65 protein-coding genes and 1 tRNA gene (1 of these 66 running past the window's edge) are annotated in these 54,290 nt (G+C 67.1%); 42 read left to right on the top strand and 24 right to left on the bottom strand.

Going from position 1 to position 54,290, the window contains the following annotated elements; all coding sequences use genetic code 11:
- The 5 genes in view from VH326_RS15015 to tatC are tightly spaced (at most 30 nt apart) and all read left to right on the top strand, a layout consistent with a single transcriptional unit that may run on beyond the window.
- On the top strand, positions 1–647 hold the 3' portion of the coding sequence (locus VH326_RS15015) for a ScpA family protein (RefSeq protein WP_329632650.1). The gene continues 85 nt to the left of window position 1, outside the view; 647 of the gene's 732 nt are visible here — the last part of the coding sequence; its start codon lies off the left edge, out of view; it ends in the stop codon at positions 645–647.
- On the top strand, positions 644–1,249 hold the full coding sequence (gene scpB / locus VH326_RS15010; protein WP_329632649.1) for an SMC-Scp complex subunit ScpB: 606 nt from the start codon (positions 644–646) through the stop codon (positions 1,247–1,249). Before VH326_RS15015 ends, scpB begins: the two co-directional genes overlap by 4 nt.
- A 30-nt stretch (positions 1,250–1,279) precedes the next feature.
- Positions 1,280–1,507 carry a twin-arginine translocase TatA/TatE family subunit gene (locus VH326_RS15005; protein WP_329632648.1) on the top strand — a complete coding sequence of 76 codons (228 nt, stop codon included), beginning with the start codon at positions 1,280–1,282 and terminating at the stop codon, positions 1,505–1,507.
- A 21-nt stretch (positions 1,508–1,528) separates the two neighbouring features.
- Positions 1,529–1,981 (top strand): Sec-independent protein translocase protein TatB, encoded by a 453-nt coding sequence (gene tatB / locus VH326_RS15000; protein ID WP_414714287.1) that lies wholly within the window; start codon positions 1,529–1,531, stop codon positions 1,979–1,981.
- 4 nt (positions 1,982–1,985) lie between these two features.
- The gene (gene tatC / locus VH326_RS14995; RefSeq protein WP_329632647.1) at positions 1,986–2,753 is read left to right on the top strand and encodes a twin-arginine translocase subunit TatC; all 768 of its coding nucleotides are present in this window, start codon (positions 1,986–1,988) and stop codon (positions 2,751–2,753) included.
- A 203-nt stretch (positions 2,754–2,956) separates the two neighbouring features.
- Here the strand turns inward: tatC and VH326_RS14990 are convergent, their stop codons facing one another.
- Together VH326_RS14990 and VH326_RS14985 are read right to left on the bottom strand one after the other, a co-directional pair.
- Positions 2,957–4,540: a sensor histidine kinase gene (locus tag VH326_RS14990; protein WP_329632646.1), complete on the bottom strand. Its 1,584-nt coding sequence runs from the start codon at positions 4,538–4,540 to the stop codon at positions 2,957–2,959.
- A 3-nt stretch (positions 4,541–4,543) separates the two neighbouring features.
- The gene (locus VH326_RS14985) at positions 4,544–4,741 is read right to left on the bottom strand and encodes a NepR family anti-sigma factor (protein WP_329632645.1); all 198 of its coding nucleotides are present in this window, start codon (positions 4,739–4,741) and stop codon (positions 4,544–4,546) included.
- Between the two features lie 177 nt (positions 4,742–4,918).
- Here VH326_RS14985 and VH326_RS14980 point away from each other — a divergent pair, with 177 nt between their 5' ends.
- From VH326_RS14980 to VH326_RS14970, 3 genes are all read left to right on the top strand, one after another.
- Complete coding sequence (locus VH326_RS14980; RefSeq protein ID WP_329632644.1) at positions 4,919–5,725, top strand: response regulator; 807 nt, start codon at positions 4,919–4,921, stop codon at positions 5,723–5,725.
- 111 nt (positions 5,726–5,836) lie between these two features.
- The gene (locus tag VH326_RS14975; protein ID WP_329632643.1) at positions 5,837–6,001 is read left to right on the top strand and encodes a hypothetical protein; all 165 of its coding nucleotides are present in this window, start codon (positions 5,837–5,839) and stop codon (positions 5,999–6,001) included.
- 83 nt (positions 6,002–6,084) lie between these two features.
- A complete protein-coding gene (locus VH326_RS14970) occupies positions 6,085–6,759 on the top strand; it encodes a sigma-70 family RNA polymerase sigma factor (protein ID WP_329632642.1) in 675 nt (224 codons plus the stop codon).
- On the opposite strand, the gene VH326_RS14965 is transcribed toward VH326_RS14970, so the two are convergent.
- Complete coding sequence (locus VH326_RS14965; RefSeq protein ID WP_329632641.1) at positions 6,747–6,869, bottom strand: hypothetical protein; 123 nt, start codon at positions 6,867–6,869, stop codon at positions 6,747–6,749. The two genes, VH326_RS14970 and VH326_RS14965, sit on opposite strands and share 13 nt — an antisense overlap.
- A 174-nt stretch (positions 6,870–7,043) precedes the next feature.
- Here VH326_RS14965 and VH326_RS14960 point away from each other — a divergent pair, with 174 nt between their 5' ends.
- The 7 genes from VH326_RS14960 (at position 7,044) to VH326_RS14930 (ending at position 14,415) form a co-directional block, all read left to right on the top strand.
- On the top strand, positions 7,044–9,728 hold the full coding sequence (locus tag VH326_RS14960) for a bifunctional [glutamine synthetase] adenylyltransferase/[glutamine synthetase]-adenylyl-L-tyrosine phosphorylase (RefSeq protein ID WP_329632640.1): 2,685 nt from the start codon (positions 7,044–7,046) through the stop codon (positions 9,726–9,728).
- 2 nt (positions 9,729–9,730) lie between these two features.
- On the top strand, positions 9,731–10,192 hold the full coding sequence (locus VH326_RS14955) for a peroxiredoxin (RefSeq protein WP_329632639.1): 462 nt from the start codon (positions 9,731–9,733) through the stop codon (positions 10,190–10,192).
- Positions 10,193–10,208: 16 nt separating this feature from the next.
- The gene (locus VH326_RS14950; protein ID WP_329632638.1) at positions 10,209–11,000 is read left to right on the top strand and encodes a ferritin-like domain-containing protein; all 792 of its coding nucleotides are present in this window, start codon (positions 10,209–10,211) and stop codon (positions 10,998–11,000) included.
- A 118-nt stretch (positions 11,001–11,118) separates the two neighbouring features.
- Complete coding sequence (locus tag VH326_RS14945) at positions 11,119–12,303, top strand: M23 family metallopeptidase (RefSeq protein ID WP_329632637.1); 1,185 nt, start codon at positions 11,119–11,121, stop codon at positions 12,301–12,303.
- Between the two features lie 104 nt (positions 12,304–12,407).
- The gene (erpA, locus tag VH326_RS14940) at positions 12,408–12,746 is read left to right on the top strand and encodes an iron-sulfur cluster insertion protein ErpA (protein WP_329632636.1); all 339 of its coding nucleotides are present in this window, start codon (positions 12,408–12,410) and stop codon (positions 12,744–12,746) included.
- A gap of 110 nt (positions 12,747–12,856) precedes the next feature.
- On the top strand, positions 12,857–13,627 hold the full coding sequence (xth, locus tag VH326_RS14935) for an exodeoxyribonuclease III (protein ID WP_329632635.1): 771 nt from the start codon (positions 12,857–12,859) through the stop codon (positions 13,625–13,627).
- The gene (locus tag VH326_RS14930; protein WP_329632634.1) at positions 13,624–14,415 is read left to right on the top strand and encodes a transporter; all 792 of its coding nucleotides are present in this window, start codon (positions 13,624–13,626) and stop codon (positions 14,413–14,415) included. Before xth ends, VH326_RS14930 begins: the two co-directional genes overlap by 4 nt.
- Positions 14,416–14,446: 31 nt before the next feature.
- Here VH326_RS14930 and VH326_RS14925 read toward each other — a convergent pair whose 3' ends face one another.
- On the bottom strand, positions 14,447–15,604 hold the full coding sequence (locus VH326_RS14925; RefSeq protein WP_329632633.1) for an N-acetyltransferase: 1,158 nt from the start codon (positions 15,602–15,604) through the stop codon (positions 14,447–14,449).
- Positions 15,605–15,752: 148 nt separating this feature from the next.
- Here VH326_RS14925 and VH326_RS14920 point away from each other — a divergent pair, with 148 nt between their 5' ends.
- Positions 15,753–16,856 carry a fatty acid desaturase gene (locus tag VH326_RS14920; protein WP_329632632.1) on the top strand — a complete coding sequence of 368 codons (1,104 nt, stop codon included), beginning with the start codon at positions 15,753–15,755 and terminating at the stop codon, positions 16,854–16,856.
- 151 nt (positions 16,857–17,007) lie between these two features.
- On the opposite strand, the gene lptG is transcribed toward VH326_RS14920, so the two are convergent.
- The 14 genes from lptG to rplU all read right to left on the bottom strand — a co-directional run bounded on the left by lptG (position 17,008) and on the right by rplU (position 29,605).
- Positions 17,008–18,108, bottom strand: a complete 1,101-nt coding sequence (gene lptG, locus VH326_RS14915) for an LPS export ABC transporter permease LptG (protein WP_329632631.1) — start codon at positions 18,106–18,108, stop codon at positions 17,008–17,010.
- A complete protein-coding gene (gene lptF / locus VH326_RS14910; RefSeq protein ID WP_329632630.1) occupies positions 18,105–19,355 on the bottom strand; it encodes an LPS export ABC transporter permease LptF in 1,251 nt (416 codons plus the stop codon). The genes lptG and lptF overlap by 4 nt, the downstream gene beginning before the upstream one ends.
- An 88-nt stretch (positions 19,356–19,443) precedes the next feature.
- Positions 19,444–21,396 carry an ATP-binding protein gene (locus tag VH326_RS14905; protein WP_329632629.1) on the bottom strand — a complete coding sequence of 651 codons (1,953 nt, stop codon included), beginning with the start codon at positions 21,394–21,396 and terminating at the stop codon, positions 19,444–19,446.
- Positions 21,397–21,445: 49 nt separating this feature from the next.
- Entirely contained in the window at positions 21,446–22,708 is a 1,263-nt protein-coding gene (gene spt, locus VH326_RS14900) for a serine palmitoyltransferase (protein WP_329632628.1), read from the bottom strand.
- A 4-nt stretch (positions 22,709–22,712) separates the two neighbouring features.
- Positions 22,713–22,955 (bottom strand): acyl carrier protein, encoded by a 243-nt coding sequence (locus VH326_RS14895; protein WP_329632627.1) that lies wholly within the window; start codon positions 22,953–22,955, stop codon positions 22,713–22,715.
- A gap of 50 nt (positions 22,956–23,005) precedes the next feature.
- A complete protein-coding gene (locus tag VH326_RS14890) occupies positions 23,006–23,911 on the bottom strand; it encodes an SDR family oxidoreductase (RefSeq protein ID WP_329632626.1) in 906 nt (301 codons plus the stop codon).
- Complete coding sequence (gene proB, locus VH326_RS14885) at positions 23,908–25,017, bottom strand: glutamate 5-kinase (protein ID WP_329632625.1); 1,110 nt, start codon at positions 25,015–25,017, stop codon at positions 23,908–23,910. Before proB ends, VH326_RS14890 begins: the two co-directional genes overlap by 4 nt.
- A gap of 52 nt (positions 25,018–25,069) precedes the next feature.
- Positions 25,070–25,912 carry a hypothetical protein gene (locus VH326_RS14880; protein WP_329632624.1) on the bottom strand — a complete coding sequence of 281 codons (843 nt, stop codon included), beginning with the start codon at positions 25,910–25,912 and terminating at the stop codon, positions 25,070–25,072.
- Positions 25,913–25,928: 16 nt separating this feature from the next.
- Positions 25,929–26,978 carry a GTPase ObgE gene (obgE, locus tag VH326_RS14875; RefSeq protein ID WP_329632623.1) on the bottom strand — a complete coding sequence of 350 codons (1,050 nt, stop codon included), beginning with the start codon at positions 26,976–26,978 and terminating at the stop codon, positions 25,929–25,931.
- Positions 26,979–27,022: 44 nt separating this feature from the next.
- Positions 27,023–27,397 (bottom strand): hypothetical protein, encoded by a 375-nt coding sequence (locus VH326_RS14870; RefSeq protein WP_329632622.1) that lies wholly within the window; start codon positions 27,395–27,397, stop codon positions 27,023–27,025.
- Positions 27,397–27,996 (bottom strand): TetR/AcrR family transcriptional regulator, encoded by a 600-nt coding sequence (locus VH326_RS14865; RefSeq protein ID WP_329632621.1) that lies wholly within the window; start codon positions 27,994–27,996, stop codon positions 27,397–27,399. Before VH326_RS14865 ends, VH326_RS14870 begins: the two co-directional genes overlap by 1 nt.
- Positions 27,997–28,224: 228 nt before the next feature.
- A complete protein-coding gene (locus VH326_RS14860) occupies positions 28,225–28,809 on the bottom strand; it encodes a GNAT family N-acetyltransferase (protein ID WP_329632620.1) in 585 nt (194 codons plus the stop codon).
- Between the two features lie 133 nt (positions 28,810–28,942).
- Positions 28,943–29,209, bottom strand: a complete 267-nt coding sequence (gene rpmA / locus VH326_RS14855) for a 50S ribosomal protein L27 (protein ID WP_329632619.1) — start codon at positions 29,207–29,209, stop codon at positions 28,943–28,945.
- A 24-nt stretch (positions 29,210–29,233) separates the two neighbouring features.
- Positions 29,234–29,605: a 50S ribosomal protein L21 gene (rplU, locus tag VH326_RS14850; RefSeq protein ID WP_329632841.1), complete on the bottom strand. Its 372-nt coding sequence runs from the start codon at positions 29,603–29,605 to the stop codon at positions 29,234–29,236.
- Positions 29,606–29,879: 274 nt separating this feature from the next.
- Here rplU and VH326_RS14845 point away from each other — a divergent pair, with 274 nt between their 5' ends.
- Positions 29,880–32,489: a TonB-dependent receptor gene (locus VH326_RS14845; RefSeq protein WP_329632618.1), complete on the top strand. Its 2,610-nt coding sequence runs from the start codon at positions 29,880–29,882 to the stop codon at positions 32,487–32,489.
- Between the two features lie 232 nt (positions 32,490–32,721).
- Here VH326_RS14845 and hspQ read toward each other — a convergent pair whose 3' ends face one another.
- Positions 32,722–33,054, bottom strand: coding sequence for a heat shock protein HspQ (hspQ, locus tag VH326_RS14840; RefSeq protein ID WP_422663734.1), 333 nt, complete (start codon positions 33,052–33,054; stop codon positions 32,722–32,724).
- Positions 33,055–33,233: 179 nt separating this feature from the next.
- Here hspQ and VH326_RS14835 point away from each other — a divergent pair.
- The 24 genes from VH326_RS14835 (at position 33,234) to VH326_RS14720 (ending at position 48,633) form a co-directional block, all read left to right on the top strand.
- Positions 33,234–33,321: transfer RNA gene (locus tag VH326_RS14835), tRNA-Ser, on the top strand.
- A 403-nt stretch (positions 33,322–33,724) separates the two neighbouring features.
- Positions 33,725–34,417, top strand: a complete 693-nt coding sequence (locus VH326_RS14830; protein WP_329632616.1) for a flagellar hook basal-body protein — start codon at positions 33,725–33,727, stop codon at positions 34,415–34,417.
- Entirely contained in the window at positions 34,414–35,187 is a 774-nt protein-coding gene (locus VH326_RS14825) for a flagellar hook-basal body protein (RefSeq protein ID WP_329632615.1), read from the top strand. Before VH326_RS14830 ends, VH326_RS14825 begins: the two co-directional genes overlap by 4 nt.
- Position 35,188: 1 nt before the next feature.
- Positions 35,189–35,683 (top strand): hypothetical protein, encoded by a 495-nt coding sequence (locus VH326_RS14820; RefSeq protein WP_329632614.1) that lies wholly within the window; start codon positions 35,189–35,191, stop codon positions 35,681–35,683.
- Complete coding sequence (locus VH326_RS14815) at positions 35,680–36,252, top strand: flagellar basal body L-ring protein FlgH (protein ID WP_329632613.1); 573 nt, start codon at positions 35,680–35,682, stop codon at positions 36,250–36,252. Before VH326_RS14820 ends, VH326_RS14815 begins: the two co-directional genes overlap by 4 nt.
- A gap of 2 nt (positions 36,253–36,254) precedes the next feature.
- Complete coding sequence (locus VH326_RS14810; RefSeq protein WP_329632612.1) at positions 36,255–37,385, top strand: flagellar basal body P-ring protein FlgI; 1,131 nt, start codon at positions 36,255–36,257, stop codon at positions 37,383–37,385.
- A gap of 12 nt (positions 37,386–37,397) precedes the next feature.
- Complete coding sequence (locus VH326_RS14805; RefSeq protein ID WP_329632611.1) at positions 37,398–37,745, top strand: flagellar basal body rod protein FlgB; 348 nt, start codon at positions 37,398–37,400, stop codon at positions 37,743–37,745.
- A complete protein-coding gene (gene flgC, locus VH326_RS14800; RefSeq protein ID WP_329632610.1) occupies positions 37,742–38,173 on the top strand; it encodes a flagellar basal body rod protein FlgC in 432 nt (143 codons plus the stop codon). The genes VH326_RS14805 and flgC overlap by 4 nt, the downstream gene beginning before the upstream one ends.
- Positions 38,170–38,487 carry a flagellar hook-basal body complex protein FliE gene (locus VH326_RS14795; protein WP_329632609.1) on the top strand — a complete coding sequence of 106 codons (318 nt, stop codon included), beginning with the start codon at positions 38,170–38,172 and terminating at the stop codon, positions 38,485–38,487. Before flgC ends, VH326_RS14795 begins: the two co-directional genes overlap by 4 nt.
- Positions 38,488–38,502: 15 nt before the next feature.
- On the top strand, positions 38,503–39,732 hold the full coding sequence (fliF, locus tag VH326_RS14790) for a flagellar basal-body MS-ring/collar protein FliF (protein WP_329632608.1): 1,230 nt from the start codon (positions 38,503–38,505) through the stop codon (positions 39,730–39,732).
- Positions 39,722–40,075, top strand: coding sequence for a hypothetical protein (locus VH326_RS14785; protein ID WP_329632607.1), 354 nt, complete (start codon positions 39,722–39,724; stop codon positions 40,073–40,075). Before fliF ends, VH326_RS14785 begins: the two co-directional genes overlap by 11 nt.
- On the top strand, positions 40,072–40,707 hold the full coding sequence (locus VH326_RS14780) for a hypothetical protein (RefSeq protein WP_329632606.1): 636 nt from the start codon (positions 40,072–40,074) through the stop codon (positions 40,705–40,707). Before VH326_RS14785 ends, VH326_RS14780 begins: the two co-directional genes overlap by 4 nt.
- Positions 40,704–42,002 carry a FliI/YscN family ATPase gene (locus VH326_RS14775; protein ID WP_329632605.1) on the top strand — a complete coding sequence of 433 codons (1,299 nt, stop codon included), beginning with the start codon at positions 40,704–40,706 and terminating at the stop codon, positions 42,000–42,002. Before VH326_RS14780 ends, VH326_RS14775 begins: the two co-directional genes overlap by 4 nt.
- Positions 41,999–42,448 carry a hypothetical protein gene (locus VH326_RS14770; protein ID WP_329632604.1) on the top strand — a complete coding sequence of 150 codons (450 nt, stop codon included), beginning with the start codon at positions 41,999–42,001 and terminating at the stop codon, positions 42,446–42,448. The genes VH326_RS14775 and VH326_RS14770 overlap by 4 nt, the downstream gene beginning before the upstream one ends.
- Positions 42,445–43,239, top strand: coding sequence for a hypothetical protein (locus tag VH326_RS14765; RefSeq protein ID WP_329632603.1), 795 nt, complete (start codon positions 42,445–42,447; stop codon positions 43,237–43,239). The genes VH326_RS14770 and VH326_RS14765 overlap by 4 nt, the downstream gene beginning before the upstream one ends.
- Position 43,240: 1 nt before the next feature.
- Entirely contained in the window at positions 43,241–43,684 is a 444-nt protein-coding gene (locus VH326_RS14760; protein ID WP_329632602.1) for a flagellar hook assembly protein FlgD, read from the top strand.
- A gap of 1 nt (position 43,685) precedes the next feature.
- Positions 43,686–44,867, top strand: coding sequence for a flagellar hook-basal body complex protein (locus VH326_RS14755; RefSeq protein ID WP_329632601.1), 1,182 nt, complete (start codon positions 43,686–43,688; stop codon positions 44,865–44,867).
- Positions 44,868–44,886: 19 nt separating this feature from the next.
- Positions 44,887–45,636 (top strand): FliM/FliN family flagellar motor switch protein, encoded by a 750-nt coding sequence (locus tag VH326_RS14750; RefSeq protein ID WP_329632600.1) that lies wholly within the window; start codon positions 44,887–44,889, stop codon positions 45,634–45,636.
- Positions 45,633–45,947: a FliM/FliN family flagellar motor switch protein gene (locus VH326_RS14745; protein WP_329632599.1), complete on the top strand. Its 315-nt coding sequence runs from the start codon at positions 45,633–45,635 to the stop codon at positions 45,945–45,947. The genes VH326_RS14750 and VH326_RS14745 overlap by 4 nt, the downstream gene beginning before the upstream one ends.
- Positions 45,944–46,291: a hypothetical protein gene (locus VH326_RS14740; RefSeq protein ID WP_329632598.1), complete on the top strand. Its 348-nt coding sequence runs from the start codon at positions 45,944–45,946 to the stop codon at positions 46,289–46,291. Before VH326_RS14745 ends, VH326_RS14740 begins: the two co-directional genes overlap by 4 nt.
- Before the next feature lie 11 nt (positions 46,292–46,302).
- A complete protein-coding gene (fliP, locus tag VH326_RS14735; protein ID WP_329632597.1) occupies positions 46,303–47,004 on the top strand; it encodes a flagellar type III secretion system pore protein FliP in 702 nt (233 codons plus the stop codon).
- Positions 47,001–47,738, top strand: coding sequence for a sigma-70 family RNA polymerase sigma factor (locus VH326_RS14730; protein ID WP_329632596.1), 738 nt, complete (start codon positions 47,001–47,003; stop codon positions 47,736–47,738). The genes fliP and VH326_RS14730 overlap by 4 nt, the downstream gene beginning before the upstream one ends.
- 50 nt (positions 47,739–47,788) lie before the next feature.
- Positions 47,789–48,298 carry a hypothetical protein gene (locus VH326_RS14725; RefSeq protein WP_329632595.1) on the top strand — a complete coding sequence of 170 codons (510 nt, stop codon included), beginning with the start codon at positions 47,789–47,791 and terminating at the stop codon, positions 48,296–48,298.
- Positions 48,298–48,633 carry a hypothetical protein gene (locus tag VH326_RS14720; RefSeq protein WP_329632594.1) on the top strand — a complete coding sequence of 112 codons (336 nt, stop codon included), beginning with the start codon at positions 48,298–48,300 and terminating at the stop codon, positions 48,631–48,633. Before VH326_RS14725 ends, VH326_RS14720 begins: the two co-directional genes overlap by 1 nt.
- On the opposite strand, the gene VH326_RS14715 is transcribed toward VH326_RS14720, so the two are convergent.
- Genes VH326_RS14715 through VH326_RS14695 form a run of 5 tightly spaced genes read right to left on the bottom strand, consistent with a single transcriptional unit; the run spans position 48,630 to position 53,882 of the window.
- Positions 48,630–49,766 (bottom strand): tetratricopeptide repeat protein, encoded by a 1,137-nt coding sequence (locus tag VH326_RS14715; protein ID WP_329632593.1) that lies wholly within the window; start codon positions 49,764–49,766, stop codon positions 48,630–48,632. The genes VH326_RS14720 and VH326_RS14715 overlap by 4 nt on opposite strands.
- Positions 49,766–51,781: a flagellar biosynthesis protein FlhA gene (locus tag VH326_RS14710; RefSeq protein ID WP_329632592.1), complete on the bottom strand. Its 2,016-nt coding sequence runs from the start codon at positions 51,779–51,781 to the stop codon at positions 49,766–49,768. The genes VH326_RS14715 and VH326_RS14710 overlap by 1 nt, the downstream gene beginning before the upstream one ends.
- Positions 51,774–52,838, bottom strand: a complete 1,065-nt coding sequence (locus tag VH326_RS14705) for an EscU/YscU/HrcU family type III secretion system export apparatus switch protein (RefSeq protein WP_329632591.1) — start codon at positions 52,836–52,838, stop codon at positions 51,774–51,776. Before VH326_RS14705 ends, VH326_RS14710 begins: the two co-directional genes overlap by 8 nt.
- Before the next feature lies 1 nt (position 52,839).
- Positions 52,840–53,604, bottom strand: a complete 765-nt coding sequence (locus VH326_RS14700) for a flagellar biosynthetic protein FliR (protein WP_329632590.1) — start codon at positions 53,602–53,604, stop codon at positions 52,840–52,842.
- Positions 53,605–53,612: 8 nt separating this feature from the next.
- The gene (locus tag VH326_RS14695; protein WP_329632589.1) at positions 53,613–53,882 is read right to left on the bottom strand and encodes a flagellar biosynthetic protein FliQ; all 270 of its coding nucleotides are present in this window, start codon (positions 53,880–53,882) and stop codon (positions 53,613–53,615) included.
- A gap of 194 nt (positions 53,883–54,076) precedes the next feature.
- Here VH326_RS14695 and VH326_RS14690 point away from each other — a divergent pair.
- Positions 54,077–54,290: hypothetical protein (locus tag VH326_RS14690; RefSeq protein WP_329632425.1), on the top strand; the 214-nt coding region annotated here is incomplete at its 3' end.

The raw sequence follows: 54,290 nt of genomic DNA, 5'->3' as shown, positions 1-54,290 counted from the left end.
AAAAGGTCGATCTTAAGCAAATCTCGATCCTCGCCTTGGTCGAGCAATATCTGACCTATGTCGAGCAAGCGCGCGCGCTCAAGCTCGAGGTCGCGGCCGATTACCTCGTGATGGCGGCGTGGCTGGCATATCTCAAATCGGCGCTGCTGCTGCCGCGCGATCCGGAGGTCGAGCCGAGCCCCGAGGAACTCGCGCTGCGGCTGCAGATGCGGCTCGAGCGGCTCAACGCGATGCGCGACGCGGGCGCCCGGCTGCTCGCGCGTGACCGGCTCGGCCGCGACGTGTTTCGCCGCGCCGCGCCCGAGGGGCTGCGCACGGTGCGCAAGGCTCAGTGGCAGGCGGAAATCTACGATTTGATCGCCGCCTATGGCCAGATCAACGCGCGCAACCGCCCGGTCTTTCACGTCGTCCACGAACGCGCGGTGATGACGCTCGACGCCGCGCTCCAACGCGTGTCGCGGCTGTTGGGCACGCACGTCGAGTGGGCAACGATCGAAAGCTTCCTGCCTGAAACGCTCGACGGGCCGTTCCGCAAGTCGGCGCTCGCCTCGAGCTTCGTCGCCGCGCTTGAACTTGCGCGGATGGGCAAGGCCGAGTTGCGGCAGAAAGCGCCGTTCGCGCCGCTTTACCTGAAGGCGACCGCATGACGATCGACCCCGACGATCCGGCGCGCGCCGTCGAAGCGGTGTTGTTCGCCGCCGAGGAGCCGCTGACGCTTGAGATGATCCGAGCGCATGTCGGCGAGGGCGCCGATGTCCGCGCCGCGCTCGACAGACTCGCCGAGCAATATGCCGGGCGCGGGATCGAGATCGTCCAGCGCGGCGACCGTTGGTATTTCCAGACCGCGGGCGACCTCGCGCACCTGCTCCGCCGCGATCGCGAGGAGGCGCGCCGGTTGAGCCGTGCGGCGATCGAGACGCTGGCGATCATCGCCTATCACGAGCCGGTCACGCGCGCCGAAATCGAATCAATCCGCGGCGTGCAGATATCGAAGGGCACGCTCGACGTGCTGATGGAGGCGGGCTGGGCGCGGCCGGCGGGGCGAAGGGAGACGCCGGGCCGGCCGTTGACTTACACGACGACGCCCGAATTCCTCACCCATTTCGGGCTCGCCAGCCGCCGCGACTTGCCGGGAATTGACGATCTGCGCGCCGCCGGCCTGCTCGATCCGATCGACCTTGCGATGGCGGAAATGGCGATCGGCGAAGATTCGGAGGAAGCGGTGGCAAACGCGTCCGAACAGGACTAGGTTGCGTATATTCCCGGTAGGAGATTGGTAATGGGTTTTGGTAGCCCGATTCACTGGATCATTTTGGGTGTGCTCGCGATCCTGGTGTTGGGTGGCGGCCGCTTTTCGAACATGATGGGCGACGTCGCCAAGGGCATCAAGCAGTTCAAGAAGGGGATGTCGGAAGACGACGAGGCGCCGGCCAGCCGGCTCGAATCCAAGCGTGCCGACCCCGTGATCGACAACGAGCGCGAGCGCGTTCGCGACGCCGAGCGTTAATTCCCGCCGGAAAGAGATCCGGTGCTGATCTTCGATATTGCCCCGACCGAGCTGCTCGTGCTGGGCGCGGTGGCGCTACTCGTCATCCCGCCCAAGGATTTGCCGCGCGCGATGCGCGTCGCCGGCAAGTGGGTTGGCCGCGCGCGCGGCATGGCGCGCCAATTTCGGTCCAGCTTCGACGATATGATCCGCGAATCCGAATTCGCCGAGATGGAGCAGAAGTGGAAGGCGGAGAACGAGCGCATCATGCGCGAATTTCCCCAGACCTCCGACATGGCGCAATTGATGGCGCCAGTGCCGCACGACGTGCCCGATCCCCCCGCCGATACCGACGCGCGGCCTGCGATGTCAGCCTCGCCCGATATGGAGCACGAGCCGGCCCCTCAGCCTAAGCCGAAAAAGCCACGGGCAAAGCCAAAGGCCAACGCGAAGCCCAAGGCCGACGCGAAGAACGCCGGCATCGAGCGGCTTTGACTCGATGAATGGCGAGGACGAAATGGATGCGAGCCGCGCCCCGTTGCTCGATCACCTCATCGAGCTGCGCAAGCGGCTGCTGATCAGTCTCGCGACGCTGGCGGTGCTGTTTTGCATTTGTCTCTATTTCGCCGAGCCGATCTTCGGGTTGCTGGTCAAGCCGTTGCTCGCGGCGGGGCAGAAAAAGGTCTATTACACGCAATTGTTCGAAGCGTTCTTCGTCCAGTTGAAGGTCGCGTTCTTCGCCGCCACGATCCTTTCGTTCCCGATCGTCGCCAACCAGCTCTGGCAGTTCGTTGCGCCCGGTCTCTATCGCAAGGAAAAGCGCGCGCTGCTGCCGTTCTTGCTGGCGACCCCCGTGCTATTCGCGGCCGGCTGTTCGATGGCCTATTTCATCTCGATCCCCGCGGCGCTCCATTTCCTGCTCAGCTATCAGACCGATGTCGGCGGCGTGCAGCAGGAGGCGCTGCCCTCGGTAGGCAACTACCTGACCTTCATCATGCAGTTCCTGTTCGGGTTCGGCGTCGCGTTCCTGTTGCCGGTGTTGCTGATGCTGATCGAGCGAGCGGGGTTGCTGACGCTCAGGCAATTGGTGCGCGCGCAGCGTTATGCGATTCTCGGATGCTTCGCGGTCGCGCTCGTGCTCGCGCCGCCCGACGCTGGATCGATGATCATCCTCGCGCTGCCGTTGGTGGCCTTGTACGAATTGACACTGGTCGCGATCTGGCTGACGCATCGCCGACGCCCGAAGCCCGATCCCGAAATCGCCTAGCCTCGAGACGAAATTAGGCCCGGAAGCGTCACCGGGGGGGAGGGGTTGACGCTTCCGGGCCTATGTCATGGATAGCGAGAGCGGGGGGGCATAAGGTCGCTATCCGAAGATCAAAACGAGCTTGGTGACGTTCGGTTCCCGGCAAAAATCATTTTCTCAAAAACTTTTTTGCACGCGCGGAGAAGCGATCGGCCGGGGTTGGCTTAGTCTTTCCCCGTGACCGCGATGGCGATCTCGTACGACCCCGCCAGCGGATCGTGGTGCAGCGGCGCGCGCAATTGCCGCGACAGCCCCTCCATCACCCGCGCGTAGCGCTGCGCGAGCGCTGCCCGCAGCGGCTCGCCGTCGACCAACGCAGACGAGCTCGCGCGCAGGATCGCAGTGTCGGGCCCGGTGTCGGCACGCACCGACAGCCGCAATTGCGCCGTCGGATTGATCCCGATCGCCAGCTCGACGATCTCGGTCAGCAGGAACGCGATCGCGATCGCCACGTCCTGATTGACCAAATAGGGCTCGACCTCGAGCAGGATGCCGAGCCGCGCACCTTCGGGGCTGGTCGCGCGAATGTTCGACGCGAGTTCGCCGATCACCGCGCGCAGCGACAGCCCGCGATGATCCTCCATCTCGGCGAAATGGTGGCGATGAACGACCGACAGCGCGTCGACCCGGCGCTGGATGGAGGCATAGGCATGCGCTGTCTCCTCGGCCTTGGCGCCGCGAGAGTGGAGATTGATCAGACTCGAGATCACCTGGAGGTTGTTCTTGACGCGATGGTGCACTTCGCGCGTCAGCTTGGTCTGCCGCACCAGTCCCTCCGCAAGCCCCGCCTCGTGCAGGATCAAGGTACGGCTCAAGGAGCGGAAGGTCTCGCCAAGCTCGCGGATCTCCTGCGCGGGGAGCGAGCGCACGTCCGCCGAATCGATCGCCTCGCCGGGACGGTACGCCGCGACTCGAGCGCGCAAGGTGCGCAGCGGCTGGATCAGCAGGCGGTCGACCACCAGCCAGGCGATGCTGGCAGCAGCGATCCACATCAGCAGCGGCAACAGCATCGCGATCAGGATCGGCGAGGTCAGCACGTCGCGGCGCATCTGCAGCTCGACGGTCAGATCGCCGATGTTGAGCGGTGCAATCACCGACGAGTGGCTGTCGATCAGCGTATCATGCTCGATCGATCGCAGCGTCAGTTGCTTGCCGTCGGCGCTGCGAATCGTCTCGGCATAGTCGCTGCCGAATGCGCCGGGCCTGGCGATCCGTGCCAGGAACGCAGTGGGAAAAAAGGCGCTGCCGCGGACGCTTCCGTCGTGGTTCGCGATCGCGAGCATCACGCCCTTGTCGGTCACGACTCGCCCCGCGGCCTGGCCGCCAGGGATTGCCGTCGGCGCGGGGTAGGGCGGCGGCGACCCGCACCACAGCCGCCCGCTGCGGTTGCTGATCGCGAACGTGGCGCCCGCCGCGCTTTGTTGGGCGAACACTCCGCCCGCGCGCGCGCAGCTCGGCGCGTCCCCGGGATCGGTGGCGAGCGAATTCATCGCGGTGGTGAGTACGGTCATGTCGCCGACTAGCTCGATCGCAAGGTTGCGCGAGCTTTCCTGCGCGGCGACGCGCAGCTGCGAGCGCGCTTCGAGTCCCGCTTGGCGCGTCGTCGTCAGCGTCGCCAGGATCGCGATGATCGCGAACGGCAGCAGCGCGCCCAACAGGATGAGGAAGATCTTGGCGCCGGTCTGCATCCGCGCGAACCGCGCGCCGATCGTCATGCCGGCGCGCTGACCGGCGGTCAGCCCGTTCACCGGCTAACCCAGCTTGCGCAGCAGATCGAGCATTTCGTCGGGCACAGGCTCGCTGACGGCATTATGATAGACCGAGCGTAGCGCGGTCCCCATCGCTTCGTCCTTCGCCTTCTTGCCGCCTTCATCGCCATTGCCGGGTTCGCCCCGTTTCGATGATCGCCGGTCAGGCAACACTTTCCCCCTTAAAACCATGCCGGCCATGCCGGAACCGAAAACGGCCCGCAAGGGGGCCGCACGGCGTAAACGCTACGCTCATCATTGCGTCGTGAAACCAAAAACGCACTCGATTGTTCCGCACACGAACAGAAAAATGTCGTGTTGCGTAAACCGGCGCGCGCTCGCACAAGAGCCGCGCCTTATCGGGGAGATACCTTCTACATGTCGCTTGGTCAGCAACTCGCGCCGCATCTGCCGTTCCTCCGCCGCTACGGCCGCGCCTTGACTGGGAGCCAGGAGCATGGCGACCGCTATGTGCGCGCCGCGCTCGAAGCGATCGTCGCTGCGCCCGAGGAGTTCCCGCGCGACGTCGATCCGCGGCTGGGGCTGTATCGCACGTTCCAGGTGATCTGGCGCACAACCAACCGCGACGACGAGCTCGCCTTGAGCGACGACGGCGGCGAAGCCGACGGCAAGGAGGCCGTGGCGCGCGCCCGGCTCGCCAAAATGACGCCGCTGTCGCGTCAGGCGTTGCTGTTGACCGCGATGGAAGGCTTCACGCCCGAGGATGCCGGCTACCTGATCGACCATGACCCCGAAGAGGTCGAAAGCCTGGTCGCCGAGGCGCTCGGCGAGATCGAGAAGCAGACGCGCGCGCGCGTACTCATTATCGAAGACGAGCCGATCATCGCGATGGATATCGAGACGATCGTCCGTGACCTTGGCCACGACGTGACCGGCGTCGCGGTGACTCGCGACGAAGCGGTCGCATCGGCGATGGACGACCGGCCCGGGCTGGTGCTTGCCGATATCCAGCTGGCCGACGACAGCTCGGGGATCGACGCGGTCAAGGACATCCTTGCCGAATTCCGCGTGCCGGTGATCTTCATCACCGCCTTCCCCGAACGCTTGCTCACCGGCGAACGACCAGAGCCGACCTTCCTGATCACCAAGCCGTTCCAACGCTCGACGGTGAAGGCGGCGATCAGTCAGGCGCTGTTCTTCGACGAAGCCACGATCCCTGCTTGAGAAAAAGGGCCGCGCCGAGGCCGCTTCTTGCTCACGCAAAAAGTGCGGCGTGGCCGCCTCAAAAGTTCCATCGGTTACGGACCCTAAACGGGATTGAGGCGTTCGAGCGGCATGGCTGAATCAGATCCTTCCGAAACCCGCGTACGCAGTGAAGGCCCCGAAGCGCGCGCTGGTGAGACGTCGGGGCACGTCCGCATCGTTCTCGGCATCTCGTTGACGCTGGCGATCCTGATCCTGTCCGCGATCGTCTGGGGCCCGGCTCTTTTCAATCACTGATAACCGGCCGCAATGGTTTCCGCGGCAGCCATCCTTATGTAACCATGCATGGCGCGCGCCTGCGTTCGTAATTTCGGAGCTTCATGATCACTACCGACACTGCAACGAACGAGGGGGAAGCGGTCGAGCACGTCGCGCTGTCGGATTCCGAGTTCAAGGACCAGCTGGCGCAGGTCATCCCGCACTTGCGCGCGTTCGGACGGTCGCTGTCGGGCAGCCGCGATCTCGCGGACGACCTCGTCCAGGAGACGCTGATGAAGGCATGGGCGGCGCGGTTGCGTTTCCAGGCCGGCACCAACATGCGCGCCTGGACCTTCATCATCCTGCGGAACCTCTATCTGAGCCAGATGCGCCGCGCGCGGTTCAAGGGGGAGTGGGACGACCTTGTCGCCGACCGCGTGCTGGCGGCGCCGGCGAGCCAGGACAAGCATGTCGAACTTGGAGATATGCAGCGTGCGTTGCTGCAATTGCCTCAGCCGCAGCGTGAGGCGCTGATCCTGGTCGGCGCGGGCGGGTTCGCGTATGAGGAAGCCGCGGAAATCTGCAACGTTGCGGTCGGCACGATCAAGAGCCGAGTCGCGCGCGGCCGAGTCGCGCTCGATGGGATTCTGAGCGGCGGGTCGTTAACCTCGCGGCGCCATGCGCCCGACAATCACGGCCGCACCGCGCTCGATACGATCATGGACGAAGTCGACGATCTCAGCGGCGAGCATCACCCCGCGCCCGACGAAGCGGACGACGACGATCAGTCGTTCTGATTGAGCCGGCTGAGCAGCTTGCCGATATCGGCGGGCAAGCTCGACGGATGCCCGAAAATCTGGCGCAGTGCGTTCCCCACGCCGTCGCTCTCGCGCGGACGGCGTACCACATGCCGCATCCCGTTATTTGCGGTGCCGCAGTTGGAGGGTGGTGGGCTCATAATTGGCGAAACGTGCAGTTCGGTCGTTTGTTGCCTCTTTGTTATTGCAGGTGCGATTAATTTGAATCAATCCGTAACGATCGCGCGATTCTATCGGCGGTCGGCTTGCGCTAGGGTACAGCGGTGACCTCGCTCCCCGATTTTCCTACAGCCATCGCCCGCGCGACCGAGCATGCGCCGTTTCTGCGCGTCGCGCTGGAGCAACAGACTGATCTTGCGGCCGAGCTTGCGCGCGGAATCGTGCCAGAGCTTGCGCCGTTCGATGCCGATCTCCCGATCGGCGTCGGGTTGCGCCGAGCGCGCAAGCGCGAAGCGACGATCGTCGCGATCGCCGATCTTGCCGGTGCACTCGACTTGAGCGGAGTGACACGGCGCCTGACCTCGTTTGCCGACGCTGCGCTCGATGCCGCGATCCGCGCGGCGATCGCCGAGCGCACCCCCGGTGCCGAGCCGGTTGGCTTCGCCGCGATCGCGCTCGGCAAGCAGGGCAGCCACGAACTCAATTATTCGTCGGACATCGACCCGATCCTGCTGTTCGACCCGATGACGCTGCCGCACCGCCCGCGCGAAGAGCCGGAGGACGCCGCGGTCCGCATCGCACGGCGTGTGGTCGAATTGCTCCAGGCGCGCGACGGGGAGGGCTATGTGTTGCGGGTCGACCTCCGGCTCCGCCCATCGCCCGAGGCGACGCCGATCGCGCTCCCGGTCAACGCGGCGATTTCCTACTACGAATCGCAAGCCTTGCCGTGGGAGCGTGCCGCGTTCATCCGCGCCCGCGCGGCGGCAGGCGACCTCGACCTCGGGCGTCATTTTCTCGACGCGATCCGGCCGTTCGTGTGGCGCCGCGCCGTCGATTTCGGCGCGGTCGGGGAAATTCGCGAGATCACGCGTCGAATCCGCGACCATCACGCGCACGGCCAGGCGTTCGGCCCCGGCTACGACCTCAAGCGCGGGCGCGGCGGCATCCGCGAGGTCGAGTTCTTCGCGCAAATCCACCAACTGATCCATGGCGGCCGCGAGCGCGAGCTGCGCGCGCCCGCGACGCTCGACGCGCTGGCGGCGCTGGCTGGCGCGGGGCGGATCGCGCAAGACGAGGCGCGCGCGCTCGCCGACGCCTATGTCGCGCTGCGCACCGTCGAACATCGGCTGCAGATGGTCGACGATCGCCAGACCCATGCGCTGCCGCGCGCGCAGGACGCGCTCGATAACGTCGGGCTGCTCGCGGGATACGCCACCGGCGCATCGCTGATCGCGAGCCTCAAGCCGCACGTCGTCGAGGTGGGGCGCATCTACGATTCGCTCGACCCGCCCGACACGGCTTCGCTGTCGAGCGATCCCGACACGCTCCGCGGCCAGCTCGAGGGTCTGGCGTTCGCCGATGCCGCGACCGCGGTGCAGCTCGTCGAGCGTTGGCGTCGGGGGGCGTATCCGGCGCTGCGCAGCGCGGCGGCGCGCGAGGCAGTCGAGGCGGTACTGCCGCGGCTGATGGCGGCGCTGGGGGAGGCGCCCGATCCGCGCGCGGCGCTGGTCCAGGCGGATGCGATGCTGTCCCGGCTGCCGAGCGCGATCAACTTCTTCCGCTTGCTCGAGGCGCGGCCGCAACTCGCGCAGCTGGTGGCGACGATCCTCAGCCACGCGCCGCCGCTCGCCGAGGCGCTGGGGCGGCGGCCGGCGTTGCTCGACGGTCTCATCGATGCGACCGCGCTGGCGCCGGTCGGCGATGTCGCGGCGCTGGTCGCGGAAATGGCGCGCGGCGAGGCGGGCGACGACTACCAGGCGGCGCTCGAACGCGTGCGACGCGCGGTCGGCGAGAAGAGGTTCGCGCTGGGCGGGCAACTCGTCGCGGGCACCAGCGACCCCCTAGACGTGTCGCACGGTTACGCGCGCGTTGCGGAGGCGGCGGTCGAGGTGCTGACCGCCGCGACGATCGCCGACTTTGCGGCCGCGCACGGCCGTGTGCCCGACAGCGAGCTCGTCATCCTCGCGCTCGGGCGGTTGGGCGGCGGCGCGCTGACGCACGCCTCCGACCTCGATGTGATCTACCTCTTCACCGGCGATTTCGCCGCGGAATCGGACGGCGCCAAGCCGCTGGGTGCGGTGCACTATTACAACCGCCTGGCGCAACGCGTCAGCGCCGCTTTGTCGGTGCCGACCGCGGCTGGGCCGCTCTACGAGATCGACACGCGGCTGCGGCCGTCGGGCGCGCAGGGGCCGCTCGTGGTGTCGCTCGACGGCTTCGCCAAGTACCAGCGCGAGGACGCGTGGACGTGGGAGCATATGGCGCTGACCCGCGCGCGCGCGATCTTCGGTTCGCCCGCCGCGCGCGCCGCGGTCGACGCGATCATCGGGGAGGTCCTGACCGCCCCGCGCGACCGCGCCAAGACCATCGCCGACGCGGTCGAGATGCGCGCCGAAATGGCGCGGCACAAGCCGCCCGCGGGGCCGCTCGACGCCAAGCTGCTGCCGGGCGGTCTGGTCGACCTCGAATTCGCAGTCCACGTCGCGCAACTGGCCAACGGCGGCGTCGGCTTCGCGCCCGACCTCGATCCGGCAATCGCTTTGCTCGTCGAGCGCGGCCTGATCCCCGCCACGATGGCCGAGGCCTATCGCCTGCTCACGCGCATGCTCGTGTTGCTCCGCCTCGTCGCGCCCGAAAGCCAGCCGCCGTCGCCGGCCACGCGAGCGCTGATCGTCCGCGCGCTCGACGCCGGCGACTGGGACGCGCTGGTTGCGCGGTTCGATGCGACTCGGCAGGAGGTCGCCGACACCTGGGCGAAGGTCAGCGGAGGATCGAGCAATGGGATTTAGCGATGGGACTTGATGTGGGCGACGAGCTCCCGGACCTCGAACTGACTGGCGCGGACGGTCCGATCCGGTTGCGCGATTATGTCGGCAAGCCGCTGGTGCTGTATTTCTACCCCAAGGACGACACCGCCGGCTGCACCCGCGAAGCGCAGGATTTCAGCGCGATGGCCGTCGAGTTTGCCCAGGCCGGTGCGGCCTTGCTCGGCGTGTCGAAGGACACGCCCGCCAAACACGCCAAATTTGCCGCCAAATACGGGCTGACCGTCCCGCTCGCGAGCGACGAGCAGGAAGTGATCGAAGCCTTTGGCGCGTGGGTGCCCAAAAAGCTGTACGGCCGCGAATATATGGGCATCGACCGCTCGACCTGGCTGTTCGATGCGACCGGAAAACTGGTCAAGGCATGGCGCAAGGTGAAGGTGCCCGGGCATGTCGAGCAAGTGCTGGCGGCGGTGAAGGAGCTGGGATGAGCCCGATGAGGGCATGATGACGGTCACCATCGCCCAAGCGGTCCGCTCGGTCCTGCTCACCGCCGACCCCGCGACCAAGGTCAAGCGCGCGCGGCAGGTCGTGCGCGACTGGCGGAGCGGCAAGTTCGCGCACGCTTTCGATTTCGCGATGCCCGATCGCCCGGCGCGTCCGGCCGAGCCCGAATTGCTCCCGCCCAACCGCATGCCCCGGCGCGGCAAGGGCGGGTCGGAGCGCGGGCGGATCGCGCTGATCCACGCGCTCGCACATATCGAGTTCGTGGCGATCGACCTGGCGTTCGATATGGCGGGGCGGTTCGGCGACCGCTTTCCACGCAGCTTCGTCGACGATTGGTTCGCGGTCGGCGCCGATGAAGCCATGCACTTCGCGCTGCTCGACCGCCGCTTGCGCAGCCTCGGCAGCCGTTACGGTGCGCTCCCCGCGCATGCTGGCCTGTGGGAGTCGGCGGAAGCCACCGCGCACGATCCGCTGGCGCGGCTGGCGGTGGTGCCGATGGTGCTCGAAGCGCGCGGACTCGACGTCACGCCCGCGACGATCGAGCGCTTTGCAGCTGCCGGCGACACCGCGACCGCGCGCATCCTCGACCGCATCTTCCGCGACGAAATCCGCCACGTCGCATATGGCACCAAATGGTTTGAAAGTGCGTGCAACGACTTGAATCTGACGCCCGAATCACACTGGCAGGCACTCGTCACTCGCCACTTTCGGGGCGTGCTGAAGCCGCCATTCAACGACTCGGCGCGCGAAGCTGCCGGTCTGACCCGCGATTTCTACGCGTCTATTGCATGAAAACGACAGTCGGGCAGGGAAGGTTCCCATAACCGGGCGCGGAGGGGCTGGGTCCGGACGTTCATGCAATCAGATCGCCGTGACGTGCGGTGATCGTCGCCAGGGCCACCGGGGACAGATGATCAACATTTCAGGTTTGCGCGGCGCGCTCGCGCGGTTGGGCCAACATTTCAAGACTCGCGATTTCATCTTCCACGATGGCCGCGATCTGCGGCGTTTCTCGATCGCCGGGCGAACCCAGGCCGCTCTCGCCGCCGCCGGTGCGGTGACGTTGGTGTTTTCGGCCTATGGTGTGGCGCAGGCCGGCGCGAGCGCGATCGCACTGACCGGGCTGACTGAAGCGCCGCTGTCGCCGCAGGCCAAGGTCACCAAGATGCAGGCCGAAGTCGCCGACATGCAGGCGAAGATCCAGCAGATCAAATACGTCGCCGACGTCCGCGCCAAGCGAGTCGAGGCGCGCCAGGCGATGATCGCCGCCGCGCTTAACGGCCAGGGCAATGTCCAGCCGGTCGCGTACCAGCCGATCGACGCCAAGGCCGCCGCGCTCGCCGCCGACGTCGTCGCGCCGCTCGCCCGCGTTGAAACCGCGCAGGTCGGGCTCGCGATCAAGGCGCGGATTACCACCGAAAAGCGCTATCTCGCCGTTGCCGAGCGCGCTCGCTCGCTCGGGATCGACCCCGCCCGTTTTCAGTCCAAGCCGGCCGCAATGGGCGGGCCGCTGATTGCCGCCGACAGCGCCGAAGCCGCCGCCGACATGGCCGCCGACGCGCAATTCCGCGCGCTGTTCCAGACCTGGAAGAAGCTCGACACGCTCGAGGACGGGCTGATCTCGATCCCGTCGGTTCAGCCGATCGCCAACATGAGCTTCACCAGCAATTTCGGCATCCGTAGCGACCCATTCCGCGGCACCGCGGCGTTCCATCCGGGCGTCGACATCCAGTGCAAGACCGGGACCCCGGTCTATGCGACCGCGGACGGCATGATCGACAAGGCCGAGCGGTCGGGCGGTTACGGCAACATGGTCGAGATCGATCACGGCCGCGGCATCCAGACTCGCTTCGGGCATCTCTCGAAGATCCTCGTCACCGCCGGCCAGCATGTGAAGCGCGGCCAGCTGATCGCTTTGTCGGGCTCGACCGGCCGCTCGACCGGCCCGCACCTCCATTACGAGGTCCGTATCGACGGCCGCGCGGTCAACCCGATGCCGTTCCTGACCACCGCCGATTATCTGACCGCGCTCAAGAGCCCGCAGCTCAACACCGTCCCGGTCAGCACCGAGACCTCGGACGACAGCGCCGACTGATTTTGACGCCTTTTGGGGAGAGGATGGGCCGCGCCGGGGGTAACTCGGGCGGCCCTTTTCTTTGGCGCATTGCCCCACGGGCTACGCGCGCCTATCTCCGCGGCATGGCCACGATCGCTGCCGATATCACGCTGACCCCCGCCGCCGCGAAGCGCGTGGCGTGGATCGCCGAGCGCCAGCACAAGCCGGCGATGCTGCGGCTGTCGGTCGAAGGCGGCGGCTGTTCGGGGTTCCAATACAAGTTCGGCCTTGCCGAGGCGTCCGAGCCGGGCGACACGATCGCCGAGACCGATGGCGTCCGGCTGGTGGTCGACGATATGAGCCTCGACCTCGTGCGCGGCTGCGCGGTCGATTTCGTCGACAATCTCGGCGGCGCGCATTTCACCGTCGACAACCCCAACGCGGCGTCGGGCTGCGGGTGCGGCACCAGTTTCTCGGTTTAGCGCTTGATGACGGTGCCGGCCCGCTACCCCACCCGGCCTCCCCAATCAGGATATTCTATGGGAGGCCGGGTGGGGGAGCGGGCCGGCACCGCGATAGACAGGGACTCCGCGTGAAAATCGTCACCTACAACGTCAACGGCATCAAGGCGCGAATCGAACGGTTGGTCGAATATCTGGCCGAGGTGCAGCCCGACGTGGTGTGTCTCCAGGAGATCAAGTCCGCCGACGAAGGCTTCCCGATCGATACGATCCGCGCCGCCGGCTATGGCGCAGTGTGGCACGGCCAAAAAGGGTTCAACGGCGTCGCGGTGCTCGCCAAGGGGCAGGACCCGGTCGAGCGCCATCGCGGCTTGGCCGGCGATCCCGACGACGAGCATAGCCGCTATCTCGAATGCGAGGTCGACGGCGTGGTGATCGGCACGATCTACCTGCCCAACGGCAACCCGCAGCCGGGGCCGAAGTTCGACTACAAGCTTAAGTGGATGGATCGCCTAGCCGATCACGCGCGCGATCTGCTCGCCGAGGAACTGCCGGTGGTGCTGGCGGGCGACTACAACGTCATTCCGAACGACGACGACACCTTTTCGGTCCGCGCGATGCAGCATGACGCGCTGATGCAGCCCGAAAGCCGCGAGCGCTATCGCGCCTTGCTCGCGCAAGGCTGGACCGACGCGCTGCGCACGCGATATCCCAAAGGCGGGATCTGGACATTCTGGGATTATCAGGCGGGGGCATGGCAACGCGACGCCGGGTTCCGCATCGACCATCTGCTGCTGTCGCCGCTCGCCGCCGACCGGTTGCTCGACGCGGGAGTCGACAAGCAATATCGCGGGCGCGAGAAAGCAAGCGACCACGCGCCGACCTGGATACGCTTGCGTTGAGGCGCGCGCTGGTCCTCGCCGGGCTGATCGTCGCCAGTCCGGCCTGGGCCGACGATCAGGATCGCGATTACTGCCCGGCGCGTCCGGGCCTCGGGACGCCCGCCTGCACGATCTCGCCAGGTCGGGTGTCGGTCGAGACATCGCTGGCGGATTGGTCGCTCGACAAGCAACCCGGCGAGCGCACCGACACGGTGCTGATCGGAGATACCCAGCTGCGTATCGGGCTCAGCGACAGCGTAGAGGCGCAGATCGGCTGGACCCCGGCCGGATTCGTCCGCGACCGCACCGGCAGCACGATCGATCGCGTGACGCGCACCGGCGACGTGACGCTGGGGCTAAAGGCCAATTTCGCGCATCCCGACGGCAAGGGCTTTTCGATCGCGGCGCAACCGTTCGTGACGCTCCCGGTCGGCCGCACGCCCATCGGTGCCGGCGATTGGGGCGCGGGGCTGGTGGTGCCGATCACTTACGACCTGTCCGACAAGGTAAATCTCGCAGTGACCCCCGAAGTCGACGTCGCGGTCGATCAGGACGGCCACGGCCGCCATTTCGCGGCGAGCACCGTGGTTGGGGTCGGCTTTGCGCTCAACGACAGGCTGACGCTGACGGTGGAGGGCCAGGCGATCCGCGACGACGATCCCTCGGGGAAGTCGACCCAGGGTCTCGCCTCGGCGTCGCTCGCTTACATGGCCAGCAAGGATTTGCAGTTGGATGTGGGCGGTGTCGCGGGGCTGACGAAGGATGCGCCTGACGTGGAACTGTACGCGGGCGTGTCGAGGCGATTCTAACTCCCCCCGGCAAGCGGGACGGGAGTGAAGCTCAGATCGCCTTTTCGTAGATCTGGTACACCTTGTTGACTTGGGCTTCGATCGCGTCGGCGATCGCGTTCATGCCCTGATTGTCGTCGAGCACCCAGCCGATCTCGCCGCGCTGGGCTCCGTAGCGGGTGATCGCCGCGCGGCGGATATATTCGATCATCATGAAGGCGAGCTGGCTGGCGAGCCGCGATGCCTGCAACTCCTTGACCACGCCCATCAGGGGCACCCGCATCGTCTTGACCTTGGGTTTGCGCAGCCAAAGCAACAACTTGGCCCAACCGAACGGCAGCAAATTGCCGTTGAGCGGCTTGATCGCTTCGTTGAGGTCGGGGAGCGTGATCATGAACGCCACCGGCTTGCCGTCATATTCGGCGATGCGGATCAGGTCGTTATAGACGATGGGTTTCAGCATCACGCCGATGTCGTCGATCTCGGGCTGGGTGAACGGCACGAACCCCCAATTGTCCGACCAGGCGTCGTTGAGAATGTAGAGGATGATCGCCGCTTCCTCGTCGAACTTGGACTTGTCGACTTCGCGGATGCGTATGCGCTCGTTGCGCTCGCCCATCTGGACAATGCGCTGGATCAGCGGCGGGAAATCCTTGGTAACGTCGAGGTCGTAGGTCTTGACCTGCTTGACAGGCTTGTACCCGGCGCCCTCGATCCAGGCCTGATATTCGGGCTTGTTGTGCCCCATCATGATCGTCGGCGGATGATCGAAGCCCTGGATCAGCAGCCCGGGCTCCTCCCAGATCGACGCGCTGATCGGGCCGAGCACGCGGTTGGTGCCCTGGTCCTTGAGCCAGCCTTCGGCGGCGGCGATCAGCGACTTGGCGGTGTCCGCGTCCTCGGCGTCGAAATAGCCGAACTGCCCGGTGCCGGGACCGAACCCCTGATCGGCGGGCATTTCGAGCGCGAGCGTGTCGATATGCGCGGAAATCCGCCCGACGACACGGCCATCTCGCTCGGCGAGGTACAATTGCTGCTTGGCGTGGCTCAGCCAGCCGTTCTTGCCCGGGATCAGCTTCTTGGTCGCGTCGCCCTTGAGCGGCGGCACCCAGTTCGGGTCGTCCTTGTAGAGCCGGAACGGCAGATCGACGAATTTCTTGAGGTCGGCGCCCTTCGTCTCGATCGGTCGGATGGTCACTGGGCCGGGCATCGTCACCTCGCTGAGCTAAGTCGCCGCTGGGTAGGGGAGGGCTGCGGGTTCGACAATCCCGAACGCGCGGGTTCCGCATTTCCGACCGAACGACCGCCCAGCTCCACCGTTGTTTGGTTTGCCACCGTATCGCCACTATATCCCGGCAATGGCCCAACCCATGGAAACCGTTGCGACCTTCGACCGTCCGGCTGCCGGCGCCGCTACGGCTGCGCCCAAGCGGCGGCCGGTCGATGACGACAAGGCGATGCTCAAGGCCGCGGCCGACCTGACGCGCGATCTCAACGTGCCGCGGCCGGCGATCTATTGGAGCGACATGCTCGCCTCCGCGGTACTGGGTTATGGTGCGCTGGCCGCGGCGATTCTGGCGCCGTCAATGGGCTGGACGATCGTTGCGGGCGTGGTGGCCGCGCTCGCGCTCTATCGCGCCGAAAGCTTCATCCACGAGCTCACGCACATCAAGCATGCCGCGGTGCCGGGCTTTCGGCTCGGCTGGAACCTGATCGTCGGCATTCCGCTGCTGACGCCGAGCTTCATGTACGAAGGCGTCCACAACCTCCACCACGCGCGCACGCGCTACGGCACCGCGGAAGATCCCGAATACCTTCCGCTCGCGCTGATGAAGTGGTGGACGCTGCCGGTATTCATCCTGATATCGGCGCTGGCGCCGGTCGCGCTGCTCGTCCGCTACGCGATCCTGACTCCGCTATCGGCGGTGATCCCGTCGCTGCGTCGAGTCGTCGTCGCGCGCTATTCGGGGCTGCAGATCAACCCGTCGTTCCGCCGTCGCCCGCCCGAGGGACCAGCGCGCGCGCTGTGGCACCGGCTCGAAGCGGGCGCGAGCATCTATGCGATCGCGTTGATCGCCCTGACCGCGACGGGCGTTATCCCGCTCAAGGCGTTCCTGATCTTCCTTGCGGTGACCTCGGGGCTGGCGGTGACCAATCAGGTCCGCACGCTGGTCGCGCATCTGTGGGAGAATGAGGGTGAGGCGATGAGCGTCACCGCGCAATATCTCGACTCGGTCAACGTGCCGCCGCCTGCGTTGCTGCCGATGCTGTGGGCGCCGGTGGGCTTGCGCTATCATGCGCTGCATCACTTGCTGCCAGGCCTGCCGTACCACGCGCTCGGCACCGCGCATCGCCGCATCACCGCCGCGCTCGACGCGGAGTCGGTGTATCACAAGGGCAATTACAAGGGGTTGCCGGTGCTGGCCGCGCGGCTCGCCAGAAGCACCGTCACGCGTCGCTGAAAATTGGGTTCCCGATCAGCGGCCGATCCGGGGCGCTTTTATAAACGTTACGATGGCCGAATGAGCAAAGCTCATGCCGTCGGTCGGCGCTGTAGCGCCGCCGGCCGGCGCGCCGCTTATCTCGATTTAGCGCGGCTAAATCTTGGCGGCGCTATTCCTCGGTCCGGATCAGCACCGCTTCGCCGATCATCAGGAACAGCAGGAACGGCGCCCAGGCGGCGAGGAACGGCGGGTAGGCGCCGAGATTGCCCATCGCCAGCGCGAAATTGTCGACGACGAAATAGGTGAAGCCGAGCGCCATGCCGATCACCGCGCGGATGAACAATTTGCCCGACCGCGCGAGACCGAACGCCGCGACCGCGCCGAGCAGCGGCATCAATACCGCCGATAACGGGCTCGACAATTTATGCCATAGCTCGCCCTCGTAGGACTTAGTCTGGCGCCCGGCCGCCTTGAGCGCGCTAACGGTGGATTTTAGCTCGAGGAACGACAGCCCCTCGGCATCGACGTTGGCGAGCGTGAACTGATCGGGGCGAACTCCGTCGGCGACAACCACCGATCCCATGTTGCTGAGCTGCCCGGTCGCCACGTCGAACTTGCGCGCCGGCCAGATGCGCCAGCCCTTGCCGTCGCGTTGCCCATGGTCGGCGGTGATCGTCGAGATCAGCCGGCCGGCCGCGTCACGGTCGTAGAAGGTGACGCCAACCAGCGTCGGGGCATCGGCGCCCTTTTTGACGCTCGTTACGTGGATCAGGTCTTCGCCTGCCTTGGTCCAGACGTTGCCGCGGTCGCCATGGTCGACCGGAACTTGCGCGTAATCGACCTTTTTCCAGGCATCGAGCGTTGCCGTCGCGCGGCTGACGATGCGATCGTCGAACGCGAAGCTGAGCGCTGCGACGCCGAACGCGGCGACGATCATCGGCGCCAGGATCTGGTGCGCCGACAGGCCGCTCGCCTTGAGCGCGATGACCTCCGAATTCTGGTTGAGCGTCGAATAGGTGATGATCGCGCCGAGCAGCACCGAATAGGGCAGGAACCGCGAAATGATCTGCGGCGTGCGCATGCTGATATAGCGCCAGACCTCGGCCTGACCGTTGCCGGGGTGCGCGAGGATCGTGCCCGATTCACTCAGCGCATCGAGGAACTGGAGCACGAGGACGAGCGCCGCGAGCACCGCGAAGGTGCGCACGATGAACGTCTTCGCCATGTAGAAGGACACCGTCCGCGACGGGAAGAATTGCATCGCAATCATGCCGGCGCTCCGATCGCGGGGGGCGTGGCTTCGTCGATGTCGTCATCGTCGTTGGGTGTGGTGAGCCGTCGACCGGGCAATCGGCGGCGCACCGCCTTCGATATCTTGGCGAACACGCGCTCGAGCGCGCCGATCGGCTGGCCGCCGGGCACGAAGGCGATCGTGTAATACATCCACCCCACCAACGCCGCGAAGATCGCGAACGGAACCCACAGCGCCAGGAATGGATCGATCTTGCCGAGCCCACCGACTGACTGGCCGTATTCGTTGACCTTGAAATAGGTCACGATGATCACGATCGCGAGGAATACGCCCAGCGCCGAGGTCGATCTTTTGGGCGGCACGCCGAGCGCGAGCGCGAGCATCGGCAGCAGGAACATCGCCGCGACCTCGGTCAGCCGGAAATGGAACGCCGCGCGGCTGGTATCGCGCAATTCCTCGTCATTGTTGGTCGGTCGTCCGAGCGCGGCGAGTTCGGGCAACGTGCGCTCGAGGTTCTTGCCGCCACGCGCGCGGAACTGCTCGTATTTGGGCAGCGGGATCGGCACGTTCCACAGATCGAAGCGCAGCACGCGTGGGACGGGAACCCCGACCTCGGTGCGCACCAGCGTGCCCTTGGTCAGCTGAAAGATGATCTCGTCGGGATTGGGGGTGCCGTAGAACTTGCCGCGCTCCGCGGTAACCGCGAGCGTGTTTCCCTTCCTGTCGGTCTGCTGGAGGAAGATACCGCTCAGCTCGCGGCCTTCGTCCTTGCTCTGCTCGATGCGCACGGTCGGGCCGTTGTTGGGAAAGGTGGTGAATTCCCCGACCTTGATCGACGCGCCCAGCGCCCCGGTGCGCAACTCGTAGCGCAGATTTTCGTAGGCGTAGCGCGACTTGGGCTGGACGTAGCCGACGATCGCCAGGTTCAAGATCGCGAGGACGACCGCATAGATATACGGCACCAGCAGCAAGCGGTGATAACTGACCCCGACCGCACGCAGCACGTCGAGTTCCGACGAAATCGCGAAGCGCCGGAAGGTCAGCAGGCACCCCAGCAACAGCCCGATCGGAATGCCGAGACCGAGATATTCGGGCAGCAGATTGGCCAGCATCCGCCAGATCACGCTGACCGGCCCGCCCTCGCTCGCGACGAAATCGAACAGCAAGCGAATGCGGTCGAGCACGAGCAGCATCGATGCGATCACCAGGTTGGCGAACAGCGGCACCGCTATTGCCCGCGCCATGTAACGGTCGATCGACAGCATCATCTGGCGGCTGACGAGAAAGCCCGCGCATTGTCAACATCAAAGGCGGTTATGCGGCGGCTGGTCGCGGTGACGCGTTGCGGCTCGGCTATTCGGCGGCGATCTGATCGGTCAGCGGGCGATCGACCTGCACCGCATCGACGATCGCGCGTTCGAGCCCGGCGATCGTGAACGGCTTGCGCAGCACCGGGCGCCCGCCGAAATCCGCCGCCGATCCGTCGCCGGCATAACCGGTGACGAACAGCACCGCGAGGTGGGGGTAGCGGTCGAGCAGCCCCGCGACCATTTCGGGGCCGGTCTGGCCGGGCATCAGTACATCGGAGACGATCAGATCGAACGGGCCGAGGTCGTCGACGATCCGCGGCGCGTCGAGTGGATCGGGGCAGGGGACGACATGGTGGCCGAGCTCCTCGAGCGCGCCCACCGTCGCGGTCAGCACGCGCGGATCGTCCTCCACCACCAGGATGCCGAGGCCCGTTATTGCGTGGATCGGCGCGCTCGCGGGCGCGGCGGCGTTCGTCTGGGTCGCAATGGCGCTCGTCGCATTGTGGCGCGGCAGATAGAGCGTGACGACAGTGCCTTCGCCCGGCGTGGATTCGATCGCGATCTCACCGCCCGACTGGCGAGCGAACGCAAATATCTGGCTGAGCCCGAGCCCGGTGCCCTGGCCCACGGGCTTGGTCGTGAAGAACGGCTCGAACACGCGGTCGAGCAATTCGGGCGCCATCCCGCAACCGGTGTCGGCCACCGCCACCGCAACATGGTCGCCGCCGAGGCAATGCCCGATCTGGCCGGGAGTCAGCGTCACCGCGCTGGTGCGGATCGACAGCCGTCCGCGCCCGTCCATCGCGTCGCGGGCGTTGACTGCGAGGTTGAGGATCGTGTTCTCGAGCTCGTGGCGGTCGGCCCAGATCCGCCAGCCCGACCCGTCGTCGACGCGCTCGACGGTGATCGCGTCGCCCAGCGTGCGGTCGAGCAGATCGGACATGCCAGCGATCGCATCGACCGGCTTGATCGGTTCGGGGTTGAGCGCTTCCTCGCGCGAGAAAGCGAGCAGCCGCCGAGTGAGCGCAGCGGCGCGATTGGCGCCCTCGGTGGCGTTGTCGAGGTGCTTGGCAACGCTCGCCGGATCACTGTCCAGCCCGCGCCGCGCGAGTTCGAGCCCGCCGAGCACGACCGCAAGCATATTGTTGAAATCGTGCGCGATGCCGCCGGTCAGCTGGCCGACGGCTTCCATCTTCTGGACCTGTCGGAGCTTGGCCTCCTGCTGGCCGAGCGCGCGCGTCGCCGCTTCGACCGCTTCCTCGAGCACGGCGGCACGTTCGCGCTCGCTGTCGGCCTCGACCTGCGCTGCCGCGCGTTCCTTGATCGCGGCGATGGTGAAGAAGCCCAGCACGATCGCGCAGAACACGATCAGCACGCCGAACACCGTCAGCACGCGCTGGATCGCGGTCGACCGGTCGACCGACGCTTTTGCCGCCGCGGTGCGCGCGTCGAGCAAGGCGTGCTCGGTCGCGATGATCGCTTCGAGCTGGCGGTCGATCTCGCGCAACGAGGCGGATTTGCCGGCTTCGTAATAGCGCGCATAGGCCTGGCGGTCCTTGCGATAGGCGGTGCTGAGCGCGGTCACCGACAATTCCGCGCTACGCGCCTGATACGCCGCGCGCAGCCGATCGATCGGCGCCTGTTGCGCGTGATTGTCGTCGGTGATCGAAGCCAGCCGGTCGATCTGGTCGCGGGCCTGGTCCCATTGATCGGCGAAATCGCGGCCATTGCCTTGATCGCCGCTGATCACGTAGCGGCCCAGCGCCGCCTCGGCGCGCGCGATTGTCCCCGACAGCGTGCGGGTCAGGATCATCACGTCGTAGCTGTGGCGCTGAAGCTGGAGCGCGCGGTCTCGCTGATCGTTGGCGTTCGACTGGACGATGACCAGCGCGACCAGGATCGCCGCGCCGAGCAGCGCCATTGCCGCCAGGGTCAGTCCCCGCCAGATTGCGCGCGCCTTGTCGACGAGCCGTGGTTCGGCGTCGCTCCCGCCCATCGCAACAGTGTAGCGAACCGGACGAATCGAGGGAAGCCGGAGCGTTCCCTCAACTGATCGCGTTTGTGATTCGTCCTGCCGCTTCGAACATCCCCAGCACCCGATCGATTTGCTCGGTCGTGTGCTCGGCGCACAGCGAGCAGCGCAGCAGGAACGTGCCCGCCGGGGTCGCGGGTGGGCGCGCCATGTTGACGTAGAGTCCGCTGTCGAGCAGCGCCTGCCACATCGCGACGGCCTGCTCCTGATCGTTCAGGATCACCGCGATGATCGCGCTGTCGGGGTTCTCGGTGCCGAGCCTGAAGCCGAGCTTGACCAGCCCCCCGTGCAGCTTCTTCGCATTCTCCCACAAGTGCGCGCGCTTGTTGTGCGCGTGCTTGAGCTTGCGGATCGACATCGCCGCGGTCGCGACGACCGAGGGCGGCAGGCTGGCGGTGAAGATGTACGGCCGGCAGGCGAGGCGGATCGCCTCGAACTTGGGGTGGTTCGATACGCAGAACCCGCCGACGGTGCCGACCGATTTGGAGAAGGTGCCGACGATGAAGTCGACATCGCCTTCGCAGCCCTGTGCTTCGTACACGCCGCGGCCGTTGGGGCCATAGAACCCCATCGAGTGCGCCTCGTCGCTGAGCACCATCGCCTTGTGCTTCTTGGCCGCCGCGACCATCTCCTTGAGCGGCGCGATGTCCCCGAGCATCGAATAGACGCCCTCAAGTACGACCAGCTTGCCCGCTTCCTTGGGCAAGCGGCCGAGGCGCTTGTCCAAGTCCTCAACGCTGTTGTGGCGGAACCGGACGATCTCGGCATAGCCCTGCTTGCAGCCGTCATAGATCGAGGCGTGGCTGTCGGCGTCGAGGATGACGTACTCGCCCTTGCCGGCGAGCGTCGAGATCATCCCGAGATTGGCCATGTAGCCGGTCGAGAAGACGATCGCGCCGGTGGTCCCGTAGAAATCGCGCAAGGCGTCCTCGACCTCGATATGGTCGCGGAAGGTGCCGTTGAGCATTCGGCTGCCATTGGTGCCCGAGCCGAACTGGTCGAGCGCGTCCTTGCCCGCCTGGATGACGTCGGGGTCGAACGTCATCCCCATGTAATTGTAGGTGCCGAGCAGGATCGTGTCCTTGCCCTTGATGACCGCTTCGGTCGGCGATTTGACCTGCTCCATCACGATCGCGAACGGATCGGTCACGCCGGTATCGATCAGTGCCTGGCGCTCGGCGATCAGTCCGTCGAACTTCGACATCAGGTCGGATTCGGGCGCCACCGCCGCGGGGTCGGTCGAAAGCCTGTCGCTGGTCATATCGGCGTCGGTCATGCGCTTACGCCTTCAGCTTCTGCACCGCATCGACCAGTTGGCCGACGGTCTCGATCTCGGCCTGCATGTTCATCGTGATGATGATGTCGAACTCGTCCTCGATCGCCGCGACGAAATCCATCACCGTCAGCGAATCCCATTCGAGGTCGTGCTGAAACGTCGTCGCATCGGACAGCGCGACGCCCTTCTTGTTGAACGGCTGGATCAGGCCGGTGACCTTGTCGAAAATGTCTGCGCGGTCGGTCATTTGCAGTTCCCCATTGTTGCCGCGGGCGGTGCCAGCCAATTGCGGCGGCTTTATAGCAAGCCTTGGGCGCGATACCATGCCGCGGTGGCGGCGAGCGCGGCAGGCGTGTCGGCCTGCGGGGCCCAGATGTCGCTGGGCGGCCGGGCATGGCTGGCCCAATCGCGGTGGCAGAAATAGCGGACCCGGTCGGCGGTGAGCTTGGCCTTCTTGCCGCGAAACAGGCGGTCGAGGCTGGACATGACGCGAAGCACGACCCGGGGAAGCGGAAGCGGCAGCACGCGCTTGCCCATCGCCGCGCCGATCGCGCGGGCAAGGTCGCGATGGTCCCAGCCGTCGGGATGACCATCGTCGGGCTCGACGATCGTCCGGGTGAGCGCGTTGCTGACCGGGAGCATCACCAACAGCCGCGCCAGGTCTTCGACCGCGATCACCGATGCTCGTCCGCCGGCCGGCGGCAGCGGCACCGCGTGCCATTTGGCGAAGCGGAACAGTTCGAGCATTTCCTGGTCGCGCGGTCCGAAGATCGCGGGCGGGCGGACGATCGTCCAGTCGAGGTCCGAGGCCATCAAGAGCTTGTCGGCCTCCGCCTTCGACCAGCCATAGTCGGACAGTCCCGGCTCGCGCGCCGCGAGCGACGAGACCTGGATGAAGCGCCGCACGCCCGCCACTTGCGCCGCGGCGATGACGTTGCGCGTGCCCTCGATATTGCCCGCAGCGAACCCCGCGCGGTCGGGCGCGTTTATCACCCCGGCGACGTGAAGCACGGCATCGGCACCCGCGACCAGCGTGGCGAGGGTTGCGGTGTCGTCAAGCGCCCCGGCAATCCAGGTCACCCCTTCACGTTCGGGCTGCGGCCGACGCGCGAGCGCACGCAGTTGGTACCCCGTCGCGAGCATCCGATCGATCACATGGCTGCCGACGAACCCGGTTCCGCCGGTCAGTGCGATGACGGTCATGCCATCACCATGTGATTGCGATGCACCAGCGCGGCGCGCGGGGCGTAGCCCAGGATCGCGGCCGCTTCGTCGCTGCGTTTCCCCGTCAGGCGTGCAGCGTCGGTAGCGTCATATTCGGCCAGGCCGTTGGCGACCACGCCCTCGGGCCCGGCAATCGCCACCCGATCCCCGCGCGCGAACCGCCCCTCGATCCGCACCGCCCCCGCGGGCAACAGGCTCTTGCCCTGCGCCAGGGCGGCCACCGCGCCGGCATCGACGTGAATCGTCCCGCGCACGCTCAGCCTCCCGCCGAGCCACGCCTGCCGCGCCGACGCCGACCGTTCGGCGGCGAACAGGGTGCCGCGCCCGCTTTCGGCGTAGCGCGCGAGCGGATGATCGACTCGCCCGTTGGCAACGGCGAGCAAGATTCCCGCGCGCGTCGCGATCTTCGCGGCTTGCACCTTGGAGATCATCCCGCCCGATCCCATGCCGGACGACGATCCGCCCGCCATCGCCTCGATCGCATGGTCGATGCGGGGAACCTGCTCGACCAGGGTCGCGCCGGGTTGCGCAGGATCGCGGTCGTAAAGCCCATCCACATCGGACAACAGCAGCACGCCTTGCGCGCCAGCCGCCTGCGCTACGCGCGCGGCGAGCCGGTCGTTATCCCCGAATCGAATTTCCTCGGTCGCGACGCTGTCGTTTTCGTTGATCACCGGCACCACGCCGAGGCCGAGCAGCCGCCCCAGGGTCGCCGCGGCGTTGAGATAGCGCCGCCGGTCCTCGAGATCGTCGAGCGTCACCAGCATCTGCGCCGCGATCAGCCCCTCGGCGGCGAGGCATTGGGCCCAGACCTGGCTCAGCGCGATCTGTCCTGTCGCCGCGGCCGCCTGCGCGTCCTCCAGGCTGGCGCGGCCGCCCCTTGCGAGCTTCAACCGCCGGGCGCCCAGCGCGATCGCCCCCGACGACACGACCGCGATCTGCTGCCCGGCCTTCGCCGCGATGGCGATGTCGCCGGCCAAACTCCCCAGCCACTCGCGCCGCACCTCGCCCTCGGGCGTCACCAACAGCGACGAGCCGACCTTGACGACGACACGCACGTTCGAAGGAGGAGAGAACAGTTGCATGGCGTCGTCCGTTAGCGTGGCAACGAGAACACGCCAATGCGGATCGCCAACCTCAGCCGAACAGTCTCCGAAACAGGCCGGTTGGTTTTCCCGAAGCTTGTCGGCGTGTAGGTATTTCACGCTCGACCCATTCGGGGTCGCCATCTGCAACGAAATAGGCCGGGTTCTTATTGGTCGATACGAAATCCGGCGAGGGGGTCTCGTTGAAATAGTCACCAGTGATTGGGCGGGCATCGGCCGCATTATAGGCCTCGTGCTGCATGAAGTCGGTCCGGCCGTTCATCACAAAACGCCTTCCATCGGGCATTTCGATGAGCGACGGCGAGAAGCCCATCCGCATTTCTTCGGCGCGACTGCTTGCTTCACGAACCCTGTATGCCAGAGCAAACTTGCTCGGCGATACGCGTTTGACCTCGCTCGCCAGCCTATAATCGAACCAATGCTCGACCGGCGCGCCGCGCTGGACACAAATTGCCGCGATTTCAATCGTCTCGCCCGTTGTTGTCTCGACCGAGCACGGCGTGACTCGTTGCCCGCGACCATTTCCATAAAGATCGGGCGGCGTCGGGCGAATAGCATCCAGACTCGCGGCGATTTCGGAAGGCAAGGTAATTGCCGCCTCGTTCCACCGCAAAATCAACGGCAACCGTTCCGGTAGGACATAAGTCATCAGCTGGGCCGAGTCGTCCAGGTGCCAAGGTTCGTTGCAGACTTTGCAACGATATAGGCTGCCGCGCCGAAGCGGCATCCATTCGACAAAGGCGTCGATATTGCGCTCGATCCCGATTTCGGCATGCTCGCGAGCGTAGGCCCAGTCGAAGGAAATCAGCCCGCCGGCGCCACATGCCTCGCACTGCCGGTTAGCGCCCAATCTCGATGTGCCTATAATCTGCATAGTCTGATGCGGCTGATCACACCGGCGACCATTCGATCGCGTCCTCGCCTTGGTCATCGGCCGCCACCGCGCCCTGTGCCGGGCCGATCGCGTCGAGCAATCTGTCGAGCGCCCAATCGACCCCGACGCCGCTCGCGCCCGAAATCGGGATGACCTCGGCGCCGCTCGCCTCTTCCAGTTCGGCGGAGAGGGCGGCGATCAGTTCGTCGTCGAGCGTGTCGATCTTGTTCAGCGCGACGACCACCGGCTTTTCGTCGAGCCCCGCGCCGTACGCGGCGAGTTCGTCGCGGACGATGCGATAGCTTTCGGCGACGTCCTCGTCGTTGGCGTCGACCAGGTGGAGCAGCACGCGGCAGCGCTCGATATGGCCGAGGAAGCGGTCGCCGATGCCGGCGCCTTCCGCCGCGCCGGCGATCAGGCCGGGGATGTCGGCGACGACGAATTCGCGCTGGTGATGGCGGACGACCCCCAATTGCGGGCGCGTGGTGGTGAAGGCGTACTCGCCGACCTTGGCCTGCGCGTTGGTGACCTGGTTGATGAAGGTCGACTTGCCGGCATTGGGCAGTCCGACCAGCCCGGCGTCGGCGAGCAGCTTGAGCCGTAGCCAGACCCAGGCTTCTTCGTGCGGCCAGCCGGTGCCGTGCTGGCGCGGGGCGCGGTTGGTCGAGGTCTTGTAGCTGGCATTGCCGCGCCCGCCGTCGCCGCCGCGCAGGAACGTCACGCGCTCGCCGCCCTTGGTCAGGTCGAGCAGCAACGTGCGGTCCTCGTCGTCCGCCAGGATCTGCGTGCCCACCGGCACCTTGATGACGAGATCGTCGCCGCCTGCGCCGGTGCGGTTGCTGCCCGATCCGCCCATCCCGCGCGGCGCGCGGAAATGCTGCGTGTAGCGAAAGTCGATCAGCGTATTGAGCCCGGCGACCGCCTCGAAGATGATATCCCCGCCCTTGCCGCCGTTGCCGCCGTCGGGGCCGCCATATTCGACGAATTTTTCACGACGGAACGACACCGCGCCGGGGCCGCCGGCGCCCGAGCGAACGAAGATTTTCGCCTGATCCAAAAAATGCATGGCGCGGCGCTTAGCGGTTTAGCACGGCTAAAGCGACACCGGGGTTAGCGGCGAGGCGCTGGCGGGGCTGGCGGAGGGGGCGGTTCGAAACCGGTCAGGTCTGCCGCCACGCACATGCCGTTTGCGCACAGCACGTTCGCGCGTTCGACCATCGCCACGATCCGGCTGAGCGTTGCGCAGTCCATCGAAGCGGTATCGATTACCAGCCGCGGTTGCGGATCGAGCCTTGTCGTTGCGAACAGGTAGAGCTGCACATGCTCCTCATCGACCGGCACGTGGTTCCAAGTGATGCGTCCTCGCTCGAAACGAAGCGTATTGTGTAACAGGCCCGCTTCGGGAACTCGGTCGCTCCAGTTGGAGGGCGGCGGGCAGGCCGTGATGCCCGGCGCCGCCGCCGACAGGAGGATCGCCGTCAGCATTATGACTGCGCTTCGGGGCCGCCGCCCGCAACCAACGCCTGATACGCCAGTTCTCGCGCGCGCTCGCGCGGCAACCCGAGCACGCGCGTCAGCGGCGCGCCGAACAGCGCATCGCCGAGCGCCATGATGACCAGTTGCAGCGTTTCGTCCTCGATCGGTAATTCATCGTGGTGATCGTCGCGCAGTTCGTCGACCAAGTCGTGGATCGCCTTCAGGATCGGGTCGAGCGCATCCTCGTTGCCCGACAGGATCATCCAGCTGGCAAGCGCTCCGGCGCCCCCGGTGTCGAATGCGTCGAACGCGAGATCGACGACCTCTCGCGGGTTGTGCTCGCCCGCGCGCTGGCGGAGGACGGTGTCCTTGATCGTGGTCGTGATGAACTCCGCCATCCGCTCGATCAGCGCGTGCTGCAGCCCCGCGGCCGAGCCGAAATGGTGGAGCAGATTGGCGTGGGTGCGCCCGATCCGCGCCGCGACCGCCTTCAATGTCACCGCCTGCGGGCCAAGCTCGACCAGCACGTCGCGCGCCGCATCGAGCGCTGCCTCGCGCGATTCCTCGGGCGATAGGCGGCGGCGGACGGGGAGGGGGGTAACCGACATGGCGCGTGTGTCGGCGGTTTGGGGGGGATTGGCAAGGATTCGCCAACGCCTCTCCCCTTGCGGGAGAGGATAGCGAAGCTTGCGAGCTTGCTCGCTAGCGCAGCTTGGAGAGGGGTGCGGCGCTTCGGCGCCGCGCGATTGCTACGCATTCGCTTACCCCTCTCCCAACTTCGACTAGGCAGCAAGCTGCCAAGTCTTCGTATCCCTCTCCCGCAAGGGGAGAGGGGTTTATGCCGCGATCGGCATTCGGCTCGGTTCCCCCTCGAACGTGAGTTCGAGCGTCGCGCACTCGACGTCGGTGCCGCGCGCCAGGCAGAATTGCTTGCCGCGTCCGACGGGGCGGAAACCGAGCTTGCCGAGCACCTTCGCCGAGTCGGGATTGTCGAGGAAATGCCGTGCGTTCAGGCGCTTCAGCCCGATCGCCCAGCGTGCGATCCCAAGCATCGCGTGCCCCGCCTCAGTCGCATAGCCGCGGCCCCAGGCGTCCGGCGTCAGCCAGTATCCGATCTCGTGCCCGCCCAGATCCTCGGCCGGATGCAGCCCGATCCCGCCGACCAGCCGCGGCGTCGCGCCTTCATGCGCGAGGATCGAGAGCGAGATGTCACCCTCGGCGCGCGGGCGCGCGAGCCAACCGGCGGCGTCCGCCTGGGTGTACGGCCACGGCACGCGCGACAGCCTGGTCACGACTCTTTCGTGCGCGATCGCTTGCGTGATTGCTTGCGCGTCCTCCGGCCAGTGGGGGCGCAACGTCAGTCTCTTGGTCCGCGCGAACATCTCACTCTCCGCCAGTTGCGGGCGCCCGTGCCACGCCATTGTGACTCGTTCGCCAACGTGGGTTGGAAAGGGAGCAAGAAAAAAGGGAGCCGGGGCGACCCGTCTCCCTTGTTTTGGATTTCGCTTGAAACCCCGGATCGCCCTGGTGGGCGACCCGGTTGGTCACCCGATGTTATTCGGCCGCAATCGGCATGTCGACCGAACAGAACTTTCGGCCAAGCTTGCCGTCGTGGAACACGACTCGGCCGTCGACGAGCGCGAACAGGGTATGGTCCTTGCCCATGCCCACGTTACGGCCCGGATAGAATTTGGTCCCGCGCTGACGCACGAGGATGTTGCCGGCGATGGCTTCCTGCCCGCCGAACTTCTTGACGCCGAGGCGGCGGCCGGCCGAATCGCGACCGTTGCGCGACGAACCGCCTGCTTTCTTATGTGCCATCTCTAACTCTTCCTCGTCTCGAACTTAGGCCTGGGCGGCTGCGGGGGCGTCGCCCTCGGCCTTCTTGGCGGCGGCCTTCTTGGGCGCCTTCTTCTCGGCCGCGCCGATCGCCACGATCTTCAGGATCGTGTGGTTCTGGCGGTGGCCGTTCTTGCGGCGATAATTGTGCCGGCGGCGCTTCTTGAACACAACGACCTTGTCGGCCTTCGCCTGCGCGATGATCTCGGCAGCTACCGTTAGGCCATCGACGCTCTTGAGTTCCGAGCCTTCGCCCGCGAGCAGCACGTCGCCCAAGGTCACCGACGACCCGGCTTCGCCGTCGATCTTCTCGACGACGATCTTGTCTCCGGCGGCGACGCGATACTGCTTGCCGCCCGTGCGCACGACTGCGAACATGGCTTTCATCACTTCCAAATAAACGGGCCCCGGCAAGCGACAGCCCGCCCGGGAAAGACCGGCCGCCTAAGCGAAGGGCAGCGCGGTGTCAACCGCCAGGGGGCCTGCGAAGCCTTCTTAGCCGTGTTGCCCGTCCGCCACACCAAATGTGCGTAATGAGCGGGTGCAGCATAACTTTATTGTTACATTTGAGTGACGGCATAAGGGTGCGTGCAGCGGTTGAGGGAAGAGAGGGCCCGATCCGCCTTGATGTTAGTCATATGGGGAATCGGTCATGCATCGCGCCATCATCTCATCGCTGTTCACCGTGTCCGCAATCGCGCTGGCGACGCCCGCCCTTGCGCAGGAAACGCCGGCCGGGCCGCAAGCGACCGCCGACCAGGGCTCGGACATCGTCATCACCGGGTCGCGCATTCCGGGGCGCACCGTCGCCGATTCGCCAGTGCCGATCGACATCATCGGCGGCGACCAGCTCGCCAATTCGGGCTTCACCGAAACCAACAAGGTGCTCAACCAGCTCGTCCCGTCGTTCAACTTCCCGCAGCCGTCGCTGACCGACGGCACCGATTCGCTGCGCCCCGCCACGCTGCGCGGCCTCGCCCCCGATCAGACGCTAGTGCTGGTCAACGGCAAGCGCCGCCACCAGGCCGCGTTGCTCAACCTCAACGGCTCGGTCGGCCGCGGATCGAGCGCAGTGGATCTGAATGAAATCCCGCCGATCGCGATCGACCGGATCGAAGTGCTGCGCGACGGTGCGTCGTCGCAATACGGCTCTGACGCGATCGCGGGCGTGATCGACATCGAGCTGTCGAAGAAAGTCGGAGTCAGCGGGTCGGTGACGTTCGGCAAATACGACACGACGATGGACGGCGTGTTCGACGTGACCGGCGTCGCCACCGGCGCCGGCGGACTGCCGACGGTTCTGACGGCGGGCAGCAATGCCCAAGCCGATGTCCTCCAGCTCAACAACGGCAAGGAGCGCCAGCGCCACGACGGCGATACGCTGACGCTCGCCGCGCGGGTCGGCTTGCCGGTCGGGCCGGGCGGCTATCTGACGCTGTCGGCGCAGTTCCGCGACCGCGATCCCACCAACCGCTCGGGTCCCGACCCGCGGCGGCAATATTTCACCGTCGGCGATCCGCGCGAGCTGACGATCGATCGCTTCACCCACGGTTATGGCGACGGCAAGGCGATCGACTACAACCTGTTCATCAACGCCGGGATCGATCTCGGGCCGGTGTTCCAGCTCTACACGTTCGGCAGCTACGGCATTCGCGACGGCATTGGCGCTGGCTTCTATCGCCGCTCGAACGACGTGCGCAATCGCGACTTCTCGGCGTCGACCACGGTGTTCGTGCCCTATTATGCCGACGGCTTCCTGCCCAAGATCCAGAGCCAGATCGAGGACGTGTCGGGCGCGGTCGGGATCAAGGGTGCGGTCGGCGGATGGAACACCGACCTGTCGGTGGTCTATGGTTCGAACCAGCTCGATTACCAAACGATCGACAGCTTCAACACCTCGATCGGCGGGGCGGCCTCGCCGCAGCGGTTCGATGCCGGCGGGATTTCTTTCGGCCAGACCACCGCCAACCTCGACGTCAGCCGCAAGATCGAAGGCACCGGGTTGTCGAGCCTCGGCGTCGCGTTCGGCGCCGAGTGGCGCAACGAGAATTTCAAGATCCGCCCCGGCAGCGTCGACAGCTACATCAACGGTCCGTTCAGCGCGAACGGCGCGGCCGGCGGCGCGCAGGTGTTCCCGGGCTTCCGGCCCAACAATGCGATCGACATCAGCCGCGACAGCTATGCCGGTTACGCCGAAGTCGATGCCGACATCTCGAAGGCGTTCACGCTCCAGGCCGCCGGCCGTTATGAGCATTTCAGCGACTTCGGCAGCACCTTGAACGGCAAGCTCGCGGCGCGGTTCGAGCCGATCAAGGGGATTGCGGTCCGCGGCTCGGTCTCGACCGGCTTCCGCGCACCGAGCCTCGCGCAGCAATATTTCGCGACCACGTCGACCAACAGCACGGTCGTCGGCGGCGTCGCGCAGCTGATCGAGGTCGGCACCTTCCCCGCGACCAGCCCGGTCGCGGTCGCGCTCGGCGGCAAGCAGCTCAAGCCCGAAAAGGCGCTCAACCTTGCGGGCGGGATCGCGCTCACGCCATTCAGCGGGTTCAGCTTCACCGCGGACTATTACAATATCCGCATCAAGGACCGCGTCGTGCTGACCGAGAATCTGACCGGTGCGGCAGTGGTCAGCTTGCTGGGCGCCGCGGGGATCACCAACGTCACGTCGGCGCGATTCTTCGTCAACGGCGCCGACACGCGCACGCAGGGGCTCGATATCGTCACGACCTATCGCGTGCCCGATTTCGGCGCGGGCAAGTTCGTGCTGACCGCGGGGTACAATTACAACGAGACCAAGATCATCCGGCGCGCCAACCTGCCGTCGCTGCCGGGGATCATCCTGTATGGCCGCCAGGAATCGTATCGCCTGACCGATGGCCAGCCGCGCACCAAGCTCAACCTTTCGGTCGATTGGGATCTCGGCAAGGTTGGCGCGACCGTTCGGACCAACCGCTACGGCACCGTCTGGACAGCCGCGAACGGATCGCTGACCGCGCCGCTCGGGACGGTGGCCGGCGATTTCGAGATGACGCCCAAATGGGTCACCGACGTCGAGCTGCGCGTCCACCCGATCGACGCCGTCACGCTGGCGGTCGGCGCGGACAACGTGTTCGACGTCTATCCCGACCGCTTGCCCACCGGCGGCGCGACCGGTGCTGCCGGGTTCACGCCGAACAGCTACTTCATCCCATACTCGCAGCTGTCGCCGTTCGGGTTCAACGGGCGGTTCCTGTACGGAAGGGTCGCGTTCAACTTCTAGCAGCGGGCGGCTTCGGATTGCGTGAGCAATCCGAAGACTCGCCACGGCGGGCTGCGAGGTCGCGCAAGCGACTTCGTCTGACGGTGTGACGCGATGAAACAGGGAGGGGGCTGCGGCCCTCTTTTCCTTGGCCGTACTACCGCCACGCCGTCAGACGGGACGAGCTACGCCCGCCCGCTGCCCGCCGTGGCGAGTCCGCGATTTGCTGTCGCAAATCGCCGCCCGCCCGCACCTAGTGCCGGTGCTCTCTGCGCAGGTTGTAGCGCCCATCGACCAAGCCGCTGAACAGGCCGTCGATCGCCGGATGATCGACCGGTTCGTCGCTATCGTCGTGGAGCAGATTCTGCTGGCTGACATAGGCGACGCAGCTCGATTCGTCGTTCTCGGCGAGCAAGTGATAGAAAGGCTGGTCCTTCGCCGGGCGCACCGCCTCGGGGATCGACTGGTACCATTCCTCGCTGTTGGCGAAGACCGGGTCGACGTCGAAGATCACCCCGCGAAAGTCGAACATGCGGTGGCGTACGACTTCGCCGATCGCGAAGCGCGCGGTGGCGACCGGCGGCATCGGCGCGCCGGCTTCGGACTGCAATTCGCGGGATTCGGTACGCGACATGTCGGCAATGTAGGGTTTCTGCCGCATCGCACAAGCGTGGCGCTTGCACGTGGCGAAGTCGTGCGTTAGGGCGCCGCCTTCGACCCGCCCCCGCGCCTTTCGGCGTGCGTTCGGTGAGGACCTGCCGACGCGGAGAGGTGCCAGAGTGGTCGATTGGGACGGTCTCGAAAACCGTTGTGCCGCAAGGTACCGTGGGTTCGAATCCCACCCTCTCCGCCATGGCCGTTCAGCTCTGATGTAACGGGACCAGGCGCGGGTGATGGCTTCGTCGCCTGGCACCAGCTTCAGCGTTCGAGCGGAGCGGATCATTACGGCTGCGACTGACTAGCGCAACAGACCAGTGCTCCAATCTACCCGGGATCGACCCGTATATTATTGAATGCCGCAAAAGCCGTAGTGCTCGGCACGCACAAAGCCACGCACAAAGCCACGCACAAGGCGAAGTTCCAGTCCGATTCGGACTTTTTGTCCTTCATTCGCCAATTGAGTTCCGCTCGGCGGTATGTTCGTAGCGAACAGTGGCTTTCGGCCAACACTAAATAAATATGTCAAATTCTTTCTCATTGGGGGATTGACCGACTCGACTCGGATATGCCCCATTACGGGACAGTAAAGGGGGCCTATGTCGGGACTTATTGATTCAGCGACCGCAGTAATGCGGGGATCGTCAGCGCGAGTCGATCGCGCCGCGGTCAACGTCGCCAACGCGTCGACGCCGGGGTTCAAACGGCAATTGCGCGCAGGCGACGCGGACGGGTTCGGCGCCACCCTGGCGCGCGTGCGGGTCGACCTTGCCGCCGGTAAACTGGTCGAGACCGGACGCCCGCTCGATCTGGCGATCGGCGGGCCGGGGTTCTTCGAGCTGCGCGCGGGCGACCGGATGGTCTATTCGCGCCAGGGCAATTTCACGCTCGATCCCGAGGGCAAGGTCGTGACCCCGCAGGGTTATGTGCTGCAGCAAGCCGGCGGGGGCGACCTCGTGCTCGACAGCGCAGCAGTCAAAATCGACGCGGACGGCACGGTGACCGACGGCGACAAGCCCGCCGGCCGTATCGCCGTGTTCGGCACGGCGGTGCCTGAAGATGCGACGCCGATCGATGGCTCATTGTTCTCGATCGCCGGGGACGCCGCAGAACCGCTTTCGACGCCGTCGCTGCGTCAGGGCGCGACCGAATCCTCGAACGTATCGCTGGGAGACGAAATGACTTCGATGATGTCGGCGCTGCGCGGCGCCGAAACCGGCGCGCGCCTGGTGCAAGTCTATGACGATCTGATGGGCAAGGCGATCGGCACGTTCGGGCAGGTCGGGCGATGAACGGCGCCTTCTACGTCGGCGCGGTCGGGCTGCGCGCGCAGGAACGTGCGCTCGATATCGTCTCCAACAACATCGCCAACGTGAATACGCCTGCGTTCAAGCGAACCGATGTGCGCTTCTCCGCCATGCTTGCTGCGCGCAACGACCCCGATGCGCCGGTCAGCAGCCCCGACGACGCGCTTGCCGCGGCCGGCGTGATGGCCTCGGCCGCACCCGCGCTCGACGAAGCGGGCGAACTGCAGTCGACCGGGCACGCGATGGATATTGCGATCCGCGGCCGCGGCTTCATCGAACTGATGGGAGCCGACGGGCAGACCATGTTGTGGCGCGGCGGCACGCTCAAGGTCGGCGACGACGGCATGCTCGCGGCGGCGGACAGCGGCTTGGCGCTGAAGGCGGCGATCACCGTGCCGGCGGACGCCACCGCGGTGACGATCGACACCGACGGGACGGTCCGCGCTACCACCTCGACCGACGCCGATCCGGTCGAAATCGGCAAGATAGGCCTGGTCGTCGCCGACGATACCAGCGGGCTGAGCGCGGTCGATGGCGGGCTCTATCGCACTGACGACGAGACTCGATTGAAGGACGCGGTGGCGGGGGAGGACGGCTCGGGCGCGCTCGTTCAGGGCTCGATCGAGCGCTCCAACGTCGACATGTCGAGCGAGATGATCGAACTGTTGATGGTACAGCGCGCCTACGCCGCAAACGCCCAGATCGTCCAGGCGGCCGATCAGTTGATGTCGATCGCCAACGGATTGCGGCGCTAGGATGATCGCGCTTGCCGTGATGGCCGCCGCAATCGGCGGAGCACCGGTCGTGCTGACCGATCGCGCGTCGATCGCGGTGTCCGGGCGCGCGATCCGGCTGCGGGACGTCGTTGCCGGGCGGTACGCCTTGGGCGCAGCGGGGGCGATCGAGATCGCGCGAATTCCCGCCGGGGCGGTGCGCCTGACCTTGTCGCGCCGGATGATCGCCACCATCGTCCGTCGCATGGTCCCCGGCCTCACGGTGACGGGCGCGAACGCCGGGACGATCGAGTTTCGCGCGCCCCCGATAGCCCGCCGTGCGCCTGGCAACGCAAGCGACCTGCCCAAGCCGGCGATTGCGCGGGGCGAGGCGATGACGTTCGCGGTGCGAGTCGGGCCGGTGACCGTCGAGCGCCCGGTCGCGGCGATGCAGCCGGGCCGTGTCGGCCGGCGCGTGTTCGTTCGCGATACGGCGGGCAATGTCTTTTCGGCACGGCTTTCGGAGACCGCACGATGAAGCGCGCAGCATTCGTCTTGGTCACGCTGGCGATGCTGCCGTTCCAGGCGGCCGCCGACGACCTTTACAAGCGCAACAATTGGTCGGCGATGAGCGCCGATCGCCGCGCCAGTGCGGTGGGCGACCTGTTGACCGTGGTGGTCTACGAGAATTCGGAATCGAGCAATACCGCCAAGAGCGACTCCAGCCGCAGCACGAAGATCGGAGGATCGGTTTCCGGCGGCTCGCTCAACGAAAGCGGCAATCTTCAGATCGGCGGCGGCTATACCGGCGGGGGCGGGGTCTCGCGCAGCGACAAGTTGGTCGCGCAGATCACCGTCCGGATCGTCGGGGTGCTGGCCAACGGCGACATGCTGGTGTCAGGGCAGCAGACGATGAAGATCAACGGCGAAAGCACGCTGATCGGGATCGAGGGCCGAGTCCGCGCCGACGACATTACCGGCGACAATCGGATCCTGTCGAGCCGAGTCGCGGATGCGAAGATCATCTATGACGGCAAGGGCTTCGTCGCGCGTAGCGCCAAGCCGGGGCTGATCGCCCGGGTATTCCGCTTTCTGGGGCTCGGTTGAGGATGCGCGGTAGAACGCCTCTGTTGATCGCTGCGCTGTTGCTGACTGCCGCCGCCCCGGTAGCGGCGTCCGCGACGGCCGTGCCGCTGTCGGGGCTCGGCCGGTTCCAGGGTTGGCGCGACAATGCGCTGATCGGCTACGGGCTGGTGACGGGGCTCGCCGGTTCCGGCGATACGCGCCGCAACGGCTTTACCCGCCAAGCGCTCAAGAACGTGCTCGGCCGCCTCGGCACCAGCGTCGGCGAGGACGACATCAACAGCCGCAACGTCGCGGTGGTGATCGTCACCGCGACCTTGCCGGCATCGGCCAATGTCGGCGACCGGCTGACCGTCACGGTATCGTCGATCGGCGACGCGCGCAGCCTCGCCGGCGGCACCTTGCTGATGACTCCGCTGATGGGCCCCGACCAGCACGTCTACGCGCTGGCGCAGGGCGCGCTGCTCGCCGGCGGCTACGATTTCAAGAGCGACCTCAACCGCGAACAGCGCAACTATCCGACCACCGCGATGCTCGAAGCCGGCGCGACGGTGGAGACCGCAGTCGATGCGCAACTGCTCGCCGCCGACGGCACCGTCGGGTTCGTCTTGAGCGAGCCGAGCTTCGAGGGCGCCGAGCGCGTTGCCGAAGCGGTGAATATGCAATTCGGGCCGGGCGCGGCATCGGTCAAGAATGCCGATGAGGTGCGCATCGCGTTTCGCGGCGACCGCGACCAGTTCGCGCCGTTCATGGCGCGGCTCGAAAACCTCGCGGTCGAGCCGGCGCGGGTACCGCGTATCGTCATCAACGAACGCACCGGCACGATCGTCGCGGGCGGCGACGTTCGCATTTCGAGCGTGGTGATCGCGCAAGGCGACCTCAAGGTCACGATCACCGGCGAGCGGACGGCATCGCAGCCCAATTTCGCCAACGGCTTCGCCAGCGATATGCCCGGCGTGTCGAGCCTGGTCGTCGCCAACACCAAGCTGACCGTCGAGGATCGCAAGCGCGACACCGTCGTCAGCTTCCCCAACACCACCGTCGCCGATCTCGTCCAGGGCCTGTCGCGGGCCAAGGTCGACACGCGCGGCATCATCAGCGTGCTCCAGGCGGTCAAGGCCGCAGGCGCGCTCCACGCCTCCATCCTCGTGCAATAAGGTCGCTTTCCGTTGGATCCAGTCTCCGCCGCCTTGATCACAAAGTCGCTCGACGGGCTCGCGCTTCGGCTCGACGTCACCGCGTCGAACATCGCCAACGCCAATTCGCGCAATTTCCGTCCGTCGCAGGTGAGCTTCGAGGACAGCCTGCGCACCGCCGCGAACCAGGGCCTCGACGCGATCGCCGCGGTCAAGCCGCGGGTCGAGCCGATGGCGGCCGGCCGGTTCGGCGATGAGCCCCGCACCGACCTCGAGCTCGACACCGCAACGGCGACTGCGGGCCGCTACTCGGCGCTGGTCGAGATACTCGGCCGCGAACTCGACATTTCACGCACCGTCATCCGCGGCGGCCAGCAATGAGCGATGCGATGGCAATCAGCCGCTCGGGGCTCGACGTCGAGTGGCAGCGCCTCCAGGTGATTGCGCAGAACCTCGCCAACATGGACACCAGCCGGACGGCATCGGGCGATCCGTATCGGCCGATGCGGCTCGTCTCCGGCCCCGACCAGAGCTTCGCCGCCGCGCTCGCGCAGAAGGGTGCCTCCGACGTGCCGGCGGCGGTGCGAGTCATGGGAGTCGAAGCGATCCCGGGCGGCGTGAAGCGAGTGTACGATCCCAGCGATCCCGCGGCGGGTGCCGACGGCTTCGTCAGCCTGCCCGATATCGATCAGGCCTCCGAAATGACGCTGATGATCCGCGCCTCGCGGTCGTATGAGGCGAACCTGACCGCGCTTGCGATCGAGCGTCAGATGTTCTCGCGCGCGCTCGACCTGGGGCATGCGTCATGACCTCGATCGCCGCCATCGACAGCGTCCTCGCGACTGCGCCCGAACTGACCACGCTCGGCCCCGCCGTTGTGGCACCGGCGCAGCCAGTGTCGGGGGCCAGCTTCGGCGATATCCTCGCTGCCGGAATGCAGGGCGTGGAGAACAAGCTCGCCACCGCCGACGACCTCATCAAGCGCTTCACGCTCGATCAGAACGTGCCGATCCACCAGGTGACGTACGCGCTCGAGCAAGCGCGGCTGTCGGTAGAGCTGGCGATGCAAGTGCGCGGACGGCTGCTCGACGGCTACCGCGAAATCATGAACATGCAACTCTGAGCGCGGGTCTGACCAGTGAGTGAAGACGTCCCCGCCCGGCGCGTGCCGATCCGCCTGATCGCGATAGTGTTTGTCGGCATGTTCGGCATGCTGGCGCTCGGCTACGTGATGTTTCTGCGCCCGGCCTATGTGCCGGTGTTCAGCAACTTGCGTCCCGCCGACGCCGCGGCGGTGGTCGCGCAGCTCGACGCCAAGAGCATCGCCTATCGGCTGGGCGATGGCGGCACGACGATCACGGTCCCCGCCGACCAGGCCGACCAGGCGCGGCTGGCGATCGCCGGCTCGGATGTGGCGTTGAAGGGCGGCGTCGGGTTCGAGCTGTTCAACAAGTCCGACATGGGGCTGACCGACTTCGCGCAACGGATCAACTATCAGCGCGCGCTGCAGGGCGAGCTCGAACGTACCATCATGATGATGGACGAGGTCGAGACTGCGCGAGTCCATCTCGCGATGCCCGAACGCGCGCTGTTTCGCAGCGAGCGCAACCCGGCCAAGGCCGCGATCGAGTTGATCGCCAAGCCGGGGCGCCAGCTCGACGGCGATCGCGTCGCCGGTATCCAGCGGCTGGTCGCGTTCGCGGTGCCCGATCTCGCCCCCGCCGACGTCGTCGTGCTCGACGGCGACGGTCGCGTGCTCAGCGAGTCGAGCAGCGAGGACGCCTTCCTGTCGCCCGACGCCGAGGAGCAACAGGGGGTGCAGCGTTACTATCGTGCCCGCGCGCGCGCTGCGCTCGAGCCGGCCTTCCCCGGCCTTGCGATGGACGTGAAGGTGCTCGTGCTCGGCAAGAGCGACGCCGCGCCGCCGACCCCCGCAGCAACACCCACACCCGATGCCGCCAAGCCGGCGGCTCGCAGCTTTCGGTTGCGCATCATCGTGGCGACCGCCGCGCCGCTTAGCCAGGAGCAGACGGCGACCGCCCGCGGTCTCGTCGCCACTGCCGTCGGGCTGGACGAAGCGTCGGGCGACGAATTGGCGTTCGAGGTCGGGATCGGCCCGTCCGGCGCCACCGCGGGCCCGCCGCTACCCAGTGCGGCAGCGAGCATTGCGCCGACGGCCGCGCGGCCGCCGAGCGACAGTGCGTGGAGCTATTGGCTGGTCGCGATTGCGGTCGGGATTGCGGCACTGTTGTTGATCGTGCCGCGCCTGGCCGGGCCGCGCCCGCGCCTGACGCGCGAGGAGCGCGACGCAATGGTCGACCGCATTCGCGCTGCGCTCGGCGAGCCGGAGGCGCTCCATGCCGGCTGACTCGATCGCCAGCGTCGCGCGCGACCTCGCCTCGCTCGCCGCGAGCGACCGCCGCGCGATCCTTGCCGCGCTCGCGCGGGAGGACCGCGATCGGCTACGCGCGGCGATGCGGGGAGAGGCAGCGCCGGTTGCGCAAAATACCGGCGCCGCGAAACACTCGCCGTGGTTCGCTGCGCTGGTCGTGGCTGCGCGCGATCCGCAAGCGGAGGGCGCGCCGAGTGCCGCCGCGCGTGCCGCCTTGCTCGATGCCGTGGGAGCCGAGGCCGCGGTCGTGCCGCATGCCCCGGGGCGGTCGCTGCTGCAGGCGGCGGGCGGGTTGCTCGCCGGGGCGCGGGCGCGATGACCGGACTGATCAAGCGCGCTTCGGCCGGCGACGCGGCAATGCCGCTGCCGCGCCCGGCCACCGTCGCGGCGACCGACACGGAGACTCTGACGGTCGACCCGCGGATCGCCGAACTCGAGACCGAGGTCGCGCGGCTCCAGGCCGAACTTGCCGATGAGCGCCGTGCCGCGGCCGAGGCGATCGCCGTCGCACGGCTGGCGGGCCGCGGCGACGCGGCTGCGGATGACGAGGGGCGCACCGCTGCGGTCGAGCGCGGGCTGGGCGATGCGCTCGCGGCGTGGACCGATCGCCTGGCCGAGATCGACCGGCTCGCAGTGATGCTGGCGCGCACCGCGCTTGCGAAGGTGTTCGGCGACGACGACGACCGCGCCGACCGCGTGGCGCGAACGATCGCGCATCATCTTGGCCGGCTCGGCGAGCAGGCGGTGATCGGCGTCCGGGTGAGCGCCGCCGATTTCGCCGACGAGCAGCTCGCCGCCCTCGACAGCGCCCGGGGCCGCGTGGCGACCGATGCGGTGCTCGCTGCCGGCGAATGCCGTATCGACCTCAAGCTTGGCGCGATCGACGTCGATCCGGCTTTGCAATGGGTGGTGCTCGACCGCGCGCTCGCCGAGCTGGAGCGGGCGGCATGAAGCCGCACCGCTTCCTCGACCAGCTGCGCGATGTCGAGACCGCGCCGCTCTATGGGCATGTCGAAGAACTCGCCGCCGGCCTCGTCCGCGCGAGCGGCCCGGCGGCGCGGCTCGGCCAATTGTGCGAGATCGGATTGAGCGATGGCCGTACGACTCCGGCCGAAGTCGTCGCGGTCAGCGAACGCGGCATCACGCTGATCCCGCTCGAACTCGATGTCAGCCTGGCGCTTGGCGCGCGCGTGACGGCGACTCCGCACGACCGGCGGATGCTCGCGGGCGATGGCTTTGCGGGCCGCGCGGTCGACGCGCTCGGTCGGCCGATCGACGGCGCGGGGCCGGTTGCCGGCGGCGTCAGCCATATCTCCGCCGAGGTGTCGGCGCTCGACCGAGTCAATCCGGCGACCGTGATGGCAACCGGGGTGCGCGCGATCGACGGGCTGCTGACGCTCGGCGTCGGCCAACGCATCGGCATCTTCGCGGCCAGCGGCGTCGGCAAGACCAGCCTGATCGAGCAACTCGCCGCGCAGATCGACTGCGACCGTTGCATCCTGTGCCTCGTCGGCGAGCGCGGGCGCGAAGTGTCGGGGCTGTGGGACATGGCGCAGGCGACCGCTGCGCCCGAACGCTTTACCCTCGTCGCAGCAACATCCGACGAGAGCCCGGTGATGCGCGCGCGCGCAGTCGACCAGGCGCTGGCACTCGCCGATCACTGGCGCGCGCGCGGCGAGCATGTCGTGTTGATGCTCGATTCGATTACGCGGCTGGCGATGGCGCTGCGCGAGATCGGGCTGGCGGCGGGTGCCCCGCCGACAGTGCGGGCCTATACGCCCAACGTGTTCGCCGCGCTGCCGCGGATCGTCGAGCGCTGCGGTGCGGTGCGCGGCGGCGGCGCGATCACGGCCATCATGACCGTCCTGAGCGAGACCGACGATGTCGACGATCCGATCGTCGAGGTGATGAAGTCGCTGCTCGACGGACATATCGTGCTGTCGCGACTGCTCGCCGACCAGGGGCATTTTCCCGCGATCGACATCGTGCGCAGCGTCAGCCGCCAGGCCGCGCGGCTGGTCGAACCCGACCATCTGGCGCTGATGCGCAACGCCGTCGGCCTGCTCGCCGCCTATGACGAGAACCGCGTGATGATCGAAAGCGGCGTCTATCGCGCGCGGTCGAACGAGCGCATCGACGCGGCGATCGCGGCGCGTGCGGCGCTCGCCGGCTTCCTGCGCCAGCCCAACGACGAAGCGGTCGCCCCGGCGGCGACGCTGGCTTCACTGCGCACGGTGCCGTCATGAGCGCGCGCCGCCGCCTCGGCCAGGTTCGCGAACTCGCAGCGTTGCAGCGCGCCGAACGCGACGCCGCGAGCGGCGATGTCGCCGACGCGCGCGCAAGAGAAACCGTGGCGCTCGCCGAGGCCGAGATTGCGTCCGCTCGCGTCGGCGATATCGCGGCGCGATGGTATGAAGCGACCGCCGCGGCCTTGCTCGATCCAGACACCAGCGCTGCGATCGGCCGACTGCTGATCCAGGCCGAAACCGCGGCGGATGCCGGCGCGCAAGCGGCGGACGTGGCGACGCGGCGCCACGATGCCGCGATCGATCGCTGGCGCGGCCTCGATGCCCGCGATCGGGCGACGCATCGCGTTGCCGAGGATCTCGGCCGGCGAGTCGCTCGGCACCGCGAGGAGGCGGCGCTCGCGACGCTTGCCGACCGCACCACCGCAAGCTGGAGACGGCGATGACCGGAATATCGACCGCGCTGTCAACGCTTCCGTTCCCGCTCGCACCCGATCGCTCTTCGCCCGGCGTGCCGGATGCCGGCGCCGGCGGGCCGTCGTTCGCCGACATGCTGGCCAGCGTTCTCGACAGAGCGCTGACGGGCGGGGATGGCGGCAGCGACGACCGGCTGCCGGGCAGTACGATGCGATCCTCGGTCGAGATGTTCGACCAGCACGGTTTCTTCGCGGGCGTTGCTCCCCCCGTCCCGGGCACAGCCGACGCGCCGGACCGGCCGCGGCTGGTAAGCGACCTGCCGCGGTCGCAACCCGTGTCCTCGCCCATCCAGCTCCCGATTACGGCCATTTCGCCGTCTGGCGCCGCGGCGGTGACCGAGCAGGAAACGTCGTCGATCGCGAGCGCGGCGCTGCCCGAACGCTCGGCCGCGGAGTCCGCATCGGCGGCGCCGGCGGTCGTTGCCGCGCGATCCGAGCCGGGTGCGATCGAAGCGACCGCCGTGCCCGTGCCGCTCGCCGTGAGCAGGGGGCGATTGCCGGGATCGCCTAAGCCAACGCTGCCCGCAGCCGGTCGCACCGCACCGAATCGGCCAGCCTCCGAAGCGGCGTCACGGGTCAAGGTCGCGATCGATCGCACCGACGCGGGGGTCGCCGTGTCGGTCACCGCCGATGCAGGGGCCACGATCGATCATGGTGCCGTTCACGAAGCGGTGGCGCAGATGCTTGCGCGCCACGGCCTCGTGCTCAGCGAATTACGAGTCAACCGGCGCGGCGGCCCCGACGCACAAGGAAAGGGATGACATGCAGGCGATATCCGCCACCACGCCCGTCGCCGCGACCACGGCAGATGCGGCGTCCACCAGCAACTCCGCGACCAGCGCGTTCGGGCTAAGCTTCGAATCGCTGCTCAAGATCGTCCTGACTCAGCTGACTTATCAGGATCCGCTCAAGCCCGTCGACAATTTCGAATTCGTGTCGCAGCTCGCGCAATTCTCGCAAATTCAGCTCGGCCAGACGACTAACGACAAGCTCGGTGCGCTGGTCTCGGCGCAATCGACGATGCAGGCCGCCGGGTTGCTCGGCCGCACCGTCGACATCCCATCGGGCGCCGCGGTGATCTCGGGCACCGTCACCGCGATCAGCTTCGACAACGGCGATCCGCAGATCACCATCAAGACCGGGGACGGTCAGACCATTTCGGGTCTGTCGCTCGCCGCCGTCTCCCAGATTCGAGAAGGAAACTGACATGTTCGGATCGATCTATATCGGGCTTAGCGGGCTCGCCGCCTATTCGCGCGGGCTTCAGCAGATCAGCAACAACGTCGCCAATCTGAACTCGCAGGGGTTCAAGGGATCGACCGTCAGCTTCGAGAACGTGCTGGGCGCCAACGGGCGATCGAACGGCGGCTATAGCGATACCGCCGGCAACGGCGTGCGCAACGGGACCAGCCGTCTCGACTTCGCGCAGGGTGAGCTGCGCCAGACCGACCGCGACCTCGACCTCGCGATCCAGGGCAACGGGCTGATGATGCTGATGCGCGGCAACGACGTCGCCTATACCCGCACCGGCAGCTTCGAGGTCGACAAGCAGGGCTTCATCGTCCTGTCGGGAACAGACTGGCGGCTGGCAACGCTCGACGCGGCCGGGCAGCCGCAGACCTTGTCGGTCGATACGTCGCGGACCAGCCCGCCGCAGGCAACGACCAAGGTGGTGTTCTCCGACAACCTCTCGTCGAGCGCGACCAGCGCGGTTACGGTCGGCAGCATCGCGGTCTATGACTCGACCGGCGCGAAGCACGTCTGGCAGGCCAAGTTCGAGAAGGACACGTCGGCGACCGCGACGCCGGGCAGCTGGACGGTCACCGTTACCGACGACCAGGGCGCGACGATCGGCACCCAGACGCTCAAGTTCCTGGGCGGCGCAGTCGACCCGTCGACTTCGACGCTGACCTTCACCGACGCCGCCTCGTCGACCAGCGTCGCATTCGATTTCTCGACCGGGGTCAGCTCGTATTCGGGCGGCGACGTATCGACGCTGCGTGCGGCGTCGACCGACGGATATGCCACAGGAACGTTCGCGACCCTGGGAGTCAACGACAAGGGGCAGGTCGAGATCGGCTATTCGAACGAGCAGAAGCAGCAGTTCGGATCGGTCGCGATCGCGGACTTCCGCGATACCTCGCAACTGACGCAGCAGGCCGGCGGACTGTTCACGGCGAGCGAGACCGCGCAACGCGATCTGCTGCCGAGCGGCGACACGCGCGTCGGCCAGGTGCAGTCGCGCCGGCTGGAGGCATCCAACGTCGATCTCACGCTCGAATTCTCCGACCTCATCCTCGTCCAGCGCGGGTTCCAGGCATCGTCGCAGATCATCAGCGTGACCAACGACATGATCCAGCAGCTGTTCGGCATCCGCGGGCAGGGGTGAACGCGGTGAGTGACGCGGCATGACCTTGCACCGTTCCTGGTTGCCGGCGGACGCCGTCGCGCGCGGGCTGCGCGACTTGCCGTTGCGCGCGGCAGTGCGCGGCTGGTCGGCGAAATGGTTCGCGCACGGCGCCGCCGATGTCGCGGGCGATCGCGTCGAGATCGCGCTGCGCGACCTCGACGCCGGCGCGGCCTGGACGATCGAAGGCGACATGGTGCTGAGCGCGGGCGAGGGTGCCCCGTCCGCCGTCGCCGCGCTGATGTACGGCACGCCGCCCGATCCCAACGCGTTGACCCCCGCCGATCGCGCGGCGCTGGAAGGTGCGGCCGACGCTTGCCTCGCCGATCTTCGCAAGCGCTTGAGTCGGGAACTCGGGCTCGACCGGCCGTGGCGATCCGGAACTGGCGATCCCGTGCCGCATGCCTGGTGGAAATTTCGCGTCGCGGCGGGAGGCGCCACGTTGCTGCGGATCGCGGTGAGCGAGGCGCTGGCCGTGCGCCATGTCCGTGCCGGCTTGCCGCCCGCCGATCCGCGCCCGGCGCCGCGGCGCATCGCGGCGGCGCTCGATCCGCAGCCGATCAGCGTGTCGGCACGCGTCGGCGCCGCGCGGCTGACCACCGGCGAGCTTGCCGCACTCGGCATCGGCGATCTGCTGGTGCTCGATCGAGCGCTTGGCGACCCGGCGAGCATTGCCGTCGATCATCGTCCGAAACCGCTCCATTGCACGATCGACCAGCAAGACGAGCGGCTTCGCCTCGTCGTCATATGACTCTTCAGAAAGGCAGACCAGCGCGCGTGCCCCAGACCAACACTGCAGCGACCAAGTCCGACACCACCCCTGCGCGTCCGCTCGCGGCGCGCATGATCGACGATGTCGAAGTCGAGATCGAAGCGTTCGTCGGCAACGCCCGGATGACCGTCGCGGAACTCGGCGCGCTGGCGGCGGAATCGGTGGTGACTCTCGACGCTCCGCTCAATCAGGCGGTCGAACTCAGGCTCAACGGCGTCGTCGTGGCGCATGGCGAACTGGTCGCGGTCGGCGACAAGTTCGGCGTGCGGCTGACCGAGCTGGCGGCGTGATCCTGTTCGCCGACCAGGTGGCCGGTCGGCTTGGCGGCGGCGGTGCGGTGGATGTGCCGCTCGGCCGAATCGTGTTTGCGTTCGTGCTGTGCATCGCGGTCGCGGGCCTCGCGATTCTGCTGATCCGTCAGCGCATGGGCAAGGCCGACCTCGCCGCCTGGTTGCGCGGCGTCGCGCCGCGCAAGGGTGCGATCGAGATCGTCGAGGTGCGCCGGATCGGGATGCACGCCGATATCGGGGTGGTGCGCTATGACGGGCAAGAGTTCCTGTTGCTGCTCCATGCCCAGCGGCCGCACGTCCTGCGCGAAGGTCCGGCCGCGCCCGACGTCGAGCGCACCCAGTGAGGAGAATCGCGGTGGCGGCCGCGCTGGCCGTTCTGTTCGCAGCGACACCCGCCTTGGCGGCGCCGGCACCGGCGTTGGCCGCGGCGGGGACGTCGGACGTGGTGCGCACGACGATGCTGCTGACCTTGCTCGCGGTACTGCCGGCGCTCCTGATCAGCATGACCAGCTTCGTCCGCATCGTCATCACGCTGTCGATGGTGCGTCACGCGTTCGGCATGCCCGAAACCCCGCCCAATCCGGTGCTGCTCAGCCTCGCCTTGTTCCTGACGGCCTTCTCGATGGGGCCGACGCTGACCACGCTGAACAGTCAGGCGCTGCAGCCGTTCCTCGCCGGCCGGATCGATGCGCAGCAGGCGATGACGCAGGGCACCGCACCGTTGCGGACCTTCATGCTCGCCCAGACTCGCGATTCGGACATCGCCGCGATCTACGCGATCGCGCGCACGCCCGTTCCGACGCGGCCCGACCAGGTCGAAATCCTCAAGCTCGCGCCTGCCTTCATCATGAACGAATTGCGCGTGTCGTTCACGATCGGGTTCGTCATCCTGCTGCCGTTCCTGCTGATCGACCTGGTGGTGTCGGCGATCCTGTTGTCGCTTGGCATGATGATGGTGCCCCCGGCGACGATATCGCTGCCGATCAAGCTGCTGATGTTCGTGCTGATCGACGGCTGGAGCCTGGTGATCCAAGGCGTTCTGGGCAGTTTCAGATGAAGCGCGAGCGAGAAACCGGCCTCGACATCGTGCTCGACCCGTCGCGCGCGGAAGCGTCGCTATGGCGCCGTGCCCGGTTCGAGGACGATGGCCGCTCGCGCGAAACCTTGTTCAATCGCTACGTCGTGCTCGCCCGATCGATCGCCGCGCGGCAGTTCCGCTGGCGCCGCCAGCCCGCCGACCGCGCCGATGCGGAACACTTCGCGTATGAAGGCCTGCTCCAGGCGCTCGACCGTTTCGACCCGCTTCAGGGCGTGCCGTTCGGCGCTTACGCCCGCCCGCGCATCACCGGCAGCGTCGCCGATGGCCTCAGCCAGATGAGCGATGTCGAGGCCCAGATCGGCCAGCGCCGAAGGCTCCGCCAGGAGCGACTGCGTTCGCTCTCGCCGACCGAACGCCAGCCGGCCGATCCGCTCGCCGCGCTCGCCGACCTTGCCGTCGACCTGGCGCTTGGGCTGATGCTCGAAGGGACGGGCATGCTAGTCGAGAGCGAGGAGGGGAGCGATACGCGGCCCAGCGCCTATGAGGGGCTGGCCTGGCACCAGACGCAGGTCGCGCTCGCCGACGCGATCGAACGCCTGCCCGACGCCGAGAACGCGGTGATCCGCCAGCACTACCATACCGGCCTCAGCTTCGCGCACGTCGCCGAATTGCTGCGGTTGAGCCGCGGTCGCGTATCCCAACTTCACAAGAGCGCGGTCGATCGCTTGCGGCGGCGGCTCCGGCACCATTAAAAGGGACGACAGCAATGACTCTTTGCGATGAAACCAGACTTGCCGATCTCATGACGGCGGTCGCATCCGACGACGGCGACGAGCTCGTGCTGGTCGACCGCGCGCTCGCGGATTTCCCCGCCGACCCGCGGCTGCATTTCCTGCGCGGGTCGCTCCTCGCCGGGATCGGGCGGCCGATCGAGGCGCTGGCATCGCTCAAGGCCGCGGTCGATCTCGCGCCCGACTTCGCGATCGCGCGGTTTCAGCTCGGCTTCTTTCAGCTCACTTCGGGCGAGGCGGCCGACGCATTGTCGACCTGGGGCCCGCTCGCCTTGCTCCCCGAGGGTCACTATCTGCGCACGTTCGTCGGCGGGCTGACCTATCTGATCCGCGACGAATTCCCGCAGGCGATCGAGCAACTGCGCCTCGGTATCGCCGCCAATGAAGAAAACCCGCCGCTCAATCGCGACATGCAGCTGATCATCGACCGCGTCGGGGAGATCGGCAGCGACGCGGGGACCGACGAGACGATGTCGGCGACCAGCCTGTTGCTCGGGCAATTTTCCGGCCGGCCCAACTGATGACGGGGATCGGCGCGACCGATCAGGTCCTGCTGCTGCTGCGCGAGCAATTGCAACGCAGCGACCGCGCGAAAGGCCGGGCGGCGACGCGCAAGGACGGGCGCCCGGCCACGCCGCAGCAGCGGATCGAGGCCCTCGCCGCCGTCGCCGATTTGCCCGAACGCGACTTCCGCCGCGCGTTGGTCCGCAGTCTGTTGAGCGAGCGGCTCGGCGCCGAACTGGTCGCCGACCCAGCGTTCGAGACGGTGACGGGCGAGGTGCTCAAGATGATCGAGGATTCGGACGAGACTCGCGCGTTGCTCGACCGGGTGACGCAGGATTTCCGCGCGGGTTAGTGTAGCGACCCTCGCTGGGTTCCGATCCGCGCGAGCGCTTGCGCGATCGTGCGCCCGCTGTCGCCGAGCGGGGTGGTGAGCGCTCGCTCGATAATCGCCTGGCTCTTCGCGGCATCGCCGTCGCCCGCGCTCAGCATCGCCATTGCCAGTGCCGCCGAATAGCATTGGCGATCGAGCCTTAGCGCGACTTGCGTTCGCTCGCGCGCGCTTGGCAAATCGCCGTCGAGGATGTCGAGCACCGCGAGCGAGCCGTGGGTTTCGGCGAAGGTCGGATCGATCGCCAGCGCGCGGTCGAACCGCTCACGCGCGGCGGCGCGGTCGCCGTTGACGAAGTGCGCCCAGCCCGCCGCGATCCACGAGCCGAGATGGGTGCCGAACATTTCCGCGCCGCGGTCGATATCGGCGGGCGCCTCGGCGGCCTTGCCGGTCAAGAGATGCGCGAGCCCGCGGCCGATCCAGGCCCGCGGCACCTCGGGATTGCGGTCGATCGCGCGGTCGAACAGCGCTTCCGCCACCATCGGATCGTCCCCGTCGAGCGCGAGCGTGCCGAGCGTCGCGAGCGCGTCGGGGTGGTCGGGCGCGCGTTCGGCGCACGCCGCGGCCAGCGCCTCGTCCTCCATGTCGATCGCCAGCACCGCCATCGCGGCGTTGAGCTGGCGCGCGTCGGGATGGAGCGAAAGATAGTGCTTGCCGCGCTCGAACGCCTCTTCGAACTGACCGGTGCCGTGGAGCAGCTGGACGCGAAGCGCTGCGGCCTGGGGGAGCGCCTCCGCCGCGGCATCGTCGAGCGCTGCCAGCGCGCCGTCGTCGTCTTTCAGCGAAGCCCGCGACCAAGCGAGGTTGAACCGCACCGAGGGATCGTCGTGGCCGGCATCGAACAGGGCGGCGAACACGTCGGCGGCTCGGTCGAACCGTTTGGCCTGCATCGCTGCGAGCCCGGCAAGGTTGCGCTCGCGCGGTCCTGGCTCGGTCGACGCGGCGGCGCGGTCGAGCAACGCCATTGCCTCGTCGGGTCGTTGCGCGTCGATCGCCGCCTCGGCGGCATCGACCAACAGCGCGACATTGTCCGGATCGTGCGCCAGATAGCCGCTGAGCCGCTCGAACGTCGCCTCGCGCGCGGATTGGTCGGCCATCATTGTCCCTCCAGCTTCACGATATCGAACGATTTGAGGTTGATGCGCATCGGAATCTCGTTGACCGATACCACCGACAGCCGCGGGATGCTGCGCCGGGTGAACGCCTTGATGTGCCGGCGCAACTCGCCGCCGCACAGCAAGACCGGCGCACGCCCCTCCTTGTGCATCGCCTCCGCCATCGCCGACAGCCGCCGGATCAATCGCTCGGCGAGCCCCGGCTCGATCGGCAGTCCGCCATTTTGCGCCGCGCCGAGCCCGGAGGCGATCTGGTTTTCGATGCGGGGGTCGAGGCTCAGCACCGCAAGATCGGGATGGTCGCCGCGCAACTGGTTGCAGATCGCGTGGCTCATCCGCTGGCGGACCAGTTCGGTGAGCTCGACGGGATCGCGCTGGGTGCGGCCGAGATCGGCGAGATGTTCGAGGATCAGGTCGATATTGGCCACCGACACGCCTTCGGCGAGCAAGTTCTGCAGCACGCGCTGGATGTCGGCGACGCCAAGGATCGTCGGGATCAGCTCTTCCACCAGGCCGGGCTGGCGCGTGCGAACATCCTCGATGAAGCGAGTCACGATCGGCCGCGTGAGGAGCGTCGCGATCTCCGTGGAGACGACCTCGCTGAACTGCGTGATCAACACCGTCGTCGGGTCGATCACGGTCAACCCGGCATCGCGTGCGGCCTGTTCGGCCGACGGTTCGATCCACTTGGCGGGCAGGCCGAAGCTCGGGTCGCTGGTAGCGATGCCGTCGACCGCCGGCGCCTGGCCCGGCGCTCCGATCGCGAGCAGCAGGTCGGGGCGTGCCTCGCCGACCGCGAAACGCGATCCGAACAGGCAGATCTCGTAATCGTGCGACCCGAGCGCCGGGCCATCGACGATCCGCACCTTGGGAAACGCGACGCCAAAGCGGCGCTCCTGGATCTGGCGCAGGCTTTCGATGCGGTCGAGCAGCACCGCTTCCTGGTTGCGCCAGGCGTCGGCGAGCGCTGCGCCGAGCCGGATGTCGATCGCCGGTGGACCCCCGCTGGGTTCGAGTGCGGCTTCCTCTGCGGCGGCCTGCTCGGCACCTTCCGATCGCCGCATCCGCCGCCATGCGAACACCGCCAGCAGCGCGATCGCCGCGATCGGCCATTTCGGCATTCCCGGCAGCAACAGCAGCAGCATCAGCACCCCAGTCACGATCAACGGGATTCGCGGCACCGAGGCGAGCTGCGCGAACACTTCGGTCGACAATTGGCGATCCGACGACGATCGCGTGACGATGATCCCGGTCGCGACCGAGATGATGAGGGCGGGGAGCTGCGCGGCGATGCCGTCGCCGATCGTCAGCAACGTGAAATGCTGCAGCGCCTCGTTCCATTCCATGCCGAGCTGGAGCACGCCGACGATCCACCCGGCGATGATGTCGATCAACAGGATGATGATCCCAGCGATCGCATCGCCCTTCACGAACTTCGACGCGCCATCCATCGCGCCGTAGAAGCTCGCCTCGCGCTCGAGTTCGCGGCGGCGGCGGATCGCTTCGGTCTGATCGATCAACCCCATATTGAGGTCGGCGTCGATGCTCATCTGCGCGCCCGGCATCGAATCGAGCGTGAAGCGTGCTGCGACTTCGGACACGCGCTGCGCACCCGAGGTGACTACGATGTACTGGACCACGACCAGGATCGAGAACACCACCAGCCCGACGACGAAATTGCCCTGCACCGCGAACGTGCCGATCGATCCGATCACCTGGCCGGCGCTCGATCCGGTCAGGATCAGCCGGGTCGCCGCGACGTTGAGCGACAGGCGATAGAGCGTCGCGACCAGCAGCAGCGACGGAAAGGTCGAGAATTCGACCGGCTTGGCGACGTAGAAGGTCAGCAGCAGGATCGTCAGCGCCAGCCCGAAATTGGCGATTATCGACAAATCGAGCATCGCCGGCGGGATCGGCGCGAACAGGATCACCAGGATCAGGAAGATCGCGGCGACCAGCAACAAGTCGCGATTGTTGCGCAACAAACGATCAAGCACGCGCCGTCACCCCCAGCTTGAAATACAATTCCGCCACCGCGTGGAAATGCTGCGGCGCGATCTCTCGCCCCATCTCGCCGTCGCGGAACAAGGCTCGCGCCAGCCGGCGCGATTCGATGATCGGAATGCCGTGGCGCGCAGCCGCGGCCCTGAGCTGCAAAGCGTGACGGTCGGCGCCCTTGGCGGTCACCACCGGCGCGCCGCCGGCATCGCGCGCGTAAGCGAGCGCGACGGCATAATGGCGCGGATTGACCACCAGCATGTCGGAGCCGGGGAGGTTGCCCAGGCCCTGCGACTGCTTGGCGAACTGCGCGTGCGCCTGCTTGCGCTTGGCGCGCAGCCGCGGGTCGCCCTCGCGCTCGCGATGCTCGCGAGTCACGTCGCGCCGGCTCATCCGCATCTGCTTGGCGAATTCGCCGCGCGCCAGCACCTGGTCGACCACCGCCAGCCCCGCCGCCGCGAGGATGAACAGCAGGATCATCCGCATCGCCGCATGGTCGAGCGTGTCGGCAAGCCGCGACGCGTCGGTGATTCGCATGCCCGCGCCCGCGAGCGCCGCGCGGATCGCGAGAATCGCGATCGTCGTATAGATGGTCATCTTGAGGATGCTCTTGATCGCCTGCTTGAGCATCTGTGCCGAGAACAGCCGCTTCAATCCCTTGGCGGGGTTGAGCCGGCTGAAGTCGGGCGTCAGCGGGGTCGCGCTGAACACCAGCCCGCGCAGCTGGACGATTTCGACCGCCAGGATCACCGCGACCACCGTGCAGCCGAACAGGACGACCGGTCGAAGCACCGGCCACAGGCTGTCGGCGGCGAGCGCGGTGGCGGACCCGGGATCGCCCGCCGCGACGATCCCGCTGGTCAGCGCGCGGCGCATCGCCACCGCGAGTACCGCGATCAGTTTGCCCCCCGCGATGATCACGAACGCGGCGAGCCCGATCAGTCCGGCGACGAATCCGAGATCGAGCCCGCGCGCGACCATGCCCTTTTGCCGCGCCTGCTTGAGCTTGAACGGCGTCGCGGCCTCGGTGCGGTTCTGTTCCTGGCCCTCCGCCATGTCAGCGTGCCATCACCAGCTGCGGTGCCGCTTCAAGTGCGGTGCGCAGCAATCGCAGGAACAGCCCGCCCGCCAGTGCTACCGCCGCGGGCAACAGCGCAAGCACCATCAGCCCCTTCACCTGAAACCCGAGCAGCATGACGTTCATCTGCGGCAGCGTGCGCGACATGAACGCGATGGCGAGGTCGGCGAGAAACAGTGCGAGCATGATCGCGCCGCCGAGCCCGCACGCGATCACGAACGCGCTCGACAGATAGCCGAGCAAGCGCGGCAGGTCGCCGCCGAGCGCGCCGGTGCCGAGCGGCACCGCCTGGACCGACGCCGCCCAGATCGCGAGCAGGTCGGCGGGTCCGTCGCTGGCGAAGAAGATCGCGGCGGCGGCATAGGCGAACACCGTGCCGATCAGCGGCATCTGGCTCTTGGTCGTGGGATCGACCAGCACCGCGAGCCCGAAGCCCGCCTGAATGTCGAGCGCGCGCCCGACCGTCAGCAACGCGGCGAACGCGAATTGCAGCGACAGCGCCAGCCCGACGCCGAGCATCAGCTCGCTGACCGCCGCCCAGGCCAGCCCGCTCGCGCGATAATCGCTCTGCCACGTCGCCGCCGGATTTGCGCCGACCAGCCACGCGGCGAGCGCGATCGAAAGCATCACGCGGACGATCGCGGGTACGCGCAAGAGCGTGAACGGCTCGGCAAAGGCGAAAGCAGGCACCAGCCGCAGCGTCAGCAGCAGCACGGCCATCGCCTGGTCGGTCAGCGCGATCATCGCAAGGATCAGCGGGCGAGGGCGGGGATCAGCGCATAGAGCGCGGTGGCGAAACCGGTCACGCGCCCGAGCATCCACGGCCCGATCGCGATCAGCATGACGGCCGCCACCAAGATCTTCGGGACGTAGCTCAGCGTTATTTCCTGCAGCTGCGTGGTCACTTGAAACACGCTGATCACCAGCCCGACCAGCAAGGTCGCGATCAGTACCGGTCCCGCCACCAGCAAGCTGTTCCACAACATATCGTTGAGCAGGCTGAGTGCCCGATCGCCGCCCATAAGTCCCCCTGATGAAAAGCCGCGCCGGCACGTGCGACTCTGTCCCGAATCGGGACACTAGTCATGGCGGGCGCGATTCGCACGCGAGAATCGATCGCCGACGAAATAATTCTAAACTTTCGGCAATTCGTTCGGACAAGCCTGTCAGAGGCGGGCGCGGGCCCGTCTCCTGCATCGCAGGGGACGTGACGGAAATGGTCGAAATTTTCACCGGGGCAGGCGCGGGGCTGGAGCGCGGATCGGCCAATGTGCTGGGCGCGGCGGGGTTGCTCGGGTCGGGGTCGATCGGGCGATCGGGCGAGCAGGCCTTGCTCAACGCCGCGACCGGCAACCTGGTGATCCAGCAGCAAGACGAGATGCTGGTCGGTCAGGGCCCCGACGATGCCATCGTGCGGACCTATAACAGCC

This window comes from Sphingomonas sp., from assembly GCF_036269755.1.
Lineage (GTDB): Bacteria > Pseudomonadota > Alphaproteobacteria > Sphingomonadales > Sphingomonadaceae > Sphingomonas.
This window is presented reverse-complemented; position numbering and strand designations above follow the sequence as displayed.

Excerpts from the sequence above, each read along its gene's own strand:
- scpB (WP_329632649.1), top strand. The coding sequence starts at position 644 with ATGACGATCGACCCCGACGATCCGGCGCGCGCCGTCGAAGCGGTGTTG.
- VH326_RS15005 (WP_329632648.1), top strand. The coding sequence starts at position 1,280 with ATGGGTTTTGGTAGCCCGATTCACTGGATCATTTTGGGTGTGCTCGCG.
- tatC (WP_329632647.1), top strand. The coding sequence starts at position 1,986 with ATGAATGGCGAGGACGAAATGGATGCGAGCCGCGCCCCGTTGCTCGAT.
- VH326_RS14985 (WP_329632645.1), bottom strand. The coding sequence starts at position 4,741 with ATGGCCGGCATGGTTTTAAGGGGGAAAGTGTTGCCTGACCGGCGATCA.
- VH326_RS14980 (WP_329632644.1), top strand. The coding sequence starts at position 4,919 with ATGTCGCTTGGTCAGCAACTCGCGCCGCATCTGCCGTTCCTCCGCCGC.
- VH326_RS14975 (WP_329632643.1), top strand. The coding sequence starts at position 5,837 with ATGGCTGAATCAGATCCTTCCGAAACCCGCGTACGCAGTGAAGGCCCC.
- VH326_RS14970 (WP_329632642.1), top strand. The coding sequence starts at position 6,085 with ATGATCACTACCGACACTGCAACGAACGAGGGGGAAGCGGTCGAGCAC.
- VH326_RS14955 (WP_329632639.1), top strand. The coding sequence starts at position 9,731 with ATGGGACTTGATGTGGGCGACGAGCTCCCGGACCTCGAACTGACTGGC.
- VH326_RS14950 (WP_329632638.1), top strand. The coding sequence starts at position 10,209 with ATGACGGTCACCATCGCCCAAGCGGTCCGCTCGGTCCTGCTCACCGCC.
- VH326_RS14945 (WP_329632637.1), top strand. The coding sequence starts at position 11,119 with ATGATCAACATTTCAGGTTTGCGCGGCGCGCTCGCGCGGTTGGGCCAA.
- erpA (WP_329632636.1), top strand. The coding sequence starts at position 12,408 with ATGGCCACGATCGCTGCCGATATCACGCTGACCCCCGCCGCCGCGAAG.
- VH326_RS14925 (WP_329632633.1), bottom strand. The coding sequence starts at position 15,604 with ATGCCCGGCCCAGTGACCATCCGACCGATCGAGACGAAGGGCGCCGAC.
- VH326_RS14920 (WP_329632632.1), top strand. The coding sequence starts at position 15,753 with ATGGCCCAACCCATGGAAACCGTTGCGACCTTCGACCGTCCGGCTGCC.
- lptG (WP_329632631.1), bottom strand. The coding sequence starts at position 18,108 with ATGATTGCGATGCAATTCTTCCCGTCGCGGACGGTGTCCTTCTACATG.
- lptF (WP_329632630.1), bottom strand. The coding sequence starts at position 19,355 with ATGCTGTCGATCGACCGTTACATGGCGCGGGCAATAGCGGTGCCGCTG.
- VH326_RS14905 (WP_329632629.1), bottom strand. The coding sequence starts at position 21,396 with ATGGGCGGGAGCGACGCCGAACCACGGCTCGTCGACAAGGCGCGCGCA.
- spt (WP_329632628.1), bottom strand. The coding sequence starts at position 22,708 with ATGACCGACGCCGATATGACCAGCGACAGGCTTTCGACCGACCCCGCG.
- VH326_RS14895 (WP_329632627.1), bottom strand. The coding sequence starts at position 22,955 with ATGACCGACCGCGCAGACATTTTCGACAAGGTCACCGGCCTGATCCAG.
- VH326_RS14890 (WP_329632626.1), bottom strand. The coding sequence starts at position 23,911 with ATGACCGTCATCGCACTGACCGGCGGAACCGGGTTCGTCGGCAGCCAT.
- proB (WP_329632625.1), bottom strand. The coding sequence starts at position 25,017 with ATGCAACTGTTCTCTCCTCCTTCGAACGTGCGTGTCGTCGTCAAGGTC.
- VH326_RS14880 (WP_329632624.1), bottom strand. The coding sequence starts at position 25,912 with ATGCAGATTATAGGCACATCGAGATTGGGCGCTAACCGGCAGTGCGAG.
- obgE (WP_329632623.1), bottom strand. The coding sequence starts at position 26,978 with ATGCATTTTTTGGATCAGGCGAAAATCTTCGTTCGCTCGGGCGCCGGC.
- VH326_RS14870 (WP_329632622.1), bottom strand. The coding sequence starts at position 27,397 with ATGCTGACGGCGATCCTCCTGTCGGCGGCGGCGCCGGGCATCACGGCC.
- VH326_RS14865 (WP_329632621.1), bottom strand. The coding sequence starts at position 27,996 with ATGTCGGTTACCCCCCTCCCCGTCCGCCGCCGCCTATCGCCCGAGGAA.
- VH326_RS14860 (WP_329632620.1), bottom strand. The coding sequence starts at position 28,809 with ATGGCGTGGCACGGGCGCCCGCAACTGGCGGAGAGTGAGATGTTCGCG.
- rpmA (WP_329632619.1), bottom strand. The coding sequence starts at position 29,209 with ATGGCACATAAGAAAGCAGGCGGTTCGTCGCGCAACGGTCGCGATTCG.
- rplU (WP_329632841.1), bottom strand. The coding sequence starts at position 29,605 with ATGTTCGCAGTCGTGCGCACGGGCGGCAAGCAGTATCGCGTCGCCGCC.
- VH326_RS14845 (WP_329632618.1), top strand. The coding sequence starts at position 29,880 with ATGCATCGCGCCATCATCTCATCGCTGTTCACCGTGTCCGCAATCGCG.
- hspQ (WP_422663734.1), bottom strand. The coding sequence starts at position 33,054 with ATGCCGCCGGTCGCCACCGCGCGCTTCGCGATCGGCGAAGTCGTACGC.
- VH326_RS14830 (WP_329632616.1), top strand. The coding sequence starts at position 33,725 with ATGTCGGGACTTATTGATTCAGCGACCGCAGTAATGCGGGGATCGTCA.
- VH326_RS14825 (WP_329632615.1), top strand. The coding sequence starts at position 34,414 with ATGAACGGCGCCTTCTACGTCGGCGCGGTCGGGCTGCGCGCGCAGGAA.
- VH326_RS14820 (WP_329632614.1), top strand. The coding sequence starts at position 35,189 with ATGATCGCGCTTGCCGTGATGGCCGCCGCAATCGGCGGAGCACCGGTC.
- VH326_RS14815 (WP_329632613.1), top strand. The coding sequence starts at position 35,680 with ATGAAGCGCGCAGCATTCGTCTTGGTCACGCTGGCGATGCTGCCGTTC.
- VH326_RS14810 (WP_329632612.1), top strand. The coding sequence starts at position 36,255 with ATGCGCGGTAGAACGCCTCTGTTGATCGCTGCGCTGTTGCTGACTGCC.
- flgC (WP_329632610.1), top strand. The coding sequence starts at position 37,742 with ATGAGCGATGCGATGGCAATCAGCCGCTCGGGGCTCGACGTCGAGTGG.
- VH326_RS14795 (WP_329632609.1), top strand. The coding sequence starts at position 38,170 with ATGACCTCGATCGCCGCCATCGACAGCGTCCTCGCGACTGCGCCCGAA.
- VH326_RS14785 (WP_329632607.1), top strand. The coding sequence starts at position 39,722 with ATGCCGGCTGACTCGATCGCCAGCGTCGCGCGCGACCTCGCCTCGCTC.
- VH326_RS14780 (WP_329632606.1), top strand. The coding sequence starts at position 40,072 with ATGACCGGACTGATCAAGCGCGCTTCGGCCGGCGACGCGGCAATGCCG.
- VH326_RS14775 (WP_329632605.1), top strand. The coding sequence starts at position 40,704 with ATGAAGCCGCACCGCTTCCTCGACCAGCTGCGCGATGTCGAGACCGCG.
- VH326_RS14770 (WP_329632604.1), top strand. The coding sequence starts at position 41,999 with ATGAGCGCGCGCCGCCGCCTCGGCCAGGTTCGCGAACTCGCAGCGTTG.
- VH326_RS14765 (WP_329632603.1), top strand. The coding sequence starts at position 42,445 with ATGACCGGAATATCGACCGCGCTGTCAACGCTTCCGTTCCCGCTCGCA.
- VH326_RS14760 (WP_329632602.1), top strand. The coding sequence starts at position 43,241 with ATGCAGGCGATATCCGCCACCACGCCCGTCGCCGCGACCACGGCAGAT.
- VH326_RS14755 (WP_329632601.1), top strand. The coding sequence starts at position 43,686 with ATGTTCGGATCGATCTATATCGGGCTTAGCGGGCTCGCCGCCTATTCG.
- VH326_RS14750 (WP_329632600.1), top strand. The coding sequence starts at position 44,887 with ATGACCTTGCACCGTTCCTGGTTGCCGGCGGACGCCGTCGCGCGCGGG.
- VH326_RS14745 (WP_329632599.1), top strand. The coding sequence starts at position 45,633 with ATGACTCTTCAGAAAGGCAGACCAGCGCGCGTGCCCCAGACCAACACT.
- VH326_RS14730 (WP_329632596.1), top strand. The coding sequence starts at position 47,001 with ATGAAGCGCGAGCGAGAAACCGGCCTCGACATCGTGCTCGACCCGTCG.
- VH326_RS14725 (WP_329632595.1), top strand. The coding sequence starts at position 47,789 with ATGACGGCGGTCGCATCCGACGACGGCGACGAGCTCGTGCTGGTCGAC.
- VH326_RS14720 (WP_329632594.1), top strand. The coding sequence starts at position 48,298 with ATGACGGGGATCGGCGCGACCGATCAGGTCCTGCTGCTGCTGCGCGAG.
- VH326_RS14715 (WP_329632593.1), bottom strand. The coding sequence starts at position 49,766 with ATGGCCGACCAATCCGCGCGCGAGGCGACGTTCGAGCGGCTCAGCGGC.
- VH326_RS14705 (WP_329632591.1), bottom strand. The coding sequence starts at position 52,838 with ATGGCGGAGGGCCAGGAACAGAACCGCACCGAGGCCGCGACGCCGTTC.
- VH326_RS14700 (WP_329632590.1), bottom strand. The coding sequence starts at position 53,604 with ATGATCGCGCTGACCGACCAGGCGATGGCCGTGCTGCTGCTGACGCTG.
- VH326_RS14695 (WP_329632589.1), bottom strand. The coding sequence starts at position 53,882 with ATGGGCGGCGATCGGGCACTCAGCCTGCTCAACGATATGTTGTGGAAC.